Source organism: Leclercia adecarboxylata, assembly GCF_035787115.1.
Taxonomy (GTDB): Bacteria; Pseudomonadota; Gammaproteobacteria; order Enterobacterales; family Enterobacteriaceae; genus Enterobacter; species Enterobacter adecarboxylatus_E.
This window is the reverse complement of record NZ_JALKTL010000008.1, coordinates 1-56144: the sequence shown is the minus strand read 5'-3', so window position 1 is coordinate 56144 and position 56144 is coordinate 1. Positions and strand designations below refer to the sequence as shown.

Sequence of the window (56144 nt, the reverse complement as noted above, 5' to 3'; positions counted from 1 at the left end):
TGGACAAAAACCCTTTATGACGGAAAACGCTGTGACTCCTGTCACTTCGCGGAGCAGATTATGGCAGGAATCATTTTTAGGTTGGGGAAAATGTTCCGAAAAGGGGATTAGCCGATAAATTTAACTACGAGAATGTGAATGTAAGCGCATACATGAAAGTAAATTACGAAAGTCTTACATTACTGATAACGATTCAGCAGGACAGGGTAAATAGTGAATGAAATTAATGAGTAGCGAGGCGGGAAGTCAGCTTAACTGCCCCCACAGGAGGGCAGTTAAAAGCAGGACTTAGTGCAGCTGAGGATCGGCCGGGGAAGCGTTGTTGCGGATCTCGGCAATGTCCATGGCGTTAAACACGTAGTGAGAGCCACAGTAATCGCAGTGCATGTCGATCTCACCGTCTTCCGCCAGGATACTGTCGATCTCCTCATCCGGCAGCGTTTTCAGGGCGCCCGCGCAGCGTTCACGGGAACAGGTGCACTTGAACTCAACGTCCTGCGGATCGTACAGCGTCACCTCTTCTTCGTGATACAGACGCCACAGCACGTCGTTCGCTGGTAAGGTGAACAGCTCTTCGGCTTTGATGGTTTCGGTCAGGGTCGCCAGGTGCTCGAAATCATTGGTCTGAGCGTCCTGCGCCGGCAGAACCTGCAGCAGCATCCCGCCTGCCGCCGGCTGGCCGTCGACTTCACCGGTACGGATAAACAGGCGCGTCGGCAGCTGTTCGGAACGCATGAAGTAATCTTCCAGGCAGGCCGCCAGGGTATCGCCTTCCAGACCGACCACGCCCTGATAGCGCTCGCCTTCTTCCGGGGAGATGGTGATCACCAGATAGCCGTTGCCGACCAGCGTTTTCAGATCGGCGTTTTCCGGGACATCGCCCTGAACGCGCGCCACGCCGCGCATCTGCTGCTGGTTGTTGCCGTTGATCACCGCCAGGCTCATCGGGCCATCACCCTGCAGCTGCACGGTGATGTCACCGGCAAATTTCAGGGTCGCGGTCAGCAGGCTGGTGGCGACCAGCAGCTCACCCAGCACGGTTTTAACCGGCAGCGGATAGTTGTGGTTTTCCAGGATCTGTTTCCAGGTTTCGGATACCGTAACCAGCTCGCCGCGAACGGCAAATTGTTCAAACAGATAGCGGTGTAATTGGTCGTGTTGGGCCATAGTCATCTCTCGTTCAGCAAGAATCACTCATTCTCGCCATTTTTAAATTTAATCAGATCGCGACGTTCTTTCTTGTCCGGTCGCCTGTCAGGATGCGGCATGGTCAGGGCGTTGAGCTTTCGCGCCTGCGCCATCTTCTCGCGCTTCTCAACGCTTTCTGCCGTCTCTTCATACAGGGTGCTGGCTTCCACTGCCGGGCGACGCTGTTCGGTGACGTTTTTTACGATCACCGTCCGTTCGTCGTTGCCCTGACGCAGAGTCAGGGTGGCGTTCAGCTCCACGAGCTTGCTCGGCTTGCTGCGCTGCCCGTTGTAATGCACCTTGCCGCCTTCAATCATTTCGCGGGCGAGGGCGCGCGTTTTGTAAAAGCGGGCAGCCCACAACCATTTATCCAGTCTTACCCCTGCGGAGGGTTTCTCTTTCATGGCGTCTCCTTCACGTTGAGTGAGGGGATCATCCGGCGATAGTCGTTCAGCCCCGGATGACGCAGATAGGTTTTTTCAGCCAGGCCAGAATCAGGATTGGTCACGCCAAGGCAGTAACGAATGCCAAATTTTGCCGCCGCATCCAGAATGGGTTCGCTGTCATCAATGAATAACGTCCTTTCTGGCTGCAGGCCGGTCTCTTCTGCCACCGCCTGCCACAACCGCTGATCCTCTTTCGGATAACCAAATGTGTGGGTGGAAAGCAATAAATCAAGGTGTGAACCCAGTCCCGTATGTTCCAGCTTTACCGCCAGATTATGTGGGTGCGCGTTGGTCAGCAGAATGCGCCGCTTGCCGCAGGCTTTTAGCGCGTCCAGAAAGGGGACGGTATCTTCACGCAAAATGGCACGCGAGCCCTGAGCGGTAGTCATCGCGCAAATATCCAGGCCAAGGCGTTCGCTCCAGTAGTCCAGGCAGTACCAGTTTAGCGTATGTTGTACGGCGGTATATTGCTGGCGTATGAATTCCTGCGCCTCCAGCGGGGTGATCCCTTGCTGCTCGCCGTAGGTTTCCGGCACCAGTTTTTGCCAGAAGTAGTTATCAAACGCGAGATCGAGCAGCGTGCCGTCCATATCCAGCAGGACGGTATCAACGTCCTGCCAGGCGATATCAAGATGCATGGGGAGTACTCCAGCCAGAAGAATCGTGCGCGACAGGGTAGCATATCTTGCCGCGCACAGAGGTTATCCGATCAGGCTCTCAGGTGTGGCGATAAGCTTCGGATTGAGGCAATTTTCGTAGTATTGCTGGATTTCGGCCAGGCGGGTACGCGAGCGCTGGTAGCGACGCAACGCCATAACGCCATTCCAGAGAATGCAGACCACCATCGTCAGCATCAGCAGCGAGGTGGCAATGTAGCGCCATAAGCCGGCGCTGTCCGGTATGCGATGCAACTCGATATGGCGGGTGCCGTTGGCATCGGTAAAGAGGCCCGTCACAATTCCCTCAGCGCTGAACGGCGTGTGCATTAGCATCTGCGCCAGTCGCTGAAACTCTTCCCACTGCTCCTGCGCCGGGTAGTCATACAGCGCAACCGGCGGGTAGGGCTGATCGACCAGATCGCTGCCTTCATCGCTGACGATCACAAAGCCGCCGGGCGCCGGGCTGTTAAGCGCCTGGGCGGCACGCGAGGTTTCGCGCATAACGAACGGCGCGGTAGAGGTGGCGACCAGGTTTTCCAGCGACTCGGCGCTCACCGGGCGCAGCAGGACATTAACGCCATCGAGACGGCCAGCATTGGCACGCTTCACAAGCGCTTCCCAGTCTTTGCTGTTGCCGAGGTTAACCAGCGCGTTTTTCAGCCTGACGCACTCATCCGACTCTGCGCACAGCTCCTGCGTTTTCAGTACGATATCGCCAAAATCATCCAGCAGGATCATGCCCGATTTCTGAATAGCGGAGCGTAACGCCGGGCTGACGCGCGTCTCATCTTCCGGTTTAGGATGGAGCTGGCGCCTCAGCGCCTGGGTCAGCGCTGCGGCTTTGTTGACGGTATCCGATTCCGGCAACGGCAGCGGGGGCGCATCATTCCAGATCAGCTGCGAGCAGTCAAAGGGAGCAAAAGGTGAACTCTGGCGGGCGTTCCAGTTGCCCGGGGCGTGAATATTACACATCCCGGTGCCCTTCAGCTGCAGCGTATCGCCGATGCGTACCCCGGCGTTTTCGAGCTCCCCGACGCTGGTGGCTTCAATGGTCTGGGCGCCTTTGATCCATGACAGGGTAAATTTAATCGGCATATCCAGCGGCACGAGGAAAACCAGCATCGCCAGCACGATGCCTGCGCCAACGGCAATCACCGTGCTGCGCAGCCAGTGCTGTAGCGGGAAGTTTTTCACCTCATCATGCAGTGAGAGATAACGCCCCTGGCGCACCACATGCCTGTCCAGATAGATATCAACATCGGTCTTTTGCCCTAAATCCTGGGCCAGCCACGGCTGCCAGTGGCGCGGGTAGATCAGGTCAATAATGCCCATTGAGATATTATTGATATGGTCCTGATCGTTCTCGCCGAACAGGCCCCAACGTTTTGGTGTCCCACGCAGGCAGTGGATCTCACGCAGCGCGTTTTTCGCCGGCGGGGCGAATAATCCCCATAGCCCTGCCGCCAGCAGCAGCACGCCGCCTCCTGCAAGCCAGGGGGCAAAAACATCGGGGCTTAACAGACAGAAGAAAAACAGCAGGAAAGCAGCGACAATCAACAACGCTTCCCGAATGCCATCCGGGCGGCTGAGGGCATACTCTTCGTGGGTCTCCTGGCGAATATTCAACAGCTCAATCTGCTCTGTCTCTTCGCCACGAATCGATGCCTGGGTTGAGCTGACGTGTTCCAGCGCCAGGTGCGGCGCTTCCTGGACATACTCGGCGATAGAGTGGCCGTTGAGGGCAATCACCAGCGGGATAGAATCGGTGTGAATCAGTTCAACGCTGTTTTCATCATTGATGTACTGTTCCCAGAACGGCGGCAGATGCACTTCGACAGAATCAAGGTAGTAGCGCCATTTGTTGGGGTCGTCAGTGGTAATACCGTAGCGGGTAATGGAGCGCGTCAGGCAGAGCACGGTATTGCTCTCGGCGTTCAGGCTTAACGATACCGGTGCGGCGCTGGCACCCGTGGCAGGCATCTGCTGGATGCGGTTAAACGACTCGAGATATTGCTCAATCGCGCTGCGTTCTTCTGCGGCCAGTTTGCGTGTGCTTGCCCCGGTAAAGGCATTAAGATAAGGCAGGCGATAGCGACGCTGCGCCCGACGTCTGAACAACCACCCTGCAATGAATACGCAGGCCAGCATAGCAGCGATGACAATCAAAATGGTGCTCATGCTTTCCCCATCTTACTTTTTCTTACAGGTGTAGTCAGTAGCACCTTTAAAAGTGAATACGTATCTGTGGTTGGCTATCGGCATGTAAGGCGTTGAACTTGAGCAATTTGAAGCGCATCCCAGTGATCGCTGATAATAGCAAAAGCAACCGTGGCGGAATATCAGCAAATTCCTGGAATAATTTCAACCTATTGACTTTTGTCTTGAAATGAGCAATGAATCGCGTTAGGTTGCATAAATGTAAATAAAGCGCGATTGACATTGCCGAAACCGTGCGGCGTATCGCACAATGAGGCCAGTTCACTCAGCAAAGACCCGTCAAAATGAGCAAACCCTTACAAAAGCCCACCATCCTGAATGTTGAGACCGTCGCCAAATCGCGCCTGTTTAACGTTGAGAGCGTGGACCTGGAGTTCAGTAATGGCGTGCGCCGCGTCTACGAGCGTATGCGTCCCTCCACGCGCGAAGCCGTCATGATAGTGCCTATTGTCGACGAGCACCTGATCCTGATCCGTGAATACGCGGTGGGAACAGAGTCATACGAGCTGGGCTTCTCCAAAGGGCTTATCGATCCCGGCGAGTCGGTTTATGAAGCCGCGAACCGTGAACTGAAAGAGGAGGTGGGGTTTGGTGCGAACGAGCTCACCTTCCTGAAAAAACTCAGCATGGCGCCCTCTTATTTCTCCAGCAAAATGAATATTGTGCTGGCGGAAGATCTCTATCCTGAATCGCTGGAAGGCGATGAACCCGAGCCGCTGCCGCAGGTGCGCTGGCCGCTGGCACATCTGATGGATCTGCTCGAAGAGCCCGATTTTAACGAAGCCCGGAACGTGAGCGCGTTATTCCTGGTGCGGGAGTGGCTGAAAGGGCAGGGAAGGCTGTAGGGAAAACGCCCCCTCTCCACAGGGAAAGGGGGAAATGTGTCAGAAGAGCTCTTGTGTTTCGCCGTTATCAATCAACGTCGTACCCACCTCATGCACCACCTGATGCGTCGGCTGCGTGCCCTCGATGAAATACTCTTCACGGCTGTTACCGCCGTTAGCCAGCTGACCGCTGCTGCGATCGATATTGACCGTTATGATGCCCGGCGGTGGCGTAAGCGGTTGTTCCGGTACGCCGTCCAGAACGACCTTCATAAAGGCGTCCCACGCGGGCTGCGCGCTTTTGGCTCCGCCTTCGTAACCGGAAATCTGATCTTTAATCGCCCCGGACGCCGTGGTGCGGCCTAAATCACGACGGTGATCGTCAAAGCCGATCCACACCGACGTCACCGCACCCGGACCGTAACCCGAGAACCATGCATCTTTCGAGCTGTTCGTGGTCCCGGTTTTGCCGCCGATATCCTTGCGCTGCAGATCGCGACCGGCACGCCAGCCTGTACCCTGCCAGCCCGGCTCGCCAAAGATATTGCTGTTCAGTGCGCTCTTGATCAGGAACGCCAGCGGGGTGTTAATCACGTGTGGAGCGTACTCCTGCGCACCGGTCTGGGCGACCAGCGCCTGGTTCGCCTGCTCAAGCTTCGGCATTGGCACCGCCGCATTTTGCTGCTCCTGTGAAATAGCGACATCTTCCATGTCCTGGTTGTTCAGCGCGTCTGCTTTAGGCGTGTCACCATAGATCACCGGAATATCACACTCTGCGCAGGCGATTTTTGGTTTAGCATCAAACAGGACACCGCCCTGATCGTTCTCGATTTTGCTGATAAAGAACGGGTCGACCAGGAAGCCGCCGTTGGCCATCACCGCATAGCCGCGTGCGACCTGTAACGGGGTAAACGATGCGGAACCCAGCGCCAGCGACTCGGTATGGACGATATTTTGCGCCGGGAAGCCGAAGCGCTGCAGATACTCTGCCGCATAGTCGACGCCCATGGCGCGCATGGCGCGCACCATTACCACGTTTTTCGACTGGCCCAGCCCCTGACGCAGGCGGATCGGACCGGCGTACTGTGCCGGTGAGTTTTTCGGACGCCAGTCGGAACCGGCCCCGGCATCCCAGCGGGAGATCGGCACGTCGTTAAGGATACTGGCGAGGGTCAGCCCCTTGTCCATGGCTGCGGTGTAGAGGAACGGCTTGATATTGGAACCGACCTGACGCAGCGCCTGAGTGGCACGGTTAAACTTGCTCTGGTTGAAATCGAAGCCGCCAACCAGCGCCAGAACCGCACCGTTATGCGGATCGATGGAGACCAGCGCGGAGTTGACGTCCGGGATCTGCCCCAACCACCAGGCGTCGTTTACCTGACGAACCCAGATTTGCTGACCCACCTGTACGGCATCGGTCACCTTGCGCGGCGTTGCACCCTGCTGTGTATCAGAGCGATACGGACGCGCCCAGCGTACCCCGTCCATCTGCAGCGACACCGAGGTGCCGTCGGCGAGCATCGCCGTGGCTTCCTGCGGACTGGCCTGCGTCACCACGGCCGCCACGAACGGCCCATAGCCTGGCAGCGGCTTCAGAGTGTCGGTGATTTTCTTGCTGTCCCACGCGGATTCACCCACTTTCCACAGCACGTTGGAGGGGCCGCGGTAGCCGTGGCGCATATCGTAATCAATGACGTTATTGCGCACCGCCTGCTGCGCGCCCTGCTGGACGTGGCGGCTGATGGTGGTGTAGACGCGGTAGCCATCTTCATAGGCCTGCTCGCCGTAGCGGGAGACCATCTCCTGGCGAACCATCTCGCTGAGATACGGTGCGGAAAAGGCGATTTCCGGCGCATGGTAGTTGGCATCAATCGCCTCACTGCGCGCCTGCTCGTACTGCGTCTGGCTGATATAGCCTTCACTCAGCATACGCGACAGCACCACGTTGCGACGTGCGGTGGCGCGATCCAGCGAGTAGAGCGGGTTGAAGGTGGAAGGCGCTTTTGGCAGACCGGCGATGGTTGCCATCTCACTCAGGGTCAACTGTTCGATTGATTTACCGAAATAGACCTGAGCCGCCGCACCCACGCCATAGGCACGGTAGCCGAGATAGATCTTGTTGAGGTAAAGCTCAAGGATCTCATCTTTATTCAGCAGTTGCTCTATACGGATCGCGAGGAACACTTCCTTAATCTTACGCATCAGCGTTTTTTCAGGGCTCAGGAAGAAGTTACGCGCCAGCTGCTGAGTAATGGTACTGGCCCCCTGCGAGGCATGACCGGAAAACAGCGCCACGCTTGCGGCACGGAAAATCCCCACCGGATCAACACCGTGGTGCTCATAAAAGCGGCTGTCTTCTGTGGCAATAAAGGCTTTCACCATTACTGGCGGAATTTCATTTAGCGTTAGCGGGATACGGCGCTTTTCACCGTACTGAGCAATCAGCTCGCCATCGGCGCTATAAACCTGCATCGGGATCTGAAGTCGTACATCACGAAGCGTAGCGACATCAGGTAGTTGCGGCTCAATATATTTGTACAAACCAAAAACCGAGCCTGCTCCAAGCAGAATGCAACAGACTGCAAGGATCAATAAATACTTTACGAACTTCACTGGAGATTTCCCATTTAGTTTGAACTGGGCAGTTTCTAAACAATCGCGCGGTAGTATAAAGGCAAGCCTGTAGCATTGATATAGCCGTTATCCCTCGGGACGATAAGGAGATCGTGAATCATGGCGTTTAAAACATGGCTAACAGGCGTTCATATTCAACAGGATAAGGTGCTGGCCGTCGCGCTGGTACGTGAAAAGTCGGGCTGGGGGCTGCGCCGCTGGTGGCAGCTTCCCCTGGTGGAGGGCATTATCCGCGACGGGCAAATTCTTCAGCCTGAACAACTGGCTGCAGCGCTGCGCGAGTGGCGGCAGATGCTGCCTCATCAACATCAAATATTTCTCGCTTTTCCGGCCGCGCGTACTCTGCAACGCACGCTGTCGCGCCCGGCGATGACCCTGCGCGACAGCGAGCAGACGGCCTGGATTGCGTCCGCCCTGAGCCGCGAGCTGGAGATGGCACCCGATGCCCTGCGTTTTGATTATGCGGAGGACACCTTCAGCCAGGCGTTTCAGGTAACTGCGGCACAAAATAAAGAGATCGCCACGCTGCTGGAGCTGGCCCGGGTCTTACGTCTGCGACTGGCTACAATCACACCCGATGCCGGGGCGCTGGCCCATTTTCTGCCTTTTGTGAACGCGCCTGCACAGTGCGTTGCCTGGCGCGATCGGGACCAGTGGCTATGGGCGATGCGCCACCAGTGGGGCAGACGCACGCTGGCGGAGGCGCCTGACGTCGAACGCCTGGCCGCCCTGCTTGCGCTCGGTGTCGAGGAGATCGCCTGCTGCAATATGGGCAGTTTCGACCCCTGGGGCGTGTTGTCCTACCGGCAGCCGCCGCTGCCTGAAAATGGCGCCGATTTTAGCGTCGCGCTGGCGCTGGCGACGGGAGGCTATCCGGTATGAGGACGGCCAACCTGCTGCCGTGGCGTCAGCGTCAAAAAAGCCACCGCCTGCGCTTCTGGAGCGTACTGTTTAGCGGCTCGCTGCTGTTGACGCTGATGCTCTGGGCGTCCCTTCGGATCGCCACTTCTCTGCAGGAGCAGATTTTCGCGCAGCGACAGGCCAGCGATCTGGCGCTGAAACAGGCGCTGGCACAGCGGCAAAAACAATGGACGGCACGCCGTGCCCGGGACCAGCAACAGCAGCGTTGGGCGCAGCAAAAAGCGAAGACGGAAGCCTGGCAGAGGGTACTCATCGCCCTGGCCCGCACCCTGCCGGAGCAGGCATGGCTGGCGCAGCTTCGTTTTCAGCAGTCCACGCTCTCCCTGAGCGGATACGCTGCCACATTACCGGCGCTTGCCGGGCTGGAGACGGCGCTACGCCAGCTGCCGGGCTTTATCCCCGGCGCGCCGGGCGAGATGCACCAGGACACCCAGGGGCGCTGGCACTTTAGCTGGACGCTGACCCGTAAGGAGCAGGCTGATGCGGATCCACTTTGATAGCTGGTGCGCGTTATCCCCGCGCTGGCGCTGCCTGTGCTGGGGCGTCAGTTCAGGGCTGATGCTTCTCTGCGTGGCCGGGGGGCAGCTACGTCTACAGTATCAACAGCTTGCCACGCAGCGGGCTCAGCATGTGCAGGACGCACAGAACAACGCTCGTCTGTGGGCCGCGGTGCGTAAGCTCTCACCCGCTGACGACGCGCCATCGACCGTGGCGCCGCGACCCTTTTCGCCGCTCGAGTTCGATACCGGTGAGCTGCGTATGGTGCGCTGGCAGCCCATGAGCACTGGCGGGGAGCTGGTGGTTGAGGCGGTATGGGCGCAGATCCCTGCGCTGTTTGTCACCCTCGCCCGGCGTGACGTGGTGGTCGGGCGTTTTACTCTTCAGCCAGAACAGCAAAGGTTACGGCTCACCCTGCAACTGGAGCGCCGAAATGCGGGTTAACCGTGGCGTACTGCTGTTATTGCCGCTTCTTCTCGGCATGCGCGATCCGTTTCAGGCTCCGGTGTCGCGTTGCCCCGACGCAACCCTGAACCAGTGGCATTATGCCGGGCTGGTGTCCGGCGCGGTGCCGGTGGGCATCGTCAGAGATAGCTCCTCCCGCTGGCTGCGCGTGCGTCGTGGCGACACCTTGCCCCAGGGCTGGCGTGTAAAAGCGCTGAACGAAAAGGAGCTGGTCATCGACACGACTGAGGCCTGTGAACCGCCGCTGTGGCGATGGCAACGACAAGGAACGAAACAGGATGAAAAGAGGGATCGTGGCATTACTGCTGATCGGCGGCCAGACGCTGGCGGCACAACCGTCAGCCATAAATCTGGTGGTGGATGATGTGCCGGTGGCCCAGCTTCTGCAGGCCCTGGCGGAGCAGGAGAATCGCAACATGATTATCGCCCCGGACGTGAGCGGTAACGTCTCTTTGCGTCTGCAGCAGGTTCCCTGGCTGCAGGCTCTTCAGACGGTCGTCACCAGCGCCGGGCTGGTGATGCGCCAGCAGGAAGGCATCTTTTATATCCACAGCGCCGCCTGGCAGCAGCAACAGCAGGCCAAAAAAGAGGCGGAACGCGCAAAGCGCCAGCTCAATGTACCGCTGGAAGCACGCAGCTTTCCTCTTTCTTATGCGGATGCGGGCGATCTCCGCCAGGCTGCCGAAAAGCTCCTCAGCCCCAAAGGCAGCCTCGCGGTGGACAAGCGTACCAATCGTCTGCTGGTGCGCGACAGTCGGGCTGCGCTGGATGCGTTACAGCACTGGGTCACGCAGATGGATCTTCCGGTCGCCCAGGTCGAGCTGGCGGCGCACATCGTCAGCATGAGTGAAAAAAGCCTGCGCGAGTTAGGGGTGAAATGGAATCTGGCGCAGGCGCAGCAGGCCGGTAAGCCGGGGCAGCTGACGACGCTCAGCAGCGATCTTGCCGTCACCGCCGCCGCCACGCAGGTGGGTTTTAATATCGGGCGTATTAATGGCCGGTTGCTGGATATTGAACTCTCCGCCCTCGAACAGAAACAGCAGGTGGATATTATCGCCAGCCCGCGGCTACTGGCATCGCATATGCAACCCGCCAGCATCAAACAGGGCAGTGAGATCCCTTATCAGGTCTCCAGCGGAGAGAGCGGCGCGACGTCGGTGGAGTTTAAGGAGGCGGTGCTGGGGATGGAGGTGACGCCAGTGGTGCTGGCCAATGGACGCGTACGTCTGAAGCTGCGCATCAGCGAGAACAGTCCGGGCCAGGTGCTGCAGCAGGCCGATAGTGAAACCATGACGATAGATAAGCAGGAGATAGAAACCCAGGTCGAAGTCAAAAGTGGCGAAACGCTGGCCCTGGGCGGAATTTTTTCTCAGAGGCATAAAAGTGGCAGCGAAAATGTGCCAGGCTTGAGCCGTATTCCCCTCCTGGGACAGCTTTTTCGCCATCAGGGTAAGGACAACGAGCGTCGGGAGTTAGTGGTTTTTATCACCCCACGTCTGGTTACGACACCCTGATGTGCGGTAATACCCCACGTGATTTTGCATTCTGTTTGTTGCAGATGTTTGACGTGGGGCATGAATTAGCATACAAGGAGTACCGATTTGAGAATCAGCTTACTCAATCTCACACCTTAATAACTTAAGCGGCACGCATGGCGATTTATTCTGTTGCCAAACAAGCTGGAGTATTGAGATAATTTTTAGTCTGACTCTCGCTCTATCGCATATGAGGTTTCAGTTCATGTCCTGTTACGCCAGGTATCGGCGAAGCGGGTTTACCATTAACGAATAGTCTTAGTAGTACCGAAAAAATGGCAGAGAAACGCAATATCTTTCTGGTTGGGCCTATGGGTGCCGGCAAAAGCACTATTGGGCGCCAGTTAGCTCAACAACTCAATATGGAATTTTACGATTCTGATCAAGAGATTGAGAAACGAACCGGAGCTGATGTGGGCTGGGTCTTCGACGTAGAAGGCGAAGAGGGTTTCCGTGACCGAGAAGAAAAAGTCATCAATGAACTTACGGAAAAGCAGGGCATTGTGCTGGCAACCGGCGGCGGCTCTGTAAAATCTCGCGAAACTCGCAACCGTCTCTCCGCCCGCGGTGTCGTGGTCTATCTCGAAACGACCATCGAAAAACAACTGGCGCGTACGCAGCGTGATAAAAAACGCCCGTTGCTGCAGGTTGAGACGCCTCCACGCGAAGTTCTGGAAGCACTGGCTGGTGAACGCAATCCGCTGTACGAAGAGATTGCTGACGTCACCATTCGCACAGACGACCAGAGCGCTAAAGTGGTCGCAAACCAGATTATTCATATGCTGGAAAGCAACTGATTCTGGCTTTATATACACTCGCCTGCGGGTAAAAGCATTTAAGGTGGATGTCGCGCTATGGAGAGGATCACAGTCACTCTCGGTGAACGGAGTTACCCTATCACTATCGCGGCTGGTTTGTTTAACGACCCAGCTTCCTTCTTACCACTGAAAGCGGGTGATCAGGCAATGCTGGTCACCAATGAGACGCTGGCTCCGCTTTATCTCGACAATGTACGTCAGCGGCTTGAACAGGCTGGCGTGAAGGTCGACAGTGTGATTCTGCCTGATGGCGAGCAGTATAAAAGCCTGACGGTACTCGATACCGTCTTCACTGCACTTCTGCAAAAACCGCACGGTCGCGACACAACACTGCTGGCGTTAGGCGGCGGTGTCGTTGGCGATCTTACGGGGTTTGCGGCGGCAAGCTATCAGCGTGGCGTTCGTTTTATTCAAATTCCTACCACGCTGTTGTCACAGGTTGACTCTTCTGTTGGTGGCAAAACCGCCGTTAACCATCCGCTCGGCAAAAACATGATTGGCGCGTTCTACCAGCCTGCTTCGGTGGTGGTGGATCTCAACTGTCTGCAAACGCTGCCTCAGCGTGAGCTGGCCTCTGGCCTGGCGGAAGTGATCAAGTACGGCATTATTCTGGATGGCGAGTTCTTTAGCTGGCTTGAAGAGAATATGGATGCCTTATTGCGCCTGGATGGTCAGGCGATGGCGTACTGTATTCGCCGTTGTTGTGAGCTGAAAGCAGAAGTGGTTGCCGCGGACGAGCGTGAAACAGGCTTACGTGCTTTACTGAATCTGGGGCACACCTACGGTCATGCTATCGAAGCTGAAATGGGCTACGGTAACTGGCTGCATGGAGAGGCCGTGGCGGCGGGGATGGTGATGGCCGCGCGCACCTCGGAGCGTCTGGGTCAGTTCAGCAAGGCTGATACACAACGTATTATCACGTTGCTTGAGCGTGCCGGGTTGCCGGTGACGGGGCCGCGCGAAATGTCAGCGCAGGCCTACTTACCGCACATGATGCGTGATAAAAAAGTATTAGCAGGCGAGATGCGTCTGGTACTCCCGCTTGCAATCGGAAAGAGTGAAGTTCGTGGCGGTGTGCCGCACGATGTTGTTCTTGGCGCTATTGCTGATTGCCAGCAAGCGTAACAATTAGAAAGGTCCGGCTACGGTAATACGTAGCCATTTTGCTTCAGGTGATGTGCAAAGTTGTAGGCATTAGCCTTTTAGTGGGGTGTTAAATGGATGAATTCAAACCAGAAGACGAGCTGAAACCCGATCCCAGCGATCGTCGTACTGGTCGTACTCGCCAATCTTCAGAACGTGATAAAGAGCCGCAAATTAACTTTGACGAGGTCGATCTGGACAATGATGATCCTCGTCCTTCGCGTGGCCGCGCCGCTCGCGACGAGCGTGAAGAAGAGGATTATGAGTCCGAAGATGATTCAATGGACGAAGAGCCCGTAGAGCGTCGCCCGCGTAAGCGTAAAGCCGCTGCGGCGAAGCCTGCTTCCCGCCAGTACATTATGATGGGCCTGGGTGTGCTGGTCCTGCTGCTGCTGATTATCGGCGTCGGCTCCGCACTGAAAGCCCCATCGACCACGCCAGCCGATCAAACCGCTTCCGGCGAGAAGAGTATCGACCTTTCCGGCAGTGCCGCCGATCAGGCGAATGGCTCGCAGCCTGCACCGGGCACCACGTCTGCAGAGAACACTCAGCAGGAGATCTCTCTGCCGCCTGTTGCCTCCACACCAACTCAGGGCCAGTCTCCGGCGACCCCGGAAGGCCAGCAACGCGTTGAGGTTCAGGGCGATCTGAATAATGCCCTGACGCAGCCGCAGAACCAGCAGCAGGTTAACAACGTGGTGGTCAACTCCACGCTGCCGACCGAGCCTGCAACCGTGGCGCCAATCCGTGGTGCCAGCGGGCAACAGCAGACGGCGGCGGCAGAATCTGCACCACGTCAGACGAAGCCTGCGCAGCATCAGGAACGTAAGCAGACGGTCATTGAGCCGAAGCGTGAAGCGAAGCCACAGCCAGTTGCGAAAGCAGAAGCGCCAAAAGCAGTCGCGCAGCCGAAGCATACTGAAACCGCGGCCAGCGCACCGGTGAAAGCGCCTGCAGCTACCGCGACGGCACCGAAAGCCACGGCAACAGCATCGACGCCAGCGGCGACCGCCCCTGCGGCTTCCAGCACCGGTAAATCGACAGGGAACGTGAGTTCACTGAAGTCTGCGCCGTCCAACAACTACACGTTGCAGCTGAGCAGCTCGTCCAACTATGACAACCTCAACGGCTGGGCGAAAAAGTCAAACCTGAAAAACTTTGTTGTCTACGAAACCACCCGTAACGGTCAGCCGTGGTATGTGCTGGTAAGCGGTGTGTACGCTTCGAAAGATGATGCAAAACGCGCGGTTGCAACACTGCCAGCCGACGTTCAGGCAAAAAACCCGTGGGCGAAGCCGATCCGTCAGGTTCAGTCCGATTTGAAGTAATCTGTGAAGCGCAGGATGCTGTCGGAGCTTTCTCCACAGCCGGAGAAGGTGTAATCAGTTAGTCAGCATGAAAAAAAATCGCGCTTTTCTGAAATGGGCAGGGGGGAAATACCCCCTGCTCGATGATATTCAAAAACACCTGCCAGACGGCGAGTGTCTTGTCGAACCCTTTGTTGGCGCGGGTTCGGTATTTCTTAATACCAGCTACTCCCGCTATATCCTTGCGGATATCAACAGCGACCTGATCAGCCTCTATAAAATCGTAAAAGAGCGTACCGATGAGTACGTCGATGAGGCGCGCAAGCTGTTTACGCCAGAGAACAACAACCCGGATGTTTACTATCAGTACCGTGCGGAGTTTAATCAGTGCCAGGATCCGTTCCGCCGTGCGCTGTTGTTCCTCTATCTTAACCGCCATGGCTACAACGGCCTGTGCCGGTATAATCTGCGGGGTGAATTCAACGTACCCTTTGGTCGCTACAAGCGCCCTTATTTTCCTCAGGCCGAGTTGTATCACTTTGCTGAAAAAGCGCAGAACGCGGAGTTTCATTGTCTCTCGTATGAAGAGTGTATGAACCTTGCTGACGCCAATTCGGTGGTTTACTGTGACCCACCGTATGCTCCTCTGTCTGCTACGGCGAACTTCACCGCTTATCACACCAACAGCTTCAGCCCTGCCGAGCAGGCGCATCTGGCGGGAATGGCGGAAAAGCTGGTCAGCAAAAGTATCCCGGTGTTAATTTCGAATCACGACACGCCCGATACGCGCGAATGGTACAAGGCCGCAGAGCATTTTCAGGTCAAAGTCCGGCGCAGCATCAGCAGCAACGGCGGTACACGTAAAAAGGTGGACGAACTGCTGGCTCTCTATCTGCCCTGAGCCGTTTCGCCCGCCGTTAAACAAAGTTCAAGGAGATGCGGATGAAACAGTATTTGATTGCACCCTCAATTCTTTCGGCTGATTTTGCCCGGCTGGGCGAAGACACCGCGAAAGCACTGGCTGCCGGTGCGGATGTCGTTCATTTCGACGTTATGGATAACCACTACGTGCCTAACCTTACCATCGGCCCGATGGTGCTGAAGGCGCTACGCAACTATGGCGTTACCGCACCGATTGACGTGCACCTGATGGTGAAACCGGTCGACCGCATCGTGCCGGACTTTGCCGCCGCGGGCGCCAGCATCATCACCTTCCACCCTGAAGCCTCCGAACACGTTGACCGCACGCTGCAGCTGATCAAAGAGCACGGCTGTAAGGCAGGACTGGTGTTCAACCCGGCAACGCCGCTGAGCTACCTTGATTACGTCATGGACAAGCTGGACGTGATCCTGCTGATGTCCGTTAACCCGGGCTTTGGCGGCCAGTCTTTCATTCCGCAAACGCTGGATAAGCTGCGTGAAGTGCGTCGCCGTATCGACGAGTCTGGCTTTGATATCCGTCTCGAAGTGGATGGCGGCGTGAAGGTTAATAACATCGGCGAAATCGCCGCGGCGGGCGCAGATATGTTTGTCGCGGGTTCGGCAATTTTCGATCAGCCGGACTACAAAAAAGTCATTGATGAAATGCGCAGTGAACTGGCGAAGGTAAGTCATGGATAATTTGCAGGCAATTCGGGGCGTTGCATTTGACCTCGACGGTACGCTGGTGGACAGCGCGCCGGGTTTAACCGCTGCGGTCGATCAGGCGCTGTATGCGCTGGAACTGCCGGTGGCGGGTGAAGAACGTGTAATTACGTGGATCGGCAACGGGGCGGACGTGCTAATGGAGCGCGCGCTGACCTGGGCGCGTCAGGAACGTGCTGTACAACGTGCAGCGCAGGGCAAACCGGGTGTCGATCACGCGGATATTCCTCAGGAAGAGCAGGTGCGCATCCTGCGTAAGCTGTTTAACCGTTTTTATGAAGAGACGGTGGAAGAGGGCAGCTTCCTGTTCCCGGATGTGGCCGCTACGCTGAGCGCGCTGCATGCCAAAGGAATGCCGCTGGCGCTGGTGACCAATAAGCCGACGGCGTTCGTCGCGCCGCTGCTGGAAGCGCTGGATATCGCGAAATATTTCTCGGTGATTGTCGGCGGCGATGATGTGCAGAACAAAAAGCCGCATCCCGAGCCGCTGCTGCTGGTGGCAGGAAAATTATCCTTAACGCCTGAAGCACTGCTCTTTGTGGGTGATTCGCGCAATGATATTCTGGCGGCCAGGGCCGCAGGCTGTCCGTCCGTTGGCCTGACCTATGGCTATAACTACGGTGAATCCATTACGTTGAGTGAGCCGGATTTTATCTTCGACCACTTCAAAGATTTACTGCCCGTTCTCGGGCTTTCGCACAGTGAAAATCAGGAATTGAAAAATGACTAAGCCCATCGTATTTAGTGGCGCACAGCCCTCAGGTGAACTGACCATTGGCAACTATATGGGTGCGCTGCGTCAGTGGGTGAACATGCAGGATGAGTATCACTGTATCTACTGCATCGTTGACCAGCACGCCATTACCGTGCGCCAGGATCCGCAGCAGTTGCGTAAAGCGACGCTCGACACCCTTGCGCTGTATCTGGCCTGCGGTATCGATCCTGAGAAAAGCACCATCTTCGTTCAGTCCCATGTGCCGGAACACGCGCAGCTGGGCTGGGCCCTGAACTGCTACACCTATTTCGGTGAACTGAGCCGTATGACCCAGTTCAAGGATAAGTCCTCCCGCTACGCTGAGAACATCAACGCCGGTCTGTTTGACTACCCGGTACTGATGGCCGCTGACATCCTGCTGTACCAGACCAACCAGGTACCGGTGGGTGAAGACCAGAAGCAGCATCTGGAGCTGAGCCGTGATGTCGCGCAGCGCTTCAATGCGATCTACGGCGATATCTTCAAAGTGCCAGAGCCGTTTATTCCGAAGTCCGGCGCCCGCGTGATGTCCCTGCTGGAGCCGACCAAAAAGATGTCCAAGTCCGATGACAACCGCAACAACGTTATCGGTCTGCTGGAAGATCCAAAAGCAGTGGTGAAGAAGCTCAAGCGTGCGGTTACCGATTCGGACGAGCCGCCTGTGGTGCGTTATGACGTGCAGAATAAAGCGGGCGTTTCAAACCTACTGGATATTCTCTCTGGCGTTACTGGCCAGAGCATTCCGGAGCTGGAGCAGCACTTCGAAGGCAAAATGTATGGTCACCTGAAAGGTGAAGTGGCGGATGCGGTTTCTGGCATGCTGACCGAGCTGCAGGCGCGCTATCATCAGTTCCGCAATGACGAAGCTTTCCTGCAGAAAGTGATGAAAGAGGGCGCCGAGAAAGCCAGCGCACGTGCCTCTGAAACGCTGAAAGCGGTGTACGAAGCGATTGGGTTTGTGGCTAAGCCTTAATTTTATTTGCCGGGTCAGCGTTAGCGTCACCCGGCGAGAAAACCGCACAAATAAAAAAACCGGGAAATTCCCGGTTTTTTTATGTCTGAAAAACTTACTGATTTGCTGCCGGGCCGCAACCACCGATGATCTTGGAGATAGAGATCGCCGGGTGTAGCAGGTAGTCGTAGCTGCAGTTATTTTTGGTGTTTTGCACGTGGCCAGTGCACGCCGTCAGGGTTGTTAAGATGCCTGCAACCAGGGCAATCTTTGCCAGTTTGAACATAACGCTTCCTTGTGTGTAACGTGAGGGAATATATAGAAAATGTGCTTTCGCGGAAGGTATGTTATCGACAGCGTTAAGAGAGGAGTAGTCCATAACAGGACTACTCATATAGCGGAGAATGTGTTCAGTCTGGCTTAGTGGTTGGAAAACCAGTTAAGTCTGTCACGCAGCGCCACGACGCGGCCCACCACGATCAGCGCCGGGCTTTCAACCTGCCCGGCAAGCTCGCCAAGCTGAGTTAACACGCCGCTGACCACACGCTGTTTGATCGAGGTCCCGTTCTCTACCAGCGCCACCGGCATCTCAGCATCCATGCCATGTTCGAGCAGTTTCGCCTGAATCGTCGCCGCCTGGTTCAGGCCCATATAGAACACCAGGGTCTGTTTTTCTGCGGCCAGATTATGCCAGTCCAGCTCGCTACCGGTCTTCAGGTGGCCCGTAACCAGACGCACACTCTGGGCATAGTCACGGTGCGTCAGCGGAATGCCGGAATAGGCTGAACAGCCAGAGGCGGCGGTAATGCCCGGCACCACCGAGAAGGGAATACCTGCTTCGCACAGCGTCTCCAGCTCCTCGCCGCCACGCCCGAAGATAAAGGGATCGCCACCTTTCAGGCGCACCACGCGTTTACCTTTTTGCGCTTCACGCAGCAGGATCTGGTTAATCTCTTCCTGGGGTACGCAGTGATAGCCGGCGCGCTTGCCGACAAACACTCGATCGGCATCCCGGCGCACCAGATTCATGATGTCGTCGGAGACCAGACGGTCATAGACCACGATATCCGCCTGCTGGATCTGCTGTAGCCCTTTCAGGGTCAGCAGGCCGGCATCTCCCGGACCAGCGCCCACCAGCACCACTTCACCCCGGTGATCGAGCGGCGCATTCAGCAGCTGCTCAGTGGTCTCATCCACGGCTTTCCGATCCTGGTTGGCCAGCGACTGCGCCAGCCGGTCGTTAACGAAGAATTTTTCCCAGAAGCGGCGACGTTCGCCCACGGTAGCGAACTGCTTTTTCACCCGGGGACGGAGTTGCCCCGCATAGTGGGCGACCTGGCCCAGGTGTTGCGGCAGGATCGCTTCGAGCTTTTCACGCAACAGGCGCGCCAGTACCGGCGAAGTGCCGCCAGAGGAGACGGCGACCATCAGTGGGGAGCGGTCGATAATCGAGGGCATGATAAAGCTCGCCTCTTTTGGCGCATCTACTACGTTACAGAAGATCCGCCGGGCTTCACAGGCGTCGCTGACGCGCTGGTTAACCGCATCGTCGTCGGTGGCGGCAATGGTCAGCCAGCAGGTATCGAGCAGCGTTTCATTGAACTCACCCTCGACGAGGGTAAGCATCCCTTCCTGCGCCCACGCATGGAATTGCGGGGCGAAGTCGAGGGCGTTAACGGTGAGTCGGGCACCTGCCTCTAACAGCAGGCGGGCTTTACGTTCAGCCACATCGCCACCACCCACGAGCAGGCAGTCACGATTGCGTAATTGACAGAATATTGGCAGGTGATCCACGACATTACCTCTTAGTTGGCTTTCGCCTGAACGGTTGCGATGGTAGCCGGAGTCGGACGCTCCGCTTTAGGGGTAGCATACCAGTAACCCCAACCCATAAATACAACCCCGGAAAGGGTATTGCCAAGCGTTACCCACAACAGGTTATGTCCGATACCTGACAGGGTATACGCTTCGCTGTGGTGACCGAACCAGGAGAGGGCAAACAGCGTCATATTGGCGATGGAGTGCTCGTAGCCGGAGGCGATAAAGGCCAGCAGGCACCACCAGATAGCGATAAATTTCGCTGCGCCTTCAGTGCGGATTGCCATCCAGATAGCAAGACACACCAGCCAGTTACACAGCGCGCCCTTAAAGAACAGTACCATCGCCGGGGCGGTGGTTTTCGCCAGCGCGACGGTGTGAACGAGGCTGGTATCAACCGGCAGCAGGCTACCACCGCCCCAGCTGTAGAGCAGCGCGACAAACACAGAGCCCACCAGGTTGCCGAGCCAGGTCTGCGGCAGAATGCCCCACATCTGGCCCTGCGTGATGGTGCCCGCTTTGACGCCCAGCGTCAGGAACATGGTATGGCCGGTGAACAGCTCAGAGCCGGCGATGATCACCAGGGTCAGGGCGATACCAAAGGTGGCACCCATCACCAGCGGACGAACAGATGGGTCAACGAGATTACCGAGGGTAAAAATCAAAATGATCCCAAGGCCTACATAGGCGCCTGCCATTGCAGAACTGATCCAGAATCCGAGAGGGCTATTTTTACTGAGGCGTGCGATACGCGCAGCATTAGCCGCACACTTATTAATAGTGTCTGTAAACATGGTTTGATTATCCTGAAAAATAAAAGAAAAAGTTTAAAAAGGGAGGCATTGCGCCTCCCTGTATAAATTAACCGCGTAACTGCACCTTACCCTCTTTGACCCGGACGTCATAGTGCTTAACGGAGCGGCTCTCATCTTCCATACAGAGACCGTCACTCAGGCGGAACCGCTGCTTTTTCAGCGGGCTGGCAACCCACAGCTCCCCCTGATGTTCCGCAATAATTCCGCGGGACAGCACGCTGGCCTCGAAGAACGGGTCGATATTGCTGATGGCAAAAACCTGTTCGTCGTGACGCGGACGGAAAATGGCAACCTGTTCATGACCCAACAGCGCGCATACGCCGGTGGCAGGCAGGATCTCGTCGATTTTGCAGATGTTTACCCACTGGCTCATGCGTTTTCCTCCACCAGCGTGACCGGAATGCGTTCATAAGGCGTAGCCGGGCGATGCTGTTCACGCTCAGGCACCACCTGCACGCTCGGATCGCGCTGGTTGCTGTTGATAAAGTGTTTGAAGCGAACCTGCGCCGACGGGGTGTTGACGGTTTCAGTCCATTCGCAAATCACGGCGTCGCGCAGGCGGGCCATCTCTTCTTCCAGCGTCGCATTCAGACCGAGCTTGTCATCGATGATAACGGACTTCAGGTAGTCGATGCCGCCTTCCAGGTTATCCAGCCACGGCGCGGTGCGGGTCAGTTTGTCCGCGGTGCGGATGTAGAACATCATGAAGCGGTCGAGGTAGGTGATCAGCGTTTCACGGTCGATATCCGCCGCCAGCAGATCCGCATGGCGTGGTTTCATCCCACCGTTGCCGCACACGTACAGGTTCCAGCCTTTCTCGGTGGCGATGATCCCTACGTCTTTCCCCTGGGCTTCGGCACATTCGCGGGTACAGCCCGAGACGCCAAACTTCATTTTGTGCGGGGTACGGATACCTTTGTAGCGGTTTTCCAGCTCGACGCCGAAGCCCACGCTGTCGCCCACGCCGTAGCGGCACCAGGTGCTGCCGACGCAGGTTTTCGCCATACGCAGCGCTTTGGCGTAGGCATGACCGGTTTCGAAGCCTGCTTCAATCAGCTGACGCCAGATCTCTGGCAGATCGTCTTTCTGTGCACCAAACAGGCCAATACGCTGGGAACCGGTGATTTTGGTGTACAGGTTAAATTCGCGTGCGATACGGCCTACAGCCACCAGCCCTTCCGGCGTGATTTCGCCACCGGCAGAGCGTGGAATGACGGAGTAGGTACCGTCTTTCTGGATGTTTGCCAGGAAGTTGTCGTTGGTGTCCTGCAGCGGGGTATGCTGCGGCTTGAGGATGTATTCATTCCAGCAGGAGGCCAGCAGCGAACCGACGGTCGGTTTACACACTTCACAGCCGTAGCCCTGGCCGTGTTTTTGCAGCAGCTCGTCGAAGGATTTAATGCCTTCTACGCGGATAAGGTGGTACAGCTCCTGGCGAGAGTAGGCGAAGTGCTCGCACAGGTTGTTGTTTACTTCGATACCCTGTTTTGCCAGCTCGGCGTTGAGCACCTGGGTGACGAGCGGAATACAGCCGCCGCAGCCGGTACCGGCTTTGGTTTCAGCTTTCAGCGCCGCAACGGTGTGGCAGCCTTTGTTGATGGCGGCAACCAGCATGCCTTTGGTCACGTCGAAGCAGGAGCAAATCTGCGCGCTGTCTGGCAGCTTATCAACGCCAATAGAGGGTTTGCCGCTGGCCGCGTGGGCAGGCAGGATCAGCGCGTCCGGGTTCTCCGGCAGTTCGATAGCGTTCAGCACCAGCTGCAGCAGGTTACCGAAATCGCTGGTATCGCCCACCAGCACCGCGCCGAGCAGGGTTTTATTATCCGGGCTGACGATAAGCCGCTTATAGACTTCTTTGCTTTCGTCGAGGTAGACGTAGCTGCGGGAGTTTGGCGTACGACCGTGCGCATCACCAATGCCGCCAACGTCCACGCCCAGCAGCTTCAGCTTGGCGCTCATGTCCGCGCCTTCAAAGGCGTTTTCATTGCCGAGGATATGGTCAACGGCGACCTGCGCCATTTTGTAGCCGGGAGCAACCAGACCGTAGACGTGATTTTCCCAGCTGGCGCATTCGCCGATCGCGTAGATATCCGGATCGGAGGTCTGGCAGGTGGAGTTGATCATGATGCCGCCGCGCTGGGCAACCGCCAGACCGCACTGGGTGGCCAGCTTGTCGCGCGGGCGAATACCGGTGGAGAAGACGATAAAGTCGACTTCCAGCTCGCTGCCGTCGGCGAAGCGCATGGTTTTACGCGCCTCGGTGCCTTCCTGCACGATCTCTTTAGTATTTTTGCTGGTGTGGACTTTCACACCCATGCTTTCAATTTTGCGTTTGAGCTGATCGCCACCCATGTGGTCAAGCTGCTCAGCCATCAGCATCGGGGCAAATTCGATGACGTGGGTCTCAACGCCTAAGTTTTTCAGCGCGCCAGCGGCTTCGAGGCCGAGCAGGCCGCCGCCGACCACCGCGCCGCGTTTGCTGCGACGGGCGCAGGATTCGATTGCATTGAGGTCTTCAATGGTGCGATAAACGAAGCAATCCTGAGTTTCCGACCCTTTGATCGGCGGGATCCACGGATAAGAGCCAGTCGCCATGATCAGCTTATCGTAAAAAACCGTGCGTCCCGCACTGGAATGAATCACTTTTTCCTGACGGTTAATGGTGATAGCGCGCTCGCCCACCAGCACCTTCACGCCATGTTTCTCGTAAAAACCTTCACGCACCAGAGAGAGCTCTTCGGCGGTGTGGTGAGAGAAATAGGAGGAGAGGTGCACGCGGTCGTACGCCTTGCGGGGTTCTTCACAGAACACGGTAATGTCGAACCGGGCGGCATCGGCTTTATCAAGGAGATCCTCAATAAAGCGGTGACCGACCATGCCGTTACCGATAATAGCGAGTCTGACTTTGCTCATTTTTGCCTCGATTTCTTTTCTATTACTGCCTACCTTAACGATTCAGCAAAGCCACTTATTGATGCAAATCAAATACGCCTTCAACTACTCCTTAGTGAGTAGATTACTGATTTGTCAGGATTTTTATAAGTCGTGGAAATAACAGGCTTTTCGTAATCGATGGTTTTGTGTACAAATTAGGGGGCTAATCTTTAATTTCAGCTACTCCTGAATTTCAGCCCGCATTTTAGGGAGAACATGATGTCTACAGCACCGCTTTGGCTTATCCAGAACGTTCGCTTACCGGGTCGGGACGGCTTATGGCAACTGGCGATTGAGAACGGTCGTTTTGGTGAAATTACCCCGACGGGTGAAAAGCAGATTGAGAGCTATGAAGTATTAAATGCCCGCGGTGGGCTGGCTATTCCGCCGTTTATCGAACCGCATATTCATCTCGATACCACCCAGACGGCGGGTGAGCCGAACTGGAACCAGTCCGGCACGCTGTTTGAGGGCATTGAACGCTGGGCAGAGCGCAAGGCACTGCTCAGTCATGAGGATGTCAAAGCCCGGGCCTGGAAAACCCTGAAGTGGCAGATCGCTAACGGCATTCAGTACGTGCGCACCCATGTGGATGTCTCTGACCCGACGCTCACCGCCCTGAAGGCGATGCTGGAGGTGAAGCAGGAGGTGGCCCCCTGGATTGATCTGCAAATTGTCGCATTCCCTCAGGAGGGGATCCTCTCTTATCCCAACGGTGCCGCCCTGCTGGAAGAGGCGTTACGGCTGGGGGCCGACGTGGTGGGGGCTATCCCGCACTTTGAGTTCACCCGAGAATACGGCGTGCAGTCGCTGCATATCGCCTTCGAGCTGGCGAAGAAGTACGACCGCCCGCTGGATATTCACTGCGATGAGATTGACGACGAACAGTCGCGGTTTGTCGAAACGGTGGCGGCGCTGGCTTATGAGGCCGGGATTGGCCCGCGCGTTACTGCCAGCCACACCACCGCGATGCACTCCTATAACGGGGCCTATACCTCGCGGCTGTTTCGCCTGCTGAAGCTCTCCGGGATTAACTTTGTCGCCAATCCGCTGGTGAATATTCATCTGCAGGGGCGCTTTGATGATTATCCAAAGCGGCGCGGCATTACCCGCGTGAAGGAGCTGCTCGACGCGGGCATCAATGTCTGCTTCGGCCATGACGACGTGTTTGATCCCTGGTATCCGCTGGGTACCGGCAATATGCTGCAGGTGCTGCATATGGGGCTGCATGTCTGTCAGATGATGGGGTATCAGCAGATTGATCGCGGGCTTAGCCTGATCACCCATAACAGCGCCAGAACCTTTGGGGTGAGCGATTACGGTATTGAAACGGGGAATCCGGCGAATCTGGTTATTCTGCCCGCGGAAAGCGGCTTTGAGGCGGTGCGCTGTCAGGTGCCGGTGCGCTGGTCGATTCGTCAGGGCAGGGTAATTGCCACCACCCAGCTGGCGCAGACCTGGGTACAAATGGACAGCGGCGGGGAAGAGGTGTGTTTTACTCAAAACAGCCCCTTCGCTGAGCGCAAAGGGGCTTAAGGATTAGTGCGTCGCTGCCGCCGCATTGTGCTGGCGGTGGCGGGTCACGAAGCCCAGCACCAGGCACATCACAAACACCACAGCGTAGAGACCGTTCGCGGTGTGTAACGCCGCCAGCGGGCCGCTGTGCGCCACAATCGGCCCGGTAACCACGAAGGTCAGCATGGTGCCAATGGTGCCGCAGGTCAGCACGAAGTTAACCAGCTTCGGCGAGGCGACTTTGGTCTGCAGGGAGCCCAGGGTGATGATCGAGGTGTAGATGGCGCTGGAGAAGAACCCGAGCGTCAGAATGAACCACGGCATCTGCTCCGGTGAACCATTGATAAACAGGTACATCAGCACGGTGGCGGCGCCTGCCAGTACGGTGAGGATCCGCTGCAGATCGAAGAAGCGCAGGATAAAGCTGAACGCCCACATGCCGAACATGTACGACATCCAGAAATCACTCACCAGCTTACCGGCATCGTTCAGGCTCATCCCCAGACCTTTGGCATACTCCGGAACCCAGGAGATAAAGCCCAGCTGGCCGAGGATATAGCACAGGGCGGCGACAGAGAGAAACAGCACGCCGATACCCCATTTTTCTTTCACTACCGGCTCGCTGGTGGTCTGCGCTTTTTTGCCGAGCACGGGGAAGTCACAGCCGAAGGTGAGAATAAAGATCGCCACGTAGACCAGACCAATGCAGGCGTACACCCAATACCACTCAATGCTGCGCGCCAGCAGCGCGGCGGCCACCATCGGGAAGATCATCCCTGCCATGCTAAAGAAGGAGTCGGTAAACAGCAGACGTGCGCCGCGCTGGCGGCCTTCATACATGTGGGTGATAAGAAATGTCCCGATGGACATGGTGATCCCACTGACCAGACCAAGCACAAACATGGCGGCGGAGAAGAGCGCAATGCTGTGGCTGAGCATCAGGCCCGCCACGGCAAGCACCATCAGCACAAAGCCGAAACGCAGCTGGGTTTTCAGCGGAACGATTTCCATCAGCCAGGCATTGAGGAAAATGGAGATCAGGATCCCGGCGTTAAGAAAGGTGAAGGTGTTACTCATACTGGAAACGGGCAGGTTGAAATAGTCTGCGATATTTCCCATCACCATCCCGGTGACAATTACCAACGCACCGGTGAGGGCGTAGGAGAAGAAGCTGATCCATGTGAGCTTGATACGATTGCTGTTAGTCATGACTGGCCTGTGAATAGAAGTGTAAAGCGCATTGACTGCGCTGCGAGCGGCCAGATTTTAATCTTGAATGTGATCTAATTAAATCTTTTAAGATAAATTAATCATTCATTGCATGAAAAAGAGTGATATTAATCACGTTAATGCCGTTGGCTTTAATTTGCCTGACGGTTACATCTGTTTCAAATAGGTAAAATTAGGTAAATGGCTGGCCTGGATTCATACTGCTCTTTAGAATCAAGCCATTCGCTTTCTTTACTGCGCTTTGTTAAGGAATTCTCATGCTCAAATCAACCCTGGCGGCTGTCGCGGCTGTACTTGCTCTTTCAGCCCTCTCTCCTGCTGCGCTGGCAGCGAAAGGAGACCCGCACGTTCTGTTGACCACCTCTGCCGGTAACATTGAGCTGGAACTGAACAGTCAGAAAGCCCCCATTTCTGTGAAAAACTTCCTCGATTACGTGAACAGCGGTTTCTATAACGGCACCACTTTCCACCGCGTGATCCCAGGCTTCATGCTGCAGGGCGGCGGCTTCAACGAGCAGATGCAGCAGAAGCAACCGAACCCGCCAATCAAGAATGAAGCGGATAACGGCCTGCGCAACGCCCGCGGCACCATCTCAATGGCGCGTACCGCCGATAAAGACAGCGCGACCAGTCAGTTCTTCCTCAACGTGGCGGACAACGCCTTCCTGGACCACGGTCAGCGTGATTTTGGCTACGCGGTATTTGGTAAAGTTGTGAAAGGCATGGATGTGGCCGATAAAATTTCTCAGGTGCAGACGCATGACGTTGGTCCTTACCAGAATGTCCCGACAAAACCGGTAGTTATCCTCTCTGCGAAAGTCCTGCCTTAATCCTTAACGGCGCGGGCTGGCCTTGCCCGCGTTGCCTTTACCTTCCTGCGAAACCGCAGTTTGCTGCTTATACTTGTGGCAACACGGGCACAAGCAGGGAGGTAACAGGTGAAAAAACTCACTGATAAACAAAAATCCCGTCTATGGGAACAACAGCGAAACGCGAATTTCCAGGCCAGTCGCCGTCTTGAAGGGGTCGATAGTCCATTAGTCACGCTCAGCGCCGACGAGGCCCAGCTGCGTCTTGAAGAGCTCAGGAGGCACTATGAGCGATAAATATGGCAACGATCGCGATCCCTATCTGTATCCTGGACTGAATGTCATGCGTAACCGGCTGGGCATCCGCCAGGCGGAGCGTCTTGCTCAGGCGGCGTATGAATTAACCGCCCTGCGAGCGGCTAGTCTGGGCATTGGGCCGCTGCTGCGCGGTCTGCCACATCTGTGCGCCATTCATCACCACATTTATCAGGATATCTTCGACTGGGCGGGTGATATCCGTGAAATGGATATTTACCAGGGGGATACCCGTTTCTGCCACTTCGCCTACATCGAAAAAGAGGGCAATGCCCTGATGCAGGATCTGGAGGAGGAGGGGTATCTCGTCGGGCTGGAGAAAGCGGACTTTATTAACCGCCTTAGCCACTACTATTGCGAAATCAACGTCCTGCATCCGTTCCGCATCGGCAACGGCATTGTTCAGCGCATCTTCTTTGAGCAACTGGCGATCCATGCCGGCTACCAGCTTGACTGGCGCGGTATTGATCCTGAGGCATGGGCACAGGCCAACCAGAGCGGTGCGATGGGGGATCTGAGCGCGTTGAACGCAATCTTCAGTAAAGTGGTAAGCGAAGCCCGGGAAACTGAGTAGAATAGGGCGGCCATTTTTTCAGGAGCCGCCATGATTCTGCTGATTGATAACTACGATTCCTTCACCTGGAACCTGTACCAGTATTTTTGCGAGCTGGGTGCGGAGGTGGTGGTGCGGCGCAACGATATGCTCACTCTTGAGGATATCGCGACGCTCAATCCGCAAAAAATCGTTATCTCTCCAGGGCCCTGTACACCGGATGAGTCCGGTATTTCGCTGGCGGTGATCCAGCGCTATGCCGGGAAAGTGCCGGTGCTGGGGGTCTGCCTCGGACATCAGGCTATCGCCCAGGTCTTTGGTGCCACCATTGTCCGGGCCGCTAAAGTGATGCACGGCAAAACGTCTCCGGTAACGCATAACGGCGCGGGGGTTTTCAGCGGCCTGAATAATCCCCTGACCGTTACTCGCTATCATTCACTGGTCATCGACCCGCCCACCTTACCCGACTGCTTTGAGGTTACCGCCTGGAGCGATACCCGGGAGATCATGGGTATCCGCCATCGTGAATGGGATCTGGAAGGGGTGCAATTCCATCCGGAAAGCATTCTCAGCGAACAGGGCCACCCGCTGCTGGCTAATTTCCTCAATCGTTGATTTTTAGTTGCCATCAAGTGATTTTTTAAGCATATTTCGTGATTATATTTTCACTTCTGCTTTTTGCTTAAAAAAGGGTGGGGTTACATGGCAACTGAACAATCTGCAATTACGCGCGCTACATTCGATGAGGTGATACTGCCAATTTATGCACCGGCTGAGTTTATCCCGGTGAAAGGGAAAGGCAGCCGCGTATGGGATCAACAGGGCAAAGAGTACATTGATTTCGCGGGCGGCATTGCGGTGACGGCGTTAGGTCACTGCCACCCGGCGCTGGTCGAGGCGCTGAAAACCCAGGGTGAAACCCTGTGGCACACCAGCAACGTCTTTACCAATGAACCGGCGCTGCGCCTGGGCCGCAAAATCATCGACGCCACCTTTGCCGAGCGCGTTCTGTTTATGAACTCCGGCACCGAAGCCAACGAAACCGCCTTCAAGCTGGCCCGGTATTACGCTTCCACCCGTCACAGCCCGTTTAAAAGCAAAATCATCGCCTTTCACAACGCGTTCCATGGCCGTTCGCTGTTTACCGTGACCGTGGGCGGTCAGCCAAAATATTCCGACGGCTTTGGCCCAAAACCGGCCGACATTATCCACGTACCCTTCAACGATCTGCATGCGGTAAAAGCGGTGATGGACGATCACACCTGCGCGGTAGTCGTCGAGCCAATCCAGGGCGAAGGGGGCGTGATGGCGGCAACGCCAGAATTCCTGCAGGGACTGCGCGATCTGTGCGACCAGCACCAGGCGCTGCTGGTCTTTGATGAAGTGCAGAGCGGAATGGGGCGCACCGGGGATCTGTTTGCCTATATGCACTACGGCGTGACGCCGGACATCCTGACCAGCGCCAAAGCGCTCGGAGGCGGCTTCCCGGTCAGCGCGGTTCTCACCACGCAGGATATCGCTTCGGCATTCCACGTGGGCTCACACGGCTCCACCTACGGCGGCAACCCGCTGGCGTGTGCGGTAGCAGGAGCCGCGTTTGATATCATCAATACCCCGGACGTGCTGAGCGGCGTCAATACAAAACGCGAGCAGTTTGTAAAACACCTTCAGCAGATCGATGCACAGTACGATGTCTTCAGCGATATTCGCGGCATGGGCCTGTTGATTGGCGCTGAACTGAAGCCGCAATACAGAGGCCGGGCGCGCGATTTCCTCTATGCCGCCGCCAGTGAAGGAACGATGGTGCTTAATGCCGGGCCGGACGTGATGCGCTTTGCGCCGTCGCTGCTGGTGGAAAGCGCGGATATCGACGAAGGGATGACCCGCTTTGCACAGGCGGTGAAGCGGGTGGTTCAGCAGTAGTCTTGTTGCCGGGTGGCGCTGCGCTTGCACGGACCTACGGTTATGTGCGGCCTGTTGCCCTCACCCCAACCCTCTCCCACAGGGCGAGGGAGCAAACATAAAAAACGGTAACCCCTGGTTACCGTTTTGTGTTTAATACGGCGTCCGCTTCAGCCGCCGGATCAACCAGATCCCATGATGCGGGCGCTGGCGCCATGCCACCGAGGAGATGGTGTGCATGGTGTTCAAATGCCCCAGAATGCGTTGCAGATGCTGTTCCAGCGTGCTCATCGGTCCATGCGTCAGGGTCTCTGGCGCTTCCAGAATATTACTGTCCCCACTCTCGCCCGGTGCGTCATACTCCAGTCGCTGCTGGCAGCGCTGAAGGGCGATCTCACACGACTGCAGATAACGCTGCGCCAGATCGGGCGTCAACATCGTATGCTCGCGCGCCAGGGTCGTCATCGCGTTGATATGCTCGACGATAAACTGGCTGTGCGTCACCCATAGCCGCATATCCGCCAGATACGCCGAATTGAAGCCCGGCTCCTGCATCGCCTGGTTGAGGGAGTTAAACAGCGCGTTGTGGGCCTGGTTGACCTTCATGCGCTGCCACGCCAGCGGTGTGGGTTGCGGATCGTCGCTGAGGATCAGGCGGATGGCTTCCTGATCGGCCTCCAGCGCGTCGTGGGCGTTCTGGCGCAGCAGCCCGCTTTGCCATTGCGGCCACAGCCACACCATTCCGCCGAAGGCAATCAGGCAGCCAATAAGGGTGTCGGCCAGTCGGGCGATAATAAACTGCTCGCCGTTCAGCGTGATCAGCTGCAGGGTGTACACGGCGGTCACCGTAAAGCCCACCGTCGCCCAGCCGTAGTTCTTACGGATAAACAGGTAACTCACCAGGGTGATCATCAGCATACCTGCCAGGGTATAGCCTTCTGGTACGTGCAAGTGCAGGGTGACGCCCGCAATAATCAACCCCGCCATCGTACCGGCCGCCCGGTGGAGAATACGCACCCGCGTGGCGCTATAGCCGTTTTGCGTCACCAGCAGCACGGTCATTAAGATCCAGTAAGGTTTTGGCAGATGCAATGCCATCCCCATCAGGCTGGCGATACTCAGCATCACGCTGATGCGTGCCGCATTACGCAGAGCGGAAGATTTCAGCGACAGATAGCTTCTCAGGGCTGGGATCAGCGGCAGGCGTTTCTGCTTGTCCGCCATCAGATCGCGAGGATAGAGCGGACGTTGGGTGCGGAGCACGCGGGCAATACGGCTGAAGTGCCATGCGCAGAACTGGCCCACCGGGTTGTCCGGGTGCTGGCGGGCAATTTTCTCCAGCGCGCCGAGCTGCTTGTCCATACTGAAGCGGGTGGGATAGCGATGGTAGAGAATGTCATCAGCCAGCACACGTAGACGGGCGGCGACGGTCTGCGCGTTCCAGCGGATCACCGCTTCGGCGTGACTGCGCTCGACCAGCTTTTGTACCTCATTCGGGTGGTGCAGGCTGACGGAGATGTGCTCCTGGAGATCCAGTCCCACCTGGAAGGTACGCAGCAGACGTTTGTATTCATGATTTCTGTTCGCCGCCAGCATATGCAGCTGCTGGTAGCAGAGGCCGATCAGATCCACCACTTTCTGCTGGCGAGCCAGCAGCGGCGGCAGCGACTTTTCAGGATCGGTGTGCTGCGTCAGCAGGGTATATTTGGCTTCGCAGTAATCCGCCAGCTGCTGATAAAGCACGCTTAACGATTCCCGCAGCGGCTGCTCGCGCCACATCCAGAACCAGAACCAGTTAAACAGCCCGTACCACAGGGTGCCCAGCGCGTAGATGAGCAGCGGCGCCCAGATCGGCATATTTCCCGCCAGACTCAGGGTAAAGATAGCCGCAATCAGCGAGGCGGGCAGCAGACGAGCATGAAGGGCGCTAATCTCTGCCGTGACGCCTAGCGTCATCGCCAGCACGGTCAGAATGAGAGGCAGCGGAATATCGCGCGCCAGCAGAAGCTGTACCGCCAGGCTACAGCCCGCAAACAGGGAGCCGCCAATAATCAGGCGTTTAAAAAAGCGTTTATGGGGCGTATCGAGACCGGCAATGTTGCAGCAGGCAGGGACGAGAGAAAACAGCAGACCGTACTGCAGATAACCCAGAACTAACCCCACGGCCACAGGGAGACATAACACCAGGGTTTGCCGCAGTGCGTAGTTAACTTCCGGGTGATAAATGAGCCTGCGCCACATGGGTGAGAGAGACAAAAACGGCGTGTCATCCTGCGATGCCACGCCGTCTGAGTGGAATTAACGTGTTCCGTAAACCACGATGGTTTTACCGTGGGCGGAGATCAGGTTCTGATCTTCCAGCATTTTCAGGATACGACCGACTGTCTCACGAGAGCATCCGACGATCTGACCAATTTCCTGACGGGTGATTTTAATTTGCATACCGTCCGGGTGGGTCATGGCGTCTGGCTGCTTCGCCAGGTTCAGCAGGGTCTGAGCAATGCGGCCCGTCACGTCCAGGAAGGCGAGGTTGCCCACTTTCTCGGAGGTCACCTGCAGACGGCGAGCCATCTGCGAAGAGAGACGCATCAGGATATCCGGGTTAACCTGGATCAGCTGGCGGAATTTCTTATAAGAGATCTCAGCCACTTCACACGCGGTTTTTGCACGCACCCAGGCGCTACGCTCCTGACCTTCTTCAAACAGGCCCAGTTCGCCGATAAAGTCTCCCTGATTAAGGTAAGAGAGGATCATCTCTTTGCCTTCTTCATCTTTGATCAGCACTGCCACTGAGCCTTTGACGATGTAATACAACGTTTCCGCTTTTTCACCCTGGTGAATCAGCGTGCTCTTCGATGGGTACTTATGAATATGGCAATGAGACAAGAACCATTCGAGAGTCGGGTCTGTTTGCGGTTTGCCAAGCACCATGCGCTGTTATCCTCTGTTATAAGCTGTCTCCAGAGTCAGGCTGACTACCTTCGCTCTGGGGTTGCAATCGAATTCTTCCCCCTGCCTGGGGATCGGGCTGTCACAATAATTAGCAGCCTGTAATGTGTGATGTCCTCTGCATACATGTGCAACGTCAATGTATTACTGTAGCATCACGATTGTTTTAGCATAGGTTTTGCCGCGTGTCTCCTGGTGTCTCGCTTCAGCTTGATGCAGGTCGACTTCCGTTGCCAGAATTATTACTGACGCGTAATCTGACGGGAAAAATGCAATCCTGGAGTTAATAAAAATGCAAGCACGTGTGAAATGGGTCGAAGGGTTAACGTTCCTCGGTGAGTCCGCCTCGGGCCACCAGATTCTGATGGATGGCAACTCCGGCGACAAAGCGCCAAGCCCGATGGAAGTGGTGCTGATGGCGGCGGGCGGATGCAGCGCTATCGACGTGGTATCGATTCTGCAAAAAGGGCGTCACGATGTGACCGACTGTGAAGTGAAGCTGACGTCAGAACGCCGGGAAGAAGCGCCGCGCCTGTTCACCCATATCAATCTGCATTTCGTTGTCACCGGCAAGGCATTAAAAGACGCTGCGGTCTCCCGCGCGGTGGACCTCTCCGCCGAGAAGTACTGCTCCGTGGCGCTGATGCTGGAAAAAGCGGTCAACATTACCCATTCGTATGAGGTGATCGAGGCGTAAGGTTGTAAGGCCTCGTGCGGTCTGATGTCCTCTCCCACTGGGAGAGGGAGAAAATCGTAGGCCCGGTGAACGTCGCGCCACCGGGCGATAAAGCCTCAGGCGATCTTCTTGCCTTCCATTATCCGTTGCACCAGCGGCGTCATGATCAACTCCATCGCCAGCCCCATTTTCCCACCCGGGACCACCAGCGTATTCATGTGTGAAATAAACGAGCCCTGCAGCATCGCCAGCAGCCAGGGGTAATCGATCTCGTCCAGATTGCGGAAATGGATTACCACAAAGCTCTCGTCCAGTGACGGAATGGCTTTTGCAGCAAACGGATTGGAGGTGTCCACGGTCGGGACGCGCTGGAAGTTAATATGGGTGCGGGAAAACTGCGGCGTCAGGAAGTTAATGTAATCCTCCATCGAGCGAACCACCGAATCCATCACCGCTTCACGGGAATGGCCGCGCTCGCTGGTATCCCGCGTCAGCTTCTGGATCCACTCCAGGTTGACGATAGGCACGACCCCCACCAGCAGATCGACATGGCGCGCCACGTCATGGTGCGGCGTAACGACCCCACCGTGCAGACCTTCATAAAACAGCACGTCGGTGGGTTCAGGCAGCGGCTGCCAGGGCGTAAAGGTACCCGGTACCTGGTTCCACGGCACCGCTTCGTCATAGGTATGCAGGTATTTGCGCGACTGGCCCGTACCGCTTCGCCCGTACTCTGCGAAGGTCTGCTCCAGCAGGCCAAAGTCGTTCGCTTCAGGACCAAAGTAGCTGATATGTTTGCCTAAATCGCGCGCTTTGCGGATTGCCATATCCATTTCAGGGCGGGTGTAGCGGTGAAAGCTGTCGCCTTCGACCTCCGCGGCACGCAGATGAAGCTGCGAGAAGATCTTACGAAAGGCGAGGCTGGTGGTCGTGGTACCTGCACCACTCGACCCTGTAACGGCAATAACCGGATGTCTGGCGGACATAGCAACTCCCTGAGTGGAAAGAGTGTGCGATCAGTCGCGAAACTGACCACGGGGCATGATATTCACCGTCTCGTGCAATTCTGACCACACCAGAACGGCTTCACCGCTTTTAAGCTGCTGTTTAACATCGGCGACTTTCATTTCAAGCGTGCGTTCATGTTCACCATAATCTGTGCCCTCACGCAATACAAAGCTTTCAATCAGATTATCCAGCGTTTCGGGAGCCAGATCCTGCCAGGGAATGATCATGTTTATTTTTCCAGATAGGGGGTCAGCCAGTCCGGGATACGTGTCTCCAGCCACATCTGCGGCCGACGCAGCGTGCCGCCGATAAAGCCCACGTGCCCGCCATGTTCGGTCAGTTGGTACTGCACGTTTGCCGGTAAATGTTCCGGCGCCGGAATTGAGTGATGATCCATAAAGGGATCGTCTTTCGCGTGAATGATCAGCGTAGGCCGGGTGATTTGATTCAGCAACGGCATGGCGCTGCACTGACGATAGTAGTCAATAGCATCGGCAAAGCCGTGAATTTTCGCGGTGATCAAATCGTCAAATTCGCGAATGCGTCGCATGCGCTTGAGCTGCTCCAGGTTTACCGGCAGCGAGCCCGGATAGGCTTTCAGTTTACGTGAGGCGTTGCCTTTCAACAGGTTAAGTAAGTAGTGCTGATATACGCGGGAAAAGCCCTTATCCATATGATAGCTGCACTGCTCCAGCATGAACGGGGCTGAAACGATGACAGCGGCATCCAGCGGAATATTGTCCCCCTCTTTCGCCAGCAAACAGGCCAGCATGTTTCCTCCCAGCGAATAGCCCACCGCAGCTGTGGGGGCCGGACCGTGGGTCTCTGCCAGCCAGCGCAGGAACCAGGTTGCGTCTTCTGTTTCGCCGGAGTGATAGATGCGTTTCTGGCGATTGGGTTCGCCGCTGCATCCTCTGAAGTGCATGACTACGCCCAGCCAGCCGCGGGCTTTCGCCGCCTCAATCAGGCCATGAGCATAGGGGCTATGCAGACTACCCTCCAGCCCGTGAAATACCACCAGCCGGGGTTTATGCTGCGCATGAAGCGGATCTTCACTCCAGGCCAAATCCACGAAGTCATCATCCGGCAGGTCAAGGCGCTGCCAGACGGGGGTAAAGCGCACTTTACGACGGATGAGACGCGGCAGCATGGTCTGCAGATGACGATTCGACACGCCCCGCATAGGGACAAAGGTCGCGCGCTCGTCGGGCGTAAAGTTAAATTCAGATGGGATTGTCTGCGTCATAACGATGTGATGTTAATTCTTCTCAATCGTTCACTATACCTTCCGAATCGGTTCCTGTTTATAAAAATTCCCCGATCTGATTTATCTCCCATTGAATATTTTTTGTGCACATAGCCTGCTGTTTAACAGCGAGAAATGATCCCGATCACAATTCTTCACCTTCATTATTACTCTCAAGCTAACGAATCTGTTCCAGGCTTAATTGATGACTTTATCACCAGGGCGCACACTTAACTCAGCGTTAAGCAAATCTAAAGATGTGCTGAATCAGGAGGTTAACAATGTTATCAGGGCAAACGCCAGCCCGGAACTGGAATACGCGTCGTACTGAAAAAGCGCGCCGCCTGGCTTCCGTCCCGGTGCAGGGCAAGGTACTGCCAACAGGCGACCTTGTCGCCATGCTGGAAAAACTGATCGCCCCAGGCGACAAAGTCGTACTGGAAGGAAATAACCAGAAACAGGCAGACTTTCTTTCACGAACGCTCGCCGAAGTGAATCCGCAAATCGTTCACGATCTGCATATGATTATGCCGAGCGTGGGTCGTAGCGAACACCTGGATATTTTTGAGAAGGGCATCGCCCGCAAACTCGACTTCTCTTTCTCGGGTACCCAAAGTCTGCGTATTTCGCAGCTGCTGGAAGACGGGCAGCTGGAGATTGGTGCCATCCACACTTACATCGAACTCTATTCCCGCCTCTATGTCGATCTGTCACCGAACGTGGCGCTGATTGCCGGTTTTAAAGCTGACCGTAAAGGTAACCTCTATACCGGCGCCAGTACCGAGGATACCCCGGCGCTGGTAGAAGCCGCCGCCTTCCACGACGGCATCGTCATCGCGCAGGTGAACGAGCTGGTGGACGACGAGTGCGACCTGCCGCGCGTGGATATCCCCGGCTCCTGGATTGATTTCGTGGTGGTGGCCGACAAGCCGTTCTTCATCGAACCGCTGTTCACCCGCGATCCACGGCTGATCAAACAGGAACACATCCTGATGGCGATGATGGCCATCAAAGGCATCTATGCGGAACACCAGGTGCAGTCCCTGAACCACGGGATTGGCTTTAACACCGCGGCGATTGAACTGCTGCTGCCAACCTACGGCGAACAGCTCGGCCTGAAAGGCAAAATCTGTAAACACTGGACGCTGAACCCACATCCTACGCTGATCCCCGCCATTGAGAGCGGCTGGGTAGAGAGCGTGCACTGCTTCGGCGGTGAGCTGGGGATGGAAGAGTACATTCGTGCCCGTCCGGACGTGTTCTTTACCGGTGCCGACGGCTCCATGCGCTCTAACCGCGCCTTCTGCCAGCTGGCAGGCCAGTACGCGGTGGATATGTTTATCGGCTCCACGCTGCAGGTGGATGGCTATGCCAACTCCTCAACCGTAACCCGCGGTCGCCTTTCTGGCTTCGGCGGCGCGCCTAACATGGGCCACGACCCGCACGGCCGTCGCCATGCCACGCCGGCCTGGCTGAACATGATCACTGAGCCCGATCCAATGCAGCGCGGTAAAAAGCTGGTAGTGCAGATGGTCGAAACCTTCCAGGCGGGCGTGAAGCCAACCTTCGTGGAAAAACTCGATGCTGTCGATGTGGCGAAAGCCTCCGGTATGCCGCTGGCGCCGGTGATGATTTACGGCGATGACGTCACCCACGTGCTGACGGAAGAGGGGATTGCTTACCTCTACCGCGCGAAAGATCTGGAGGAGCGTCGCGCCATGGTCGCTGCCGTCGCGGGGATCACCGATATTGGTCTGGGTGTGGACGCGAAACGCGTCGCCGAACTGCGCCAGAGCGGCAAAGTACTCTATCCGGAAGACATGGGCATTCGCCGCACCGACGCGACGCGTTCTCTGCTGGCGGCGGGCAGTGTGTCTGATCTCGTTGAGTGGTCCGGCGGCCTGTACAACCCACCTGCGAAATTCCGGAGCTGGTAATGAAACTTCTGCCCCGGATCCAGGTTGAAGGCGGTGCCGAATGGCTGGCGCGAACCGCCACGCAGTGTCTGATTGACGAAGCGCGACTTAGCCCGAAACCCGGTCTGGTGGACAGTCGGGGGAACGGCGCGCACCACGATTTATCTCTTGCATTGATGGAGCGCTCGGCGCACAGCCTGACCCCCACGTTTCAGGCGCTGGCACTGCAAAGCTGGCAGCGTCCAGCCGATATCGCGCTACGGCAGACCGTGGGTCGGCTGGGGCGCGAAGGCGAGCAGCAGATGATGGCCGCCACCGGCGGGGTGAATACCCACCGCGGTGCCATCTGGGCGCTGGGATTGTTAGTCAGCGCCGTAGCGATGCTCGGCGGCAGTGCGAAAGCGCAGACGGTCGCCGACACCGCCGCGCAGCTGGCGAAACTGCCGGATGATGCCGCACCGAAAGTATTCAGTAAAGGGCTGCGCGCCACCCACCGTTATCGGGTGCCGGGTGCGCGGGAAGAGGCGCAGCAGGCGTTTCCGCACATTATGCAGCGGGCGTTGCCGCAGCTTCGCCTGAGCCGGCTTAACGGCGGTACCGAAGCTCACGCCCGGCTTGATGCGCTAATGGCGATCATGACCTCGTTAACCGATACCTGCGTGCTCTCCCGTGCCGGTATGGAGGGGCTGGATGCCATGCAGAGCGGCGCCCGGGCGGTATTAGCCGCTGGCGGCACCGCGCATCCTGAGGGGCAGCGCATCTTAGCCCTGTTAGACAAACAAATGCTCTTGCTCAATGCCTCTCCGGGCGGCGCGGCCGACCTGCTGGCCGCCACGCTGTTCCTTGACCGCACCGAGACGCCTTATTTAGCGAATTAAGAGGATGTTATGGAAAGAATCACATTAACTCTGCCCGCCAGCCGTAACCTGAACGGCAAAGCGCTGGCAGGCGTTGTTGGCTCTGGCGATATGGAGGTGTTATTTACCGCCGACCAGGGCCAGACGCTGGCTATTGAAATTACCACCTCCGTTGATAACAGCCGTAGCCGTTGGGATGCGCTGTTCAACCGGCTCCAGACCGTCAGCAGCCTGCCGGCTGGCAAACTGACCATCCACGACTTTGGCGCAACGCCGGGCGTGGCGCGCATTCGTATCGAACAGGTCTTTGAGGGGGTGAGCCATGCGTGATGACAGCAGCTTTATCGAATTGAAAGCGCGCCAGCGTGCGCAGGCACTGCTCGACGAGGGTAGCTACCGCGAACTGCTGGATCCGTTTGAAGGGATTATCTCTCCGTGGCTGGGGCCGCAGGGCATTGTGCCGCAGGCCGATGACGGCATGGTGGTGGCGAAAGGCACCATCAACGGAAAACCTGCCGTGGTGGTGGCGATAGAAGGGGCATTCCAGGGCGGCAGCATGGGCGAAGTCTCAGGTGCCAAAATGGCGGCTGCGCTGGAGCTGGCGGCGGAAGATAACCGTAACGGCATTCCAACCCAGGCGGTATTGAGCCTTGAAACCGGTGGCGTACGTTTGCAGGAGGCTAACCTTGGCCTGGCGGCCATTGCCGATATCCACGCGGCGATTGTCGATCTGCGCCGCTATACCCCGGTTATCGGCATTGTCGCCGGTACCGTCGGCTGTTTCGGCGGGATGTCTATTGCGGCAGCCCTGTGCAGCTACCTCATCGTTACCCGTGAAGCGCGTCTTGGGCTCAACGGCCCACAGGTTATCGAGCAGGAGGCGGGCATTGAAGAGTATGACTCCCGCGACCGTCCGTTTATCTGGAGCATGACCGGGGGCGAAATTCGCTATGAAAGTGGGCTGGTGGATGCGCTGGTGGGCGACGGCGTGAAGGCGGTGAAAGCGGCGATGAACGACGCGATTGCGAAAGGCGTGCCGGCAAAACACCGCACCGATAACTACGACTGGTATCTCGAACGCCTGACCCACTTCGACACCCGTAAACAGGCGGATACCGAACAGATTCACGCACTCTTTGCCCGGGAGGTGAAATGATGAGTACTTCAATTAGCCGTGGTGAGCTCTGGCTGGAAACCCTCGCGCCGAATGCCAGACGTCTGGAAGGGCTCTGCCCGTCGGTTCAGGCGGCAGACGGTGAACTGAATGGCGAAGCGGTGCGCTTTGTCGCGGTGGTGCCGGATGCAAACAACCACTATCCGCGTGCGGCGAAAGGCGAGGTCGGTCTGCTGGAGGGCTGGACCCTGGCCAAAGTGGTGAGTGAAACCGTGGCGGCCGATGCTGACAAACCGGTTAAACGTCCGATTGTGGCGGTGATCGACGTGCCAAGCCAGGCCTATGGTCGCCGTGAAGAGGGGTTTGGTATTCACCAGGCGCTGGCTGGCGCTGCTGCGGCCTATGCTAACGCGCGTCTGGCGGGCCATCCGGTGATTGGCCTTATCGTCGGGAAAGCGATGTCCGGGGCGTTTCTGGCCCACGGCTATCAGGCCAACCGGCTGATCGCCTTCAATGACAAAGGCGTACTGATCCATGCGATGGGCAAAGAGTCTGCCGCGCGCATCACGCTGCGTACCGTGGAGGCACTGGAAAAACTGGCGGCAACTATCCCGCCAATGGCGTATGACATCAGTAACTACGCCACGCTGGGGCTGCTGGAAAACCTGCTGGATATCAGCAATCCGGACGCACCTTCTTCTCTCGATCTGGCGCTGGTGAAAACCACATTACAACAGGCCATTGATGACGCTCGCCGGGAGCCGACGCTGAAAAGCCGTCTGGGTGCCGACAATCGCCATAGCTCTGCTCTCGTACGCGAACGTATGCGAGCCAGCTGGTAATACCCAAAAAATAAAAGACCTGCCAGATGCACGCCCCGTGGGCGCACCCGTTGCGCCCACGTGGGAACCTGCATCCTGAAAATAATAACCATCGCGTCAGTGCTTAAACTTCTTTTTTTACAGGTGATTTATGACTTATGTGATTGTTCATGCCCTTGCCCCCATTTTTGTCATCATGCTGCTCGGCTTCTGGGCCGGTAAAGCCAAAATGGTGGACAACAAAAATGTGTCTCTGCTTAATATCTTCGTGATGGATTTTGCGCTGCCCGCCGCGCTGTTCAGCGCCACGGTGCAAACCTCCTGGGCAGGTATCATTGCCCAGTCGCCGCTGATCCTGGTCCTGACCCTGGCGATGTGGATTACCTATGCGGCAATCTACTTCCTCGCCACCAAAGTCTTTAAAAAGTCCCCGCAGGATGCCGCCGTGCTGACCCTGACCGTGGCGCTGCCGAACTATGCGGCGCTGGGGCTGCCGATCCTGGGCAGCGTGTTGGGTGAAAGCTCTGCGACTTCGCTCTCCGTGGCGGTCTCCATCGCCTGCGGCTCCGTGCTGATGACGCCGTTCTGCCTGCTGATTCTGGAACGTGAAAAAGCGCGTGCCGAGGGCAATAACTCAGGCTCAACGCTCTCCATGCTGCCGGTGCTGATGTGGCGTTCCATTAAGAAACCCATCGTGATGGGCCCGCTGCTGGGTGTCATTCTCTCTGCCATCGGTATCAAAATGCCGGAACTGGTACTGGCGGCGATTAAACCTCTTGGCCTGGCCGCAACCGCCGCAGCACTGTTCCTGACCGGCGTGATCCTGTCGGCCCGTAAGCTGCAGATTAATACCATGGTGATTAGCGCGACCATCGCCAAGCTGCTGATTCAGCCAGCCATTGCGTGGGGTATCGTTTTACTCTTTGGTCTGCACGGTTCCGTGGCGATCACCGCTATCCTGATGATTGCCCTGTCCGCCGGTTTCTTCGGCGTGGTGTTTGGTAACCGCTTTGGCGTGCAGTCTCCGGATGCGGAAGCGGTGCTGCTGTTAAGCTCCGTCCTGTGTATCCTGTCGCTGCCGCTGTTTATCTCGCTGACTTCAGGAATGTAATCATGACCACAACATTACGCCCGCACGACTTAATCTGGCTTACCAACCGGGATGCGCTGGAGGATATCCAGGATCCCTGGGTGGATGCGGCCTGGCACACCGGGCTGCCGGTGGTGGTGCGGCGTGATGTTGATAATAACGGGCGTATTCCGGTAGGGGTACGTGGTCTCAGGCGCGATCAGCGCGCGGCGGGCTGGGTTAATCCCGCGCATATTGCCCGGGTTGTCTCCCCCGAAAGCCTGAGCGCGGAAGCGAGTCTGCTGCGTTCGCCATTTATCACTCAGCCACCGGTTCAGGTGGCGGTACAGCTTTCCCGTATGTCCTGGCCCTGGACGTGGGGTATTACCGGCAGCACAGGTTATGCGCTGGCAACCGGCATTGCGGTGATCCACGCCGACAGCGATCTTGATTTGCTGATCCGCGCCCCGCAGCCGCTTTCGCGCGATGTTTTACTTACCTGGCAATCGCAGTTTGAAGGCGCACTCTGCCGGGCCGATACCCAGGTCGAGACGCCGCTGGGCGGCTTTGCGCTCAACGAATGGCTGCGTGATGGAAAAACGTTGCTGAAAACCGACCGGGGGCCGCGCCTGACGGCAAATCCCTGGGCATGGGAGGAACAATGAAGATCCTGTTTACCTTTCCGGGGCAGGGGACGCAGCATCCGGGTATGCTGCAAAACCTGCCGGGAACCGAGCTTGCGCAGGCGCGTGAAGTGCTGGGCGCCACCGAAGTGGACGCACTGGACTCCCCGGCTGCGCTACAACACACCCGCGCGGTGCAGCTTGCGCTGTTGATAGCGGGGGTCGCTTGGGCGCGTGAACTGGCGCGCCGGGGCGTGGCGCCGGATATCGTCAGCGGCCTCTCTATCGGCGCCTATCCTGCGGCGGTGCTCGCCGGGGCGCTCGAGTTTTCTGATGCCCTGAAACTGGTGGCGCTGCGTGGCGATCTGATGGAGCAGGCTTATCCGCAGGGCTACGGCCTGACGGCCATTATGGGGTTAACCCTTGCGCAGGTAGAAACCTTGATGGAAGGCACCGGCACCTACGTTGCCAACCTGAATGCAGAGACGCAGATTGTGATCGCCGGCGCCGATGACGCCATGGCGGAAGTGGCGGCGCGCGCGCTGGCGAAAGGGGCCAATAAAGCCCGTCGTCTGGCGGTAAGTGTTCCGTCGCACTGTGCGCTGCTGGCTGAACCGGCACACAAACTTGCTGGAGCGTTCAGCCGGGTTACGCTCTCCCGCCCACGCTGCGCATACTTGAGCGGCAGCACCGGGCGCGTGCTCTGGCAGCCAGAGAAAATTGCCGACGATCTGGCCATGAACATGGCCCGGACGGTGCGCTGGCAGGAGGCGGTGATTGCCGCAAACGAACGTGAAGCACGGCTGGCGATAGAGATGCCTCCCGGTGGCGTGCTCACCTGCCTGACGCGTCAGGCGGCCTGGGAAGGGGAATCAGTCTCTCTGGAACGAAGCGGCATTGACGTCGCGGTACATCTTGCACGGCGTCTTAAGGCGTAGCGTTCTGCTCAAGGCGGCGGGCGTACATGCGGCCTTCCGCCGCCAGCGCCCGCAGGCCTGGATCCTGCTCGCGGTTGCGGGCAAAGACGATGGCAATCAACTGCTGCATTTGATAGGGCTCGGCCAGCTTTAACAGCTGCACCGAGTTTTCGTACACTTTTTTCATCCTGCCCGGCATCAGCGTAAAGCCGACCCCCGCCTGTACCAGACTCAGCATTGAAAAAATATCGTTGACCCGGGTGACGATCTCCGGCTCGAAACCGGCGATATGAAACGCCTCCTGAAACCCGGCATAAGTGGCAAAGCCTTCCGCCAGGGCGACAAATTTCTGATCTTTATAGTCGCGTAAATCTGCCAGCGCCTGGGTATTGAGCCGCGCTGATGCGGGGGCGGCCAGAAAAATATCATCGTGGAACAGGGGCAGCACTTCGAGGTTGTTACGGTCAATTTCACTTTCAGAAATTGAGATGAGAATGGCATCCAGCGAGCCTTCATCCAGCATATGCAGCAGGGTCTCGTTCGATCCCATCGTGAGATCCATCTCCAGATCCGGGCGGCGCAGCTTCATGCCCATGATTAACTGCGGCACCGTCTCGAGTGTCAGGGAGTAAAGTGTTCCCACCCGCAGGCGGCCCTGACCCACACCCGCCGTTTTACGCGCCTCTTCCAGCCCGCGTTCCATAACCTGCATCACCTCCTGGCAATACTCAAGCAGCGTCCAGGCGGCGGGCAGGGCGATAAGGTTACGACCTTTGTGCGTGAACAGCGGGCAGCGGACGTTATCTTCCAGCGTGTGCAGGGCACGATGCACGCTGACCCCGCTGAGGTTCAGCACCTCAGCGGCCCGGGCGATGTTACCCGTCTCCATAAATGTCATGAAGATGCTAAGTTTGCGAAAGGTTATTTCGCTGGTCAGGTCAGGTATCATGGCCCCTCCACAGGGTTAGTCGCTCTGCAGCATCTCTTCGAGCTGTTCCTGCGCTTCCAGCCAGGCCATTTCGCACTCCTCAAGGCTGGACTTGGTTTTGGCCTGCACCTGCAGGCACTCGGTCAGTTCGGCTTTGCGCGTCTGGTCATACAGGCCGCTGTCACCGAGCTTCTCTTCTACGGTGGCAAGCGTGGCGTTGAGCTTCTCCATCTCTTTTTCCAGACGGGTAATCTCTTTGCGCAGCGGCTGGGTCTGGGTGCGCAGCTCTGCCTCGCGACGTTTCTGATCCTTACGGGCCTGAGCGCTGTTGGCGTTCTCTTTGGCCCCTTCCGCTGGCTGACTTTCCTGCTTCTGCACGTCGCTCAGCCACTGTTGATAATCCTCCAGATCGCCATCGAACGGCTCGACTTTGCCGTCATGCACCAGATAGAGGTCGTCGGTGGTGGAGCGCAGCAGGTGACGGTCGTGCGAAACGACCACCAGCGCGCCTTCGAATTCGATCAACGCTTCGGTCAGCGCCTGACGCATGTCGAGATCGAGGTGGTTAGTCGGTTCATCGAGCAGCAGCAGGTTAGGGCGCTGCCAGACGATCAGCGCCAGCACCAGACGGGCTTTTTCGCCGCCGGAGAAGCGTTCGGTATGTTCGCTGACTTTATCGCCCTGGAAACCGAATCCACCCAGGTAATCGCGCAGCTTCTGCTCCAGCTCCTGTGGGGCCAGACGCGCCAGGTGCTGTAGCGGCGACTCGTCCGCGCGCAAGAATTCCAGCTGATGCTGGGCGAAATACCCGAGCTTAATGCCCTTCGCCAGGCCGATATCGCCCCGCACGGGTGTCAGCTCGCCCGCCAGTAGTTTGATCAGCGTCGATTTACCGGCGCCGTTGCGCCCAAGCAGACCGATACGGGAACCCGGCACCAGGTTGAGCTTGATCGAGTCCAGGATGATGCGTTCGCCATAGCCTGCGCTGACTTTTTCCATCTTCAGCAACGGGTTGGGCAAGCTTTCTGGCGCCCGGAAGCTAAAGTGGAACGGATTATCGACGTGCGCCGGGGCGATCATCTCCATACGTTCCAGCATCTTGATGCGGCTCTGGGCCTGCTTTGCTTTTGACGCCTTCGCCTTAAAGCGATCGACAAAGCTTTGCAGGTGCGCCACGCGCTGCTGCTGGCTTTCGTACATGGCCTGCTGCTGGGAAAGGCGTACCGCGCGCTGGCGCTCAAACGAGCTGTAGTTGCCGGTGTACTCGAACATCGTTTCCTGTTCGATATGAATAATTTTGTCCACCACCGGGTCGAGGAAGTCTCGGTCGTGAGAGATCAGGATCAGCGTGCCCGGATAGCTCTTCAGCCACTTCTCCAGCCAGATCACTGCATCCAGATCCAGGTGGTTAGTGGGTTCATCAAGCAGCAGCAAATCGGAGCGGCAGATCAGCGCCTGGGCCAGGTTAAGACGCATGCGCCAGCCACCCGAGAAATCGCTCACCTGGCGTTCCAGCTGCTCGTTGCTGAACCCGAGACCGTGTAAAAGACTGGCAGCGCGGGAGCGAATGGTCCAGGCATCAATGGCGTCGAGTTTGCCGTGCACAGTAGCGATCGCATGACCGTCGTTACGTTCGTTGGCGGCGTGCAGCTCGGCTTCCAGCTTGCGGTACTCCCGGTCACCGTCGATAACATAGTCCATCGCCGGTACGCTCAGGGCAGGCGTCTCCTGGTTGACCCAGGCCAGCTGCCAGTTGCCGGGGTAGGTAAAGTTACCGCCATCGGCACCGATCTCGTTTTTCAGCAATGACAGTAACGTGGATTTACCGCAGCCGTTTTTGCCCACCAGGCCCACTTTCTGGCCCGGATTAATGGTGGCTGTAGCGTTGTCCAGCAGGACACGTACGCCGCGACGAATTTGTAATGAGGAGAAAACAATCATAGAGCGCCGTATGTTCCGACTATGTTAAGTTGTCATTATAATCAGGTTAAATATGCCGCCACGCGCCGCGTGGGTGTGCCATGGTAGCCCAAAACAACAGTGATGACGACCCGGGAGAGGAATGATGTCCCAGACAGCAAAAGTGCTGCTGCTGTATGCCCATCCGGAGTCTCAGGACTCGGTCGCCAACCGGGTTTTGCTTCAACCGGCATTACAGCTCAGTAATGTGACGGTGCACGATCTTTACGCGCACTACCCCGATTTTTTTATCGATATCCCTTATGAGCAGGAACTGCTGCGTCAGCATGACGTCATCGTATTCCAGCATCCTCTCTATACCTATAGCTGCCCGGCGCTGCTGAAAGAGTGGCTGGATCGCGTGCTGAGCCGGGGATTTTCCAGTGGTCCGGGAGGAAACCAGCTGGCGGGAAAGTACTGGCGGAACGTCATTACCACCGGCGAGCCGGAGAGCGCTTACCGCCACGATGGCCTGAATCGCTACTCGATGAACGATATTTTACGCCCGTTTGAGCTGACGGCGGCCATGTGTCACATGCACTGGCTGAGTCCAATCGTGGTTTACTGGGCTCGCCGGCAGCCCCAGGATGAACTGGCCAGTCATGCCAGAGCATACGGTGACTGGCTGGCGGCGCCTAATCTGACGGGAGGCCACTGATGGAAGGCTCCGATCTTTTGCTGGCAGGGGTGCTGTTCCTGCTTGCCGCCGTGGTGGCAGTGCCCCTGGCATCTCGCCTGGGTATTGGCGCGGTGCTCGGCTATCTGCTGGCGGGTATTGCCATCGGCCCGTGGGGGCTGGGGTTCATCAGTGACGTGGACGAAATCCTGCACTTCTCGGAGCTGGGCGTTGTCTTTCTGATGTTTATTATCGGCCTTGAGCTGAATCCGGCCAAGCTCTGGCAGTTACGGCGCTCTATCTTTGGCGTTGGCGCCGCGCAGGTGCTGTGCAGCGCGGTGATCCTCGGCGGACTCCTGATGCTGACCCAGTTCTCATGGCAGGCCGCGGTGGTTGGCGGGATTGGCCTGGCGATGTCCTCCACCGCGATGGCGCTACAGCTGATGCGTGATAAGGGGATGAACCGCAGCGAAGCGGGGCAACTGGGTTTCTCGATCCTGCTGTTTCAGGATCTGGCGGTGATCCCGGCGCTGGCATTGGTTCCGCTGCTGGCAGGGTCGGGAGATGAACATTTCGACTGGATGAAAATTGGCATGAAGGTGCTGGCCTTTGCCGGCATGCTGATAGGTGGACGTTACCTTCTCCGCCCGGTTTTCCGCTTTATCGCCGCGTCCGGCGTGCGGGAAGTGTTTACCGCCGCGACGCTGCTGCTGGTGCTCGGATCGGCGTTGTTTATGGATGCGCTGGGGCTGTCGATGGCGCTCGGTACCTTTATCGCGGGTGTACTGCTGGCGGAGAGTGAGTACCGGCACGAGCTGGAAATTGCTATCGATCCCTTTAAAGGGCTGCTGTTAGGGCTGTTCTTTATTTCTGTCGGCATGGCGCTGAATCTCGGCGTGCTCTACACCCATATCCTGTGGGTCGTGATGAGCGTCGCCGTGCTGGTGGCCGTCAAAATGCTGGTGCTTTATGTGCTGGCGCGGGTCTATGGCTTGCGTCAGGCGGAGCGGGCGCAGCTTGCCGGGGTTTTGAGCCAGGGGGGAGAGTTTGCTTTTGTGCTCTTCTCCACAGCATCGTCTCAGAAATTGTTCCAGCATGACCAGATGGCGCTGCTGTTAGTAACCGTTACGCTGTCGATGATGACCACCCCGCTATTGATGAAGCTTATCGATAAGCAGCTGTCCCGCCGCATAAATGCCCCGGAAGATGAGCATGAAGCCCCCTGGGTGGAAGATGATAAGCCACAGGTGATTGTGGTGGGCTTCGGGCGTTTCGGTCAGGTCATCGGGCGTTTGCTGATGGCGAATAAAAAGCGTGTGACGGTGCTGGAGCGTGACATCAGCGCAGTCAACCTGATGCGCAAATACGGTTATAAGGTCTATTACGGCGATGCTACCCAGGTCGAACTGCTACGCTCCGCAGGGGCAGAGGCGGCAGAGTCGATAGTGATTACCTGTAATGACCCTGAAGACACCATGAAGCTGGTGGAGATCTGCCAGCAGCATTTTCCGCATCTGCATATCCTGGCCCGCGCGCGAGGACGTGTTGAGGCACACGAGCTGCTTCAGGCCGGGGTTAAATACTTCACCCGTGAGACCTTCTCAAGTGCGCTGGAGCTAGGGCGTAAAACCTTAGTGACGCTGGGTATGCATCCTCATCAGGCCCAGCGCGCGCAGTTACACTTTCGCCGTCTTGATATGCGCATGCTGCGCGAGCTGATGCCGGTGCATACTGATACGGTGCAGATTTCCCGTGTGCGGGAGGCGCGCCGTGAGCTGGAAGAGATTTTCCAGCGTGAAATGCAGCAGGAGCGTCGGCAGCTGGATGGCTGGGATGAATTTGAATAAAGAGGTAGAGAATGGCGGTACGTAAACGTTTTATCGCCGGCGCGAAATGCCCGGCCTGTCAGGCTCAGGATTCACTGGCCATGTGGCGCGAGAACAATATTGATATTGTTGAGTGTGTTAAGTGCGGACACCAGATGCGTGAAGCCGATAAAGAAGCGCGCGATCATGTACGCAAAGAAGAACAAGTGATCGGCATTTTTCATCCGGACTAGCGATATGTCCCGAGTTTTTTTAAGCTAAAGGGTACACGGGTGCAGAATTCGGCTACAATCTGCGCCAGCAATTTTCCCACGCTCAGGAGATATCATGAAAGTAGCAAAAGACCTGGTGGTCAGCCTGGCCTATCAGGTACGTACAGAAGACGGTGTGTTGGTTGATGAGTCTCCGGTGAGTGCGCCGCTGGACTACCTGCACGGTCACGGTTCCCTGATTTCCGGTCTGGAAAACGCGCTGGACGGTCATGAAGTTGGCGACAAATTTGATGTTGCTGTAGGCGCGAACGACGCTTACGGTCAGTACGATGAAAACCTGGTTCAGCGTGTTCCTAAAGACGTCTTCATGGGCGTTGACGAGCTGCAGGTTGGCATGCGTTTCCTGGCTGAAACTGACCAGGGTCCGGTTCCAGTTGAAATCACTGAAGTTGAAGACGACCACGTTGTGGTTGACGGCAACCACATGCTGGCTGGCCAGAACCTGAAGTTCAACGTTGAAGTGGTTGCGATCCGCGAAGCCACCGAAGAAGAGCTGGCTCACGGCCACGTTCACGGCGCGCACGGCCATGACCACGATCACGGTCACGATGGCTGCTGCGGTGGTCACGGCCACGATCACGACCATGGTCACGACCACGGTAAAGGCGGTTGCGGCGGTGGCGGCTGCGGTTGCCACTAATCGTTACGCCCTGAAGCCAAAAAAGCGGGATATTCCCGCTTTTTTTACGTCTTAATAATGGGGCGGCGGTGTCTCTTCCGACTGCGACGCAATGTGCGATGCCTGCGACGCTTTCACTTTTTCGGTTAGCAGTCGCATCAGATCCCGCAGTTTTGCCATCTCCAGTTCGTGGGCGGTCACGGTCTGATTTAGCTCATCGATGGTGATCTCCTGAAAAGCCAGGCGGCTTTCAAGTTCAGCCAGACGCGCTTCCATTTCTGTATTCTGCATGATTCACCTCGTTTGTTTCATTAAATCCGTCCGGGGCTGGCGGCGGCGAATTTTACCCGAGATTATCCCTGGGCGCAGTAATCATCCTGTTGCTGAGAAACTAATTTAAACAAAAATAGTCTGAAATGTGGTGCGAATCAGGGGTGTCTACCTGTAGATTTGTTCCTCAACGTTTTATAGTACGCTACTCATTTACGCTTAACACGGGGTGAGAGTCCCCGGCCCTGGAGAAATGGATGAAATCACTGTTTAAAGTAACGCTGCTGGCGACCACGATGGCTGTCGCGCTGCATGCGCCGCTGACTTTCGCTGCCGATACTGCGGCGAAGCCTGCTGCCACTGCTGACAGTAAAGCGGCGTTCAATAATGACGACCAGAAATCAGCCTACGCGCTGGGCGCATCTCTGGGCCGTTACATGGAAAACTCTCTGAAAGAGCAAGAAAAACTGGGTATCAAACTGGACCAGGCTCAGCTGATCGCGGGCGTTCAGGATGCGTTTGCGGACAAGAGCAAACTGTCTGACCAGGAAATCGAGCAAACTCTCCAGGCTTTCGAAGCGCGCGTGAAAGGCGCAGCGCAGGAGAAGATGGAGAAAGACGCGGCTGAGAACGAAACGAAAGGCAAAGCCTACCGTGATGCTTTCGCTAAAGAGAAAGGTGCAAAAACCTCTTCTACTGGCCTGGTCTATAAAGTAGAAAAAGAAGGGACCGGCGACGCACCGAAAGACAGCGATACCGTCGTTGTGAACTACAAAGGTACCCTGACCGACGGTAAAGAGTTCGATAACTCTTATACCCGCGGAGAGCCGCTCTCCTTCCGTCTGGATGGCGTTATCCCTGGCTGGACTGAAGGCCTGAAGAACATCAAGAAAGGCGGTAAAATCAAGCTGGTCATCCCACCGGATCTGGCTTATGGTAAAACCGGCGTTCCGGGTATCCCGGCGAACTCCACCCTGGTATTCGATGTAGAGCTGCTGGACATCAAGCCAGCGCCGAAAGCGGATGCTAAGGCTGACGCGAAGCCTGAGGCGTCAGCAGAAGCCACCAAGAAGTAAACCGGTAAAAAACCGCCGCCTCTGAAGCGGCGGTTTTTTTATTGTGGTGCAGATATAATTAACACTGGAAGCGCTACCTACGCTGTATTAATTTAATTGCCCGTGTAAATAATGAGCCTGCCCTGAAAACCTACCGACAGGCTCCTGAAAAGGAGTGTTTTTTTCATGACCAGGTCGCTTTTAACCAACGAAACCAGCGAACTTGATTTGCTGGATCAACGTCCTTTCGATCAGACCGATTTCGATATTCTGAAATCCTACGAAGCGGTAGTGGACGGGTTAGCGATGCTCATTGGGTCCCACTGCGAAATCGTTTTGCACTCCCTGCAAGATCTGAAATGTTCTGCCATCCGCATCGCCAATGGTGAGCATACTGGCCGTAAAATTGGCTCGCCAATCACCGACCTTGCACTGCGTATGCTGCACGACATGACCGGCGCGGACAGCAGCGTCTCCAAATGTTATTTCACCCGCGCGAAGAGCGGCGTTCTCATGAAGTCCGTGACCATCGCCATCCGCAACCGCGATCATCGCGTGATTGGTTTGCTGTGCATCAATATGAACCTTGATGTGCCGTTCTCCCAGATCATGAACACCTTTATTCCGCCAGAAACGCCGGATGTAGGATCCTCTGTAAACTTTGCCTCTTCCGTTGAAGACCTTGTCACCCAGACGCTGGAATTCACCATTGAAGAAGTTAACGCCGATCGCAATGTCTCTAACAATGCCAAGAACCGTCAGATCGTGCTTAACCTTTACGAAAAAGGCATCTTCGATATTAAAGACGCCATTAACCAGGTGGCCGATCGTCTCAATATCTCCAAGCACACGGTGTATCTCTACATTCGTCAGTTCAAAAGCGGTGATTTCCTGGGGCAAGAGAAATAATGCGTTTTGCATTAATGGTGACAGGCCCGGCATACGGTACGCAGCAGGCCAGCAGCGCGTTGCAGTTTGCCCGCGCACTGCTGGCTGCCGGACACGAGCTGACCAGCGTCTTTTTCTACCGCGAAGGCGTGTATAACGCTAACCAGCTGACATCCCCCGCATCTGACGAGTTCGATCTGGTTCGCGCCTGGCAGTCGCTCAATCAGGAACATGGCGTAGCCCTGCATATCTGTGTAGCGGCAGCGCTACGTCGGGGCATAACCGATGCGGGCGAAGCGCAACGACTGGGCTTGTCCGCGGCGAATCTTAATGACGGCTTTTCGCTCAGCGGCCTCGGGGCGCTGGCTCAGGCTGCATTAACCTGTGACCGGATGGTGCAATTCTGATGAACCGCGTTGCGTTTGTATTTAATTCCGCCCCGCACGGCAGTGCCAGCGGAAGGGAAGGGCTGGATGCGTTACTGGCGACTTCCGCGCTGACGGAAGAGATCGGTGTTTTCTTTATCGGAGATGGCGTACTTCAGCTGCTTGCCGGCCAGCGGCCACAAGCGGTGCTGGCGCGCGATTACATCGCGACATTTAAGGTTCTGCCGTTGTATGACATCGAGACGTTCTACGTCTGTGCGGCTTCCCTGCACGCGCGGGGCTTCAATGAACGCACGCCTTTTGTTCTGGACGCTACCGTACTGGCACCGGCGTTACTGCGTGAAAAACTTTCCCACTACGACACTATTCTGACATTCTGAGGCGGTCATGCTCCATACCCTGAGCCATTCCCCCTGGCATTGCGACATCGAAAGCCTGTTAAGCATGCTGCGTGAGGGCGATGCCGTGCTGCTCATTCAGGATGGCGTTCTGGCGGCGGTGGAAGGCAGCCGCTTTGTTGATATTCTCTGTAATGCCCCCATCTCTGTCTCAGCGCTTAAAGATGACATCGATGCACGCGGCCTCTCTGGTCAAATTTCAACCAAAATTGACGTGGTTAGCTATACTGATTTCGTCAATCTGGCTATCCAGCACACCGGCCAAATGAACTGGTGACCTGAGATCGCTGTATAATTCTTGACACCTTTTCGACGTAGCCCTAAAATTTCGCGTCCTCATATTGTATGAGGTCGTTTTATTACGTGTTTACGAAGCAAAAGCTAAAACCAGGAGCTATTTAATGGCAACAGTTAACCAGCTGGTACGCAAACCACGTGCACGCAAAGTTGCAAAAAGCAACGTGCCTGCGCTGGAAGCCTGCCCGCAGAAACGTGGCGTATGTACTCGTGTATATACCACCACTCCTAAAAAACCAAACTCCGCACTGCGTAAAGTATGCCGTGTGCGTTTGACTAACGGTTTTGAAGTGACTTCCTACATCGGTGGTGAAGGTCACAACCTGCAGGAGCACTCCGTGATCCTGATCCGTGGCGGTCGTGTAAAAGACCTTCCGGGTGTTCGTTACCACACCGTTCGTGGTGCGCTTGACTGCTCCGGCGTTAAAGACCGTAAGCAATCTCGCTCCAAATACGGCGTGAAACGTCCTAAGGCTTAATGGTTCTCCGTTAAGTAAGGCCAAACTGATTTATCTTAATGTCACACTAAACTCTTAGAGTTTTGGACAATCCTGAATTAACAACGGAGTATTCCCATGCCACGTCGTCGCGTCATTGGTCAGCGTAAAATTCTTCCAGATCCGAAATTCGGATCAGAACTGCTGGCAAAATTTGTAAATATCCTGATGGTAGATGGTAAAAAATCTACTGCAGAAGCAATCGTATACAGCGCGCTGGAGACCCTGGCTCAGCGTTCTGGTAAAAATGAACTGGAAGCTTTCGAAGTCGCTCTCGACAACGTACGTCCGACTGTAGAAGTTAAGTCTCGTCGCGTTGGTGGTTCTACTTATCAGGTACCAGTTGAAGTTCGTCCGGTCCGTCGTAATGCTCTGGCAATGCGTTGGATCGTTGAAGCTGCTCGTAAACGCGGTGATAAATCCATGGCTCTGCGTCTGGCGAACGAACTTTCTGACGCTGCAGACAACAAAGGTACTGCAGTTAAGAAACGTGAAGACGTTCACCGTATGGCAGAAGCCAACAAGGCGTTCGCACACTACCGTTGGTAATCCCTTCGGAGTATTAGTCACCAGGCGGGCGCTTCAGCGAAGCAGCCCGCTTTGGGTTACTTAACTGAACGCCTAAAAAGATAAACGAGGAATCAAATGGCTCGTACAACACCCATCGCACGCTACCGTAACATCGGTATCAGTGCGCACATCGACGCCGGTAAAACCACTACCACCGAACGTATTCTGTTCTACACCGGTGTAAACCATAAAATCGGTGAAGTTCATGACGGCGCCGCAACCATGGACTGGATGGAGCAGGAGCAGGAGCGTGGTATTACCATCACCTCCGCAGCGACTACTGCATTCTGGTCTGGTATGGCTAAGCAGTATGAACCACACCGCGTAAACATCATCGACACCCCGGGCCACGTTGACTTCACCATCGAAGTAGAACGTTCCATGCGTGTTCTTGATGGTGCGGTAATGGTTTACTGCGCAGTTGGTGGTGTTCAGCCACAGTCTGAAACCGTATGGCGTCAGGCAAACAAATACAAAGTTCCACGCATTGCGTTCGTTAACAAAATGGACCGCATGGGTGCGAACTTCCTGAAAGTTGTTGGTCAGATCAAAACCCGTCTGGGCGCGAACCCTGTTCCGCTGCAGCTGGCAATTGGTGCTGAAGAAGGTTTCACCGGTGTTGTTGACCTGGTGAAAATGAAAGCCATCAACTGGAACGAAGCAGACGCAGGCGTTACCTTCGAATACGAAGATATCCCGGCTGACATGCAGGACCTGGCTGACGAATGGCACCAGAACCTGATCGAGTCCGCTGCAGAAGCTTCAGAAGACCTGATGGAGAAATACCTGGGTGGTGAAGAACTGTCTGAAGAAGAGATCAAAACAGCTCTGCGTCAGCGTGTTCTGAACAACGAAATCATCCTGGTAACCTGTGGTTCTGCGTTCAAGAACAAAGGTGTTCAGGCGATGCTGGATGCGGTAATTGATTACCTGCCATCCCCGGTAGACGTTCCTGCGATCAACGGTATCCTGGACGACGGTAAAGACACGCCGGCTGAGCGTCACGCAAGTGATGACGAGCCGTTTGCTGCTCTGGCGTTCAAAATCGCTACCGACCCGTTCGTTGGTAACCTGACGTTCTTCCGCGTTTACTCTGGTGTGGTTAACTCCGGTGACACCATCCTGAACTCCGTGAAAGCTGCACGTGAGCGTTTCGGTCGTATCGTACAGATGCACGCGAACAAACGTGAAGAGATCAAAGAAGTTCGCGCGGGTGACATCGCTGCTGCTATCGGTCTGAAAGACGTGACTACTGGTGATACCCTGTGTAACCCAGATCACCCAATCATTCTGGAGCGCATGGAGTTCCCAGAGCCGGTAATCTCTATCGCCGTTGAACCAAAAACCAAAGCTGACCAGGAAAAAATGGGTCTGGCTCTGGGCCGTCTGGCTAAAGAAGACCCATCATTCCGCGTATGGACTGATGAAGAATCTAACCAGACCATCATCGCTGGTATGGGTGAACTGCACCTGGACATCATCGTTGACCGTATGAAGCGTGAATTCAACGTTGAAGCTAACGTGGGTAAACCTCAGGTTGCTTACCGCGAAGCGATTCGCCAGAAAGTTACCGATGTTGAAGGTAAACACGCTAAGCAGTCTGGTGGTCGTGGTCAGTATGGTCACGTTGTGATCGACATGTACCCACTGGAGCCGGGCTCTAACCCGAAAGGTTACGAGTTCATCAACGACATCAAAGGTGGTGTAATTCCTGGCGAATACATCCCTGCCGTTGATAAAGGTATCCAGGAGCAGCTGAAGTCTGGTCCGCTGGCTGGTTACCCGGTAGTAGACATGGGTATTCGTCTGCACTTCGGTTCTTACCATGACGTTGACTCCTCTGAACTGGCGTTTAAACTGGCAGCTTCTATCGCCTTTAAAGAAGGCTTTAAGAAAGCGAAACCAGTTCTGCTTGAGCCGATCATGAAGGTTGAAGTAGAAACTCCTGAAGAGAACACCGGTGATGTCATCGGTGACTTGAGCCGTCGTCGTGGTATGCTGCGCGGTCAGGAAACTAACGTTACAGGCGTTGTGATCCACGCTGAAGTTCCGCTGTCTGAAATGTTCGGATATGCAACTCAGCTGCGTTCTCTGACCAAAGGTCGTGCTTCTTACTCTATGGAGTTCCTGAAGTATGATGATGCGCCGAACAACGTTGCTCAGGCCGTAATTGAAGCCCGTGGTAAATAAGCCGTAGGGTTAAAATCTAAGTCCCGTGCCCCCTCGGTGAGGGGGCACTATAGTAAGGAATATAGCCGTGTCTAAAGAAAAATTTGAACGTACAAAACCGCACGTCAACGTTGGTACTATCGGCCACGTTGACCACGGTAAAACTACCCTGACTGCTGCAATCACTACCGTACTGGCTAAAACCTACGGCGGTGCTGCTCGTGCTTTCGACCAGATCGATAACGCACCAGAAGAAAAAGCTCGTGGTATCACCATCAACACTTCTCACGTTGAATATGACA

General features: G+C 56.4%; 60 protein-coding genes. 41 read left to right on the top strand and 19 right to left on the bottom strand.

The window, feature by feature from the left end:
• Nucleotides 1–288: 288 nt before the first annotated feature.
• The 4 genes from hslO to MXM41_RS20285 form a co-directional block, all read right to left on the bottom strand.
• Complete coding sequence (gene hslO, locus MXM41_RS20300; RefSeq protein WP_325933994.1) at nt 289–1167, bottom strand: Hsp33 family molecular chaperone HslO; 879 nt, start codon at nt 1165–1167, stop codon at nt 289–291.
• Nucleotides 1168–1190: 23 nt separating this feature from the next.
• Nucleotides 1191–1592 (bottom strand): ribosome-associated heat shock protein Hsp15, encoded by a 402-nt coding sequence (hslR, locus tag MXM41_RS20295; protein ID WP_325933993.1) that lies wholly within the window; start codon nt 1590–1592, stop codon nt 1191–1193.
• Nucleotides 1589–2272, bottom strand: coding sequence for a GMP/IMP nucleotidase (gene yrfG, locus MXM41_RS20290; RefSeq protein WP_325933991.1), 684 nt, complete (start codon nt 2270–2272; stop codon nt 1589–1591). Before yrfG ends, hslR begins: the two co-directional genes overlap by 4 nt.
• 63 nt (nt 2273–2335) lie before the next feature.
• Entirely contained in the window at nt 2336–4471 is a 2136-nt protein-coding gene (locus MXM41_RS20285; protein ID WP_325933989.1) for an intracellular growth attenuator family protein, read from the bottom strand.
• A 323-nt stretch (nt 4472–4794) separates the two neighbouring features.
• On the opposite strand from MXM41_RS20285, the gene nudE reads away from it, so the two are divergent.
• Entirely contained in the window at nt 4795–5355 is a 561-nt protein-coding gene (nudE, locus tag MXM41_RS20280) for an ADP compounds hydrolase NudE (protein ID WP_325933988.1), read from the top strand.
• 39 nt (nt 5356–5394) lie between these two features.
• Here nudE and mrcA read toward each other — a convergent pair whose 3' ends face one another.
• Entirely contained in the window at nt 5395–7947 is a 2553-nt protein-coding gene (gene mrcA / locus MXM41_RS20275) for a peptidoglycan glycosyltransferase/peptidoglycan DD-transpeptidase MrcA (protein ID WP_325933987.1), read from the bottom strand.
• Nucleotides 7948–8067: 120 nt separating this feature from the next.
• On the opposite strand from mrcA, the gene pilM reads away from it, so the two are divergent.
• The 12 genes from pilM to trpS all read left to right on the top strand — a co-directional run bounded on the left by pilM (nt 8068) and on the right by trpS (nt 18026).
• Nucleotides 8068–8850 (top strand): pilus assembly protein PilM, encoded by a 783-nt coding sequence (pilM, locus tag MXM41_RS20270; protein ID WP_325933985.1) that lies wholly within the window; start codon nt 8068–8070, stop codon nt 8848–8850.
• On the top strand, nt 8847–9386 hold the full coding sequence (locus MXM41_RS20265; protein ID WP_325933984.1) for a PilN domain-containing protein: 540 nt from the start codon (nt 8847–8849) through the stop codon (nt 9384–9386). Before pilM ends, MXM41_RS20265 begins: the two co-directional genes overlap by 4 nt.
• Nucleotides 9370–9831 carry a HofO gene (locus MXM41_RS20260; protein ID WP_325933983.1) on the top strand — a complete coding sequence of 154 codons (462 nt, stop codon included), beginning with the start codon at nt 9370–9372 and terminating at the stop codon, nt 9829–9831. The genes MXM41_RS20265 and MXM41_RS20260 overlap by 17 nt, the downstream gene beginning before the upstream one ends.
• Nucleotides 9821–10216: a HofP DNA utilization family protein gene (locus tag MXM41_RS20255; protein ID WP_325933981.1), complete on the top strand. Its 396-nt coding sequence runs from the start codon at nt 9821–9823 to the stop codon at nt 10214–10216. The genes MXM41_RS20260 and MXM41_RS20255 overlap by 11 nt, the downstream gene beginning before the upstream one ends.
• Complete coding sequence (hofQ, locus tag MXM41_RS20250; protein ID WP_325933980.1) at nt 10131–11366, top strand: DNA uptake porin HofQ; 1236 nt, start codon at nt 10131–10133, stop codon at nt 11364–11366. The genes MXM41_RS20255 and hofQ overlap by 86 nt, the downstream gene beginning before the upstream one ends.
• Nucleotides 11367–11662: 296 nt before the next feature.
• Nucleotides 11663–12184: a shikimate kinase AroK gene (gene aroK / locus MXM41_RS20245; RefSeq protein ID WP_010436374.1), complete on the top strand. Its 522-nt coding sequence runs from the start codon at nt 11663–11665 to the stop codon at nt 12182–12184.
• A gap of 57 nt (nt 12185–12241) precedes the next feature.
• The gene (gene aroB, locus MXM41_RS20240; RefSeq protein WP_325933979.1) at nt 12242–13330 is read left to right on the top strand and encodes a 3-dehydroquinate synthase; all 1089 of its coding nucleotides are present in this window, start codon (nt 12242–12244) and stop codon (nt 13328–13330) included.
• A gap of 92 nt (nt 13331–13422) precedes the next feature.
• Complete coding sequence (gene damX, locus MXM41_RS20235) at nt 13423–14676, top strand: cell division protein DamX (protein ID WP_325933978.1); 1254 nt, start codon at nt 13423–13425, stop codon at nt 14674–14676.
• A gap of 67 nt (nt 14677–14743) precedes the next feature.
• Nucleotides 14744–15556 carry an adenine-specific DNA-methyltransferase gene (gene dam, locus MXM41_RS20230; protein WP_325933977.1) on the top strand — a complete coding sequence of 271 codons (813 nt, stop codon included), beginning with the start codon at nt 14744–14746 and terminating at the stop codon, nt 15554–15556.
• A gap of 41 nt (nt 15557–15597) precedes the next feature.
• Nucleotides 15598–16275, top strand: a complete 678-nt coding sequence (gene rpe, locus MXM41_RS20225) for a ribulose-phosphate 3-epimerase (RefSeq protein ID WP_039031525.1) — start codon at nt 15598–15600, stop codon at nt 16273–16275.
• Nucleotides 16268–17029: a phosphoglycolate phosphatase gene (gph, locus tag MXM41_RS20220; protein WP_325933976.1), complete on the top strand. Its 762-nt coding sequence runs from the start codon at nt 16268–16270 to the stop codon at nt 17027–17029. Before rpe ends, gph begins: the two co-directional genes overlap by 8 nt.
• Nucleotides 17022–18026, top strand: coding sequence for a tryptophan--tRNA ligase (trpS, locus tag MXM41_RS20215; RefSeq protein ID WP_325933975.1), 1005 nt, complete (start codon nt 17022–17024; stop codon nt 18024–18026). The genes gph and trpS overlap by 8 nt, the downstream gene beginning before the upstream one ends.
• Nucleotides 18027–18120: 94 nt before the next feature.
• Here trpS and MXM41_RS20210 read toward each other — a convergent pair whose 3' ends face one another.
• From MXM41_RS20210 to nirB, 5 genes are all read right to left on the bottom strand, one after another.
• On the bottom strand, nt 18121–18291 hold the full coding sequence (locus MXM41_RS20210; protein WP_032614785.1) for a YhfL family protein: 171 nt from the start codon (nt 18289–18291) through the stop codon (nt 18121–18123).
• Nucleotides 18292–18425: 134 nt separating this feature from the next.
• Nucleotides 18426–19799: a siroheme synthase CysG gene (gene cysG, locus MXM41_RS20205; RefSeq protein WP_325933972.1), complete on the bottom strand. Its 1374-nt coding sequence runs from the start codon at nt 19797–19799 to the stop codon at nt 18426–18428.
• Between the two features lie 11 nt (nt 19800–19810).
• Complete coding sequence (nirC, locus tag MXM41_RS20200) at nt 19811–20617, bottom strand: nitrite transporter NirC (RefSeq protein ID WP_325933971.1); 807 nt, start codon at nt 20615–20617, stop codon at nt 19811–19813.
• Nucleotides 20618–20684: 67 nt separating this feature from the next.
• Nucleotides 20685–21011, bottom strand: coding sequence for a nitrite reductase small subunit NirD (gene nirD, locus MXM41_RS20195; protein WP_325933970.1), 327 nt, complete (start codon nt 21009–21011; stop codon nt 20685–20687).
• Entirely contained in the window at nt 21008–23551 is a 2544-nt protein-coding gene (nirB, locus tag MXM41_RS20190) for a nitrite reductase large subunit NirB (protein ID WP_325933969.1), read from the bottom strand. Before nirB ends, nirD begins: the two co-directional genes overlap by 4 nt.
• A gap of 240 nt (nt 23552–23791) precedes the next feature.
• Here nirB and MXM41_RS20185 point away from each other — a divergent pair, with 240 nt between their 5' ends.
• On the top strand, nt 23792–25108 hold the full coding sequence (locus MXM41_RS20185; RefSeq protein ID WP_325933968.1) for a cytosine deaminase: 1317 nt from the start codon (nt 23792–23794) through the stop codon (nt 25106–25108).
• A gap of 3 nt (nt 25109–25111) precedes the next feature.
• On the opposite strand, the gene tsgA is transcribed toward MXM41_RS20185, so the two are convergent.
• Nucleotides 25112–26296: an MFS transporter TsgA gene (gene tsgA / locus MXM41_RS20180; RefSeq protein ID WP_325933967.1), complete on the bottom strand. Its 1185-nt coding sequence runs from the start codon at nt 26294–26296 to the stop codon at nt 25112–25114.
• A gap of 278 nt (nt 26297–26574) precedes the next feature.
• On the opposite strand from tsgA, the gene ppiA reads away from it, so the two are divergent.
• The 5 genes from ppiA (at nt 26575) to argD (ending at nt 29917) form a co-directional block, all read left to right on the top strand.
• Nucleotides 26575–27147 (top strand): peptidylprolyl isomerase A, encoded by a 573-nt coding sequence (gene ppiA, locus MXM41_RS20175; RefSeq protein WP_325933966.1) that lies wholly within the window; start codon nt 26575–26577, stop codon nt 27145–27147.
• 108 nt (nt 27148–27255) lie between these two features.
• Nucleotides 27256–27423, top strand: a complete 168-nt coding sequence (locus MXM41_RS20170; protein ID WP_325933965.1) for a YhfG family protein — start codon at nt 27256–27258, stop codon at nt 27421–27423.
• Nucleotides 27413–28015, top strand: a complete 603-nt coding sequence (locus tag MXM41_RS20165) for a putative adenosine monophosphate-protein transferase Fic (protein WP_325933963.1) — start codon at nt 27413–27415, stop codon at nt 28013–28015. Before MXM41_RS20170 ends, MXM41_RS20165 begins: the two co-directional genes overlap by 11 nt.
• A gap of 30 nt (nt 28016–28045) precedes the next feature.
• Nucleotides 28046–28609 carry an aminodeoxychorismate synthase component 2 gene (gene pabA / locus MXM41_RS20160; RefSeq protein WP_325933961.1) on the top strand — a complete coding sequence of 188 codons (564 nt, stop codon included), beginning with the start codon at nt 28046–28048 and terminating at the stop codon, nt 28607–28609.
• A gap of 87 nt (nt 28610–28696) precedes the next feature.
• Nucleotides 28697–29917, top strand: a complete 1221-nt coding sequence (gene argD / locus MXM41_RS20155; protein WP_325933959.1) for a bifunctional acetylornithine/succinyldiaminopimelate transaminase — start codon at nt 28697–28699, stop codon at nt 29915–29917.
• Nucleotides 29918–30049: 132 nt separating this feature from the next.
• On the opposite strand, the gene MXM41_RS20150 is transcribed toward argD, so the two are convergent.
• A complete protein-coding gene (locus MXM41_RS20150; RefSeq protein WP_325934137.1) occupies nt 30050–32137 on the bottom strand; it encodes a YccS/YhfK family putative transporter in 2088 nt (695 codons plus the stop codon).
• A 57-nt stretch (nt 32138–32194) separates the two neighbouring features.
• The gene (gene crp / locus MXM41_RS20145) at nt 32195–32827 is read right to left on the bottom strand and encodes a cAMP-activated global transcriptional regulator CRP (RefSeq protein WP_000242758.1); all 633 of its coding nucleotides are present in this window, start codon (nt 32825–32827) and stop codon (nt 32195–32197) included.
• A 310-nt stretch (nt 32828–33137) separates the two neighbouring features.
• Between crp and MXM41_RS20140 the strand changes: the two genes are divergently transcribed.
• Nucleotides 33138–33542 carry an OsmC family protein gene (locus MXM41_RS20140; RefSeq protein WP_142487354.1) on the top strand — a complete coding sequence of 135 codons (405 nt, stop codon included), beginning with the start codon at nt 33138–33140 and terminating at the stop codon, nt 33540–33542.
• A gap of 95 nt (nt 33543–33637) precedes the next feature.
• Here MXM41_RS20140 and MXM41_RS20135 read toward each other — a convergent pair whose 3' ends face one another.
• The 3 genes from MXM41_RS20135 to MXM41_RS20125 are packed head-to-tail and all read right to left on the bottom strand — an operon-like array spanning nt 33638 to nt 35775.
• A complete protein-coding gene (locus tag MXM41_RS20135; protein WP_325933955.1) occupies nt 33638–34507 on the bottom strand; it encodes a phosphoribulokinase in 870 nt (289 codons plus the stop codon).
• 30 nt (nt 34508–34537) lie between these two features.
• Nucleotides 34538–34756, bottom strand: a complete 219-nt coding sequence (locus MXM41_RS20130; RefSeq protein WP_039031541.1) for a YheU family protein — start codon at nt 34754–34756, stop codon at nt 34538–34540.
• Nucleotides 34757–34758: 2 nt separating this feature from the next.
• Nucleotides 34759–35775, bottom strand: coding sequence for a hydrolase (locus MXM41_RS20125; RefSeq protein WP_325933952.1), 1017 nt, complete (start codon nt 35773–35775; stop codon nt 34759–34761).
• A 281-nt stretch (nt 35776–36056) separates the two neighbouring features.
• On the opposite strand from MXM41_RS20125, the gene mdcA reads away from it, so the two are divergent.
• The 8 genes from mdcA to mdcH all read left to right on the top strand — a co-directional run bounded on the left by mdcA (nt 36057) and on the right by mdcH (nt 43113).
• Nucleotides 36057–37712 carry a malonate decarboxylase subunit alpha gene (mdcA, locus tag MXM41_RS20120; RefSeq protein ID WP_325933950.1) on the top strand — a complete coding sequence of 552 codons (1656 nt, stop codon included), beginning with the start codon at nt 36057–36059 and terminating at the stop codon, nt 37710–37712.
• Nucleotides 37712–38569, top strand: coding sequence for a triphosphoribosyl-dephospho-CoA synthase (locus tag MXM41_RS20115; protein ID WP_325933949.1), 858 nt, complete (start codon nt 37712–37714; stop codon nt 38567–38569). Before mdcA ends, MXM41_RS20115 begins: the two co-directional genes overlap by 1 nt.
• A gap of 9 nt (nt 38570–38578) precedes the next feature.
• The gene (gene mdcC / locus MXM41_RS20110; RefSeq protein ID WP_325933948.1) at nt 38579–38878 is read left to right on the top strand and encodes a malonate decarboxylase acyl carrier protein; all 300 of its coding nucleotides are present in this window, start codon (nt 38579–38581) and stop codon (nt 38876–38878) included.
• A complete protein-coding gene (locus MXM41_RS20105) occupies nt 38871–39704 on the top strand; it encodes a biotin-independent malonate decarboxylase subunit beta (protein ID WP_325933947.1) in 834 nt (277 codons plus the stop codon). The genes mdcC and MXM41_RS20105 overlap by 8 nt, the downstream gene beginning before the upstream one ends.
• Nucleotides 39704–40504, top strand: a complete 801-nt coding sequence (gene mdcE, locus MXM41_RS20100; protein ID WP_325933946.1) for a biotin-independent malonate decarboxylase subunit gamma — start codon at nt 39704–39706, stop codon at nt 40502–40504. Before MXM41_RS20105 ends, mdcE begins: the two co-directional genes overlap by 1 nt.
• A gap of 130 nt (nt 40505–40634) precedes the next feature.
• On the top strand, nt 40635–41594 hold the full coding sequence (locus tag MXM41_RS20095) for an AEC family transporter (protein ID WP_325933944.1): 960 nt from the start codon (nt 40635–40637) through the stop codon (nt 41592–41594).
• A 2-nt stretch (nt 41595–41596) separates the two neighbouring features.
• A complete protein-coding gene (locus MXM41_RS20090) occupies nt 41597–42217 on the top strand; it encodes a malonate decarboxylase holo-ACP synthase (protein WP_325933943.1) in 621 nt (206 codons plus the stop codon).
• A complete protein-coding gene (gene mdcH / locus MXM41_RS20085) occupies nt 42214–43113 on the top strand; it encodes a malonate decarboxylase subunit epsilon (protein WP_325933941.1) in 900 nt (299 codons plus the stop codon). Before MXM41_RS20090 ends, mdcH begins: the two co-directional genes overlap by 4 nt.
• On the opposite strand, the gene MXM41_RS20080 is transcribed toward mdcH, so the two are convergent.
• Nucleotides 43103–44041, bottom strand: a complete 939-nt coding sequence (locus MXM41_RS20080; RefSeq protein ID WP_325933940.1) for a LysR family transcriptional regulator — start codon at nt 44039–44041, stop codon at nt 43103–43105. The genes mdcH and MXM41_RS20080 overlap by 11 nt on opposite strands.
• Before the next feature lie 15 nt (nt 44042–44056).
• On the bottom strand, nt 44057–45961 hold the full coding sequence (locus tag MXM41_RS20075) for an ABC transporter ATP-binding protein (protein WP_325933938.1): 1905 nt from the start codon (nt 45959–45961) through the stop codon (nt 44057–44059).
• 121 nt (nt 45962–46082) lie between these two features.
• Here MXM41_RS20075 and kefG point away from each other — a divergent pair, with 121 nt between their 5' ends.
• The 4 genes from kefG (at nt 46083) to slyD (ending at nt 49333) form a co-directional block, all read left to right on the top strand.
• Nucleotides 46083–46637: a glutathione-regulated potassium-efflux system ancillary protein KefG gene (kefG, locus tag MXM41_RS20070; protein WP_325933935.1), complete on the top strand. Its 555-nt coding sequence runs from the start codon at nt 46083–46085 to the stop codon at nt 46635–46637.
• Nucleotides 46637–48442, top strand: coding sequence for a glutathione-regulated potassium-efflux system protein KefB (gene kefB, locus MXM41_RS20065; protein WP_325933934.1), 1806 nt, complete (start codon nt 46637–46639; stop codon nt 48440–48442). Before kefG ends, kefB begins: the two co-directional genes overlap by 1 nt.
• An 11-nt stretch (nt 48443–48453) precedes the next feature.
• The gene (locus tag MXM41_RS20060; RefSeq protein WP_325933932.1) at nt 48454–48654 is read left to right on the top strand and encodes a YheV family putative zinc ribbon protein; all 201 of its coding nucleotides are present in this window, start codon (nt 48454–48456) and stop codon (nt 48652–48654) included.
• A gap of 94 nt (nt 48655–48748) precedes the next feature.
• Nucleotides 48749–49333 (top strand): peptidylprolyl isomerase, encoded by a 585-nt coding sequence (slyD, locus tag MXM41_RS20055; RefSeq protein WP_325933930.1) that lies wholly within the window; start codon nt 48749–48751, stop codon nt 49331–49333.
• Between the two features lie 51 nt (nt 49334–49384).
• Here the strand turns inward: slyD and MXM41_RS20050 are convergent, their stop codons facing one another.
• Nucleotides 49385–49603, bottom strand: coding sequence for a protein SlyX (locus MXM41_RS20050; protein WP_325933929.1), 219 nt, complete (start codon nt 49601–49603; stop codon nt 49385–49387).
• Between the two features lie 236 nt (nt 49604–49839).
• Between MXM41_RS20050 and fkpA the strand changes: the two genes are divergently transcribed.
• From fkpA to MXM41_RS20005, 9 genes are all read left to right on the top strand, one after another.
• Entirely contained in the window at nt 49840–50658 is an 819-nt protein-coding gene (gene fkpA / locus MXM41_RS20045) for an FKBP-type peptidyl-prolyl cis-trans isomerase (RefSeq protein ID WP_325933928.1), read from the top strand.
• Nucleotides 50659–50823: 165 nt separating this feature from the next.
• Nucleotides 50824–51546, top strand: coding sequence for a helix-turn-helix transcriptional regulator (locus MXM41_RS20040; protein ID WP_103824847.1), 723 nt, complete (start codon nt 50824–50826; stop codon nt 51544–51546).
• Nucleotides 51546–51932, top strand: coding sequence for a sulfurtransferase complex subunit TusD (gene tusD / locus MXM41_RS20035; RefSeq protein ID WP_325933927.1), 387 nt, complete (start codon nt 51546–51548; stop codon nt 51930–51932). Before MXM41_RS20040 ends, tusD begins: the two co-directional genes overlap by 1 nt.
• Complete coding sequence (gene tusC, locus MXM41_RS20030; protein WP_325933926.1) at nt 51932–52291, top strand: sulfurtransferase complex subunit TusC; 360 nt, start codon at nt 51932–51934, stop codon at nt 52289–52291. The genes tusD and tusC overlap by 1 nt, the downstream gene beginning before the upstream one ends.
• Before the next feature lie 7 nt (nt 52292–52298).
• Nucleotides 52299–52586, top strand: a complete 288-nt coding sequence (gene tusB, locus MXM41_RS20025; protein WP_325933925.1) for a sulfurtransferase complex subunit TusB — start codon at nt 52299–52301, stop codon at nt 52584–52586.
• Between the two features lie 124 nt (nt 52587–52710).
• Nucleotides 52711–53085, top strand: a complete 375-nt coding sequence (rpsL, locus tag MXM41_RS20020; protein WP_003023654.1) for a 30S ribosomal protein S12 — start codon at nt 52711–52713, stop codon at nt 53083–53085.
• A gap of 96 nt (nt 53086–53181) precedes the next feature.
• On the top strand, nt 53182–53652 hold the full coding sequence (gene rpsG, locus MXM41_RS20015; RefSeq protein WP_004106370.1) for a 30S ribosomal protein S7: 471 nt from the start codon (nt 53182–53184) through the stop codon (nt 53650–53652).
• A gap of 96 nt (nt 53653–53748) precedes the next feature.
• Nucleotides 53749–55863 (top strand): elongation factor G, encoded by a 2115-nt coding sequence (gene fusA, locus MXM41_RS20010; protein WP_325933924.1) that lies wholly within the window; start codon nt 53749–53751, stop codon nt 55861–55863.
• A 67-nt stretch (nt 55864–55930) separates the two neighbouring features.
• On the top strand, nt 55931–56144 hold a 214-nt coding region (locus MXM41_RS20005), incomplete at its 3' end, for a GTP-binding protein (protein ID WP_000031662.1).

Coding starts and splice junctions, on each gene's coding strand:
- hslO (WP_325933994.1), bottom strand. CDS start 1,167: ATGGCCCAACACGACCAATTACACCGCTATCTGTTTGAACAATTTGCC.
- hslR (WP_325933993.1), bottom strand. CDS start 1,592: ATGAAAGAGAAACCCTCCGCAGGGGTAAGACTGGATAAATGGTTGTGG.
- yrfG (WP_325933991.1), bottom strand. CDS start 2,272: ATGCATCTTGATATCGCCTGGCAGGACGTTGATACCGTCCTGCTGGAT.
- MXM41_RS20285 (WP_325933989.1), bottom strand. CDS start 4,471: ATGAGCACCATTTTGATTGTCATCGCTGCTATGCTGGCCTGCGTATTC.
- nudE (WP_325933988.1), top strand. CDS start 4,795: ATGAGCAAACCCTTACAAAAGCCCACCATCCTGAATGTTGAGACCGTC.
- pilM (WP_325933985.1), top strand. CDS start 8,068: ATGGCGTTTAAAACATGGCTAACAGGCGTTCATATTCAACAGGATAAG.
- MXM41_RS20265 (WP_325933984.1), top strand. CDS start 8,847: ATGAGGACGGCCAACCTGCTGCCGTGGCGTCAGCGTCAAAAAAGCCAC.
- MXM41_RS20260 (WP_325933983.1), top strand. CDS start 9,370: ATGCGGATCCACTTTGATAGCTGGTGCGCGTTATCCCCGCGCTGGCGC.
- MXM41_RS20255 (WP_325933981.1), top strand. CDS start 9,821: ATGCGGGTTAACCGTGGCGTACTGCTGTTATTGCCGCTTCTTCTCGGC.
- hofQ (WP_325933980.1), top strand. CDS start 10,131: ATGAAAAGAGGGATCGTGGCATTACTGCTGATCGGCGGCCAGACGCTG.
- aroK (WP_010436374.1), top strand. CDS start 11,663: ATGGCAGAGAAACGCAATATCTTTCTGGTTGGGCCTATGGGTGCCGGC.
- aroB (WP_325933979.1), top strand. CDS start 12,242: ATGGAGAGGATCACAGTCACTCTCGGTGAACGGAGTTACCCTATCACT.
- damX (WP_325933978.1), top strand. CDS start 13,423: ATGGATGAATTCAAACCAGAAGACGAGCTGAAACCCGATCCCAGCGAT.
- dam (WP_325933977.1), top strand. CDS start 14,744: ATGAAAAAAAATCGCGCTTTTCTGAAATGGGCAGGGGGGAAATACCCC.
- rpe (WP_039031525.1), top strand. CDS start 15,598: ATGAAACAGTATTTGATTGCACCCTCAATTCTTTCGGCTGATTTTGCC.
- gph (WP_325933976.1), top strand. CDS start 16,268: ATGGATAATTTGCAGGCAATTCGGGGCGTTGCATTTGACCTCGACGGT.
- trpS (WP_325933975.1), top strand. CDS start 17,022: ATGACTAAGCCCATCGTATTTAGTGGCGCACAGCCCTCAGGTGAACTG.
- MXM41_RS20210 (WP_032614785.1), bottom strand. CDS start 18,291: ATGTTCAAACTGGCAAAGATTGCCCTGGTTGCAGGCATCTTAACAACC.
- nirC (WP_325933971.1), bottom strand. CDS start 20,617: ATGTTTACAGACACTATTAATAAGTGTGCGGCTAATGCTGCGCGTATC.
- nirD (WP_325933970.1), bottom strand. CDS start 21,011: ATGAGCCAGTGGGTAAACATCTGCAAAATCGACGAGATCCTGCCTGCC.
- nirB (WP_325933969.1), bottom strand. CDS start 23,551: ATGAGCAAAGTCAGACTCGCTATTATCGGTAACGGCATGGTCGGTCAC.
- MXM41_RS20185 (WP_325933968.1), top strand. CDS start 23,792: ATGTCTACAGCACCGCTTTGGCTTATCCAGAACGTTCGCTTACCGGGT.
- tsgA (WP_325933967.1), bottom strand. CDS start 26,296: ATGACTAACAGCAATCGTATCAAGCTCACATGGATCAGCTTCTTCTCC.
- ppiA (WP_325933966.1), top strand. CDS start 26,575: ATGCTCAAATCAACCCTGGCGGCTGTCGCGGCTGTACTTGCTCTTTCA.
- MXM41_RS20165 (WP_325933963.1), top strand. CDS start 27,413: ATGAGCGATAAATATGGCAACGATCGCGATCCCTATCTGTATCCTGGA.
- pabA (WP_325933961.1), top strand. CDS start 28,046: ATGATTCTGCTGATTGATAACTACGATTCCTTCACCTGGAACCTGTAC.
- argD (WP_325933959.1), top strand. CDS start 28,697: ATGGCAACTGAACAATCTGCAATTACGCGCGCTACATTCGATGAGGTG.
- MXM41_RS20150 (WP_325934137.1), bottom strand. CDS start 32,137: ATGTGGCGCAGGCTCATTTATCACCCGGAAGTTAACTACGCACTGCGG.
- crp (WP_000242758.1), bottom strand. CDS start 32,827: ATGGTGCTTGGCAAACCGCAAACAGACCCGACTCTCGAATGGTTCTTG.
- MXM41_RS20140 (WP_142487354.1), top strand. CDS start 33,138: ATGCAAGCACGTGTGAAATGGGTCGAAGGGTTAACGTTCCTCGGTGAG.
- MXM41_RS20135 (WP_325933955.1), bottom strand. CDS start 34,507: ATGTCCGCCAGACATCCGGTTATTGCCGTTACAGGGTCGAGTGGTGCA.
- MXM41_RS20130 (WP_039031541.1), bottom strand. CDS start 34,756: ATGATCATTCCCTGGCAGGATCTGGCTCCCGAAACGCTGGATAATCTG.
- MXM41_RS20125 (WP_325933952.1), bottom strand. CDS start 35,775: ATGACGCAGACAATCCCATCTGAATTTAACTTTACGCCCGACGAGCGC.
- mdcA (WP_325933950.1), top strand. CDS start 36,057: ATGTTATCAGGGCAAACGCCAGCCCGGAACTGGAATACGCGTCGTACT.
- MXM41_RS20115 (WP_325933949.1), top strand. CDS start 37,712: ATGAAACTTCTGCCCCGGATCCAGGTTGAAGGCGGTGCCGAATGGCTG.
- mdcC (WP_325933948.1), top strand. CDS start 38,579: ATGGAAAGAATCACATTAACTCTGCCCGCCAGCCGTAACCTGAACGGC.
- MXM41_RS20105 (WP_325933947.1), top strand. CDS start 38,871: ATGCGTGATGACAGCAGCTTTATCGAATTGAAAGCGCGCCAGCGTGCG.
- mdcE (WP_325933946.1), top strand. CDS start 39,704: ATGAGTACTTCAATTAGCCGTGGTGAGCTCTGGCTGGAAACCCTCGCG.
- MXM41_RS20095 (WP_325933944.1), top strand. CDS start 40,635: ATGACTTATGTGATTGTTCATGCCCTTGCCCCCATTTTTGTCATCATG.
- MXM41_RS20090 (WP_325933943.1), top strand. CDS start 41,597: ATGACCACAACATTACGCCCGCACGACTTAATCTGGCTTACCAACCGG.
- mdcH (WP_325933941.1), top strand. CDS start 42,214: ATGAAGATCCTGTTTACCTTTCCGGGGCAGGGGACGCAGCATCCGGGT.
- MXM41_RS20080 (WP_325933940.1), bottom strand. CDS start 44,041: ATGATACCTGACCTGACCAGCGAAATAACCTTTCGCAAACTTAGCATC.
- MXM41_RS20075 (WP_325933938.1), bottom strand. CDS start 45,961: ATGATTGTTTTCTCCTCATTACAAATTCGTCGCGGCGTACGTGTCCTG.
- kefG (WP_325933935.1), top strand. CDS start 46,083: ATGATGTCCCAGACAGCAAAAGTGCTGCTGCTGTATGCCCATCCGGAG.
- kefB (WP_325933934.1), top strand. CDS start 46,637: ATGGAAGGCTCCGATCTTTTGCTGGCAGGGGTGCTGTTCCTGCTTGCC.
- MXM41_RS20060 (WP_325933932.1), top strand. CDS start 48,454: ATGGCGGTACGTAAACGTTTTATCGCCGGCGCGAAATGCCCGGCCTGT.
- slyD (WP_325933930.1), top strand. CDS start 48,749: ATGAAAGTAGCAAAAGACCTGGTGGTCAGCCTGGCCTATCAGGTACGT.
- MXM41_RS20050 (WP_325933929.1), bottom strand. CDS start 49,603: ATGCAGAATACAGAAATGGAAGCGCGTCTGGCTGAACTTGAAAGCCGC.
- fkpA (WP_325933928.1), top strand. CDS start 49,840: ATGAAATCACTGTTTAAAGTAACGCTGCTGGCGACCACGATGGCTGTC.
- MXM41_RS20040 (WP_103824847.1), top strand. CDS start 50,824: ATGACCAGGTCGCTTTTAACCAACGAAACCAGCGAACTTGATTTGCTG.
- tusD (WP_325933927.1), top strand. CDS start 51,546: ATGCGTTTTGCATTAATGGTGACAGGCCCGGCATACGGTACGCAGCAG.
- tusC (WP_325933926.1), top strand. CDS start 51,932: ATGAACCGCGTTGCGTTTGTATTTAATTCCGCCCCGCACGGCAGTGCC.
- tusB (WP_325933925.1), top strand. CDS start 52,299: ATGCTCCATACCCTGAGCCATTCCCCCTGGCATTGCGACATCGAAAGC.
- rpsL (WP_003023654.1), top strand. CDS start 52,711: ATGGCAACAGTTAACCAGCTGGTACGCAAACCACGTGCACGCAAAGTT.
- rpsG (WP_004106370.1), top strand. CDS start 53,182: ATGCCACGTCGTCGCGTCATTGGTCAGCGTAAAATTCTTCCAGATCCG.
- fusA (WP_325933924.1), top strand. CDS start 53,749: ATGGCTCGTACAACACCCATCGCACGCTACCGTAACATCGGTATCAGT.